General features: G+C 58.1%; 58 protein-coding genes and 3 pseudogenes (1 of these 61 running past the window's edge). 23 read left to right on the top strand and 38 right to left on the bottom strand.

Annotated features, from left to right (window positions below; all coding sequences use genetic code 11):
* The 3 genes in view from GGD50_RS28695 to GGD50_RS28685 are tightly spaced (at most 19 nt apart) and all read left to right on the top strand, a layout consistent with a single transcriptional unit that may run on beyond the window.
* Positions 1-490, top strand: partial view of an SDR family NAD(P)-dependent oxidoreductase gene (locus GGD50_RS28695; RefSeq protein ID WP_183940542.1) — the 3' portion only. Its footprint begins 299 nt before the window's first position; 490 of the gene's 789 nt are visible here — the last part of the coding sequence; the start codon falls outside the window, past its left edge; the stop codon is at positions 488-490.
* A 19-nt stretch (positions 491-509) separates the two neighbouring features.
* A complete protein-coding gene (locus GGD50_RS28690; protein ID WP_183940540.1) occupies positions 510-1,289 on the top strand; it encodes a MoaF C-terminal domain-containing protein in 780 nt (259 codons plus the stop codon).
* Between the two features lie 7 nt (positions 1,290-1,296).
* Entirely contained in the window at positions 1,297-1,686 is a 390-nt protein-coding gene (locus GGD50_RS28685; protein WP_183940538.1) for a nuclear transport factor 2 family protein, read from the top strand.
* Between the two features lie 44 nt (positions 1,687-1,730).
* Here GGD50_RS28685 and GGD50_RS28680 read toward each other — a convergent pair whose 3' ends face one another.
* The 11 genes from GGD50_RS28680 to GGD50_RS28630 all read right to left on the bottom strand — a co-directional run bounded on the left by GGD50_RS28680 (position 1,731) and on the right by GGD50_RS28630 (position 13,214).
* A complete protein-coding gene (locus tag GGD50_RS28680; protein ID WP_183940536.1) occupies positions 1,731-2,675 on the bottom strand; it encodes an AraC-like ligand-binding domain-containing protein in 945 nt (314 codons plus the stop codon).
* 33 nt (positions 2,676-2,708) lie between these two features.
* Complete coding sequence (locus tag GGD50_RS28675) at positions 2,709-3,425, bottom strand: ABC transporter ATP-binding protein (protein ID WP_183940534.1); 717 nt, start codon at positions 3,423-3,425, stop codon at positions 2,709-2,711.
* 1 nt (position 3,426) lies between these two features.
* Positions 3,427-4,131: an ABC transporter ATP-binding protein gene (locus tag GGD50_RS28670; protein ID WP_183940532.1), complete on the bottom strand. Its 705-nt coding sequence runs from the start codon at positions 4,129-4,131 to the stop codon at positions 3,427-3,429.
* Positions 4,128-5,165, bottom strand: coding sequence for a branched-chain amino acid ABC transporter permease (locus GGD50_RS28665; RefSeq protein ID WP_183940530.1), 1,038 nt, complete (start codon positions 5,163-5,165; stop codon positions 4,128-4,130). The genes GGD50_RS28670 and GGD50_RS28665 overlap by 4 nt, the downstream gene beginning before the upstream one ends.
* Complete coding sequence (locus tag GGD50_RS28660) at positions 5,162-6,028, bottom strand: branched-chain amino acid ABC transporter permease (protein ID WP_183940527.1); 867 nt, start codon at positions 6,026-6,028, stop codon at positions 5,162-5,164. The genes GGD50_RS28665 and GGD50_RS28660 overlap by 4 nt, the downstream gene beginning before the upstream one ends.
* A 69-nt stretch (positions 6,029-6,097) precedes the next feature.
* Positions 6,098-7,351 carry an ABC transporter substrate-binding protein gene (locus tag GGD50_RS28655; RefSeq protein WP_183940525.1) on the bottom strand — a complete coding sequence of 418 codons (1,254 nt, stop codon included), beginning with the start codon at positions 7,349-7,351 and terminating at the stop codon, positions 6,098-6,100.
* Between the two features lie 59 nt (positions 7,352-7,410).
* Complete coding sequence (locus GGD50_RS28650) at positions 7,411-9,006, bottom strand: GMC family oxidoreductase (protein WP_183940523.1); 1,596 nt, start codon at positions 9,004-9,006, stop codon at positions 7,411-7,413.
* A 3-nt stretch (positions 9,007-9,009) separates the two neighbouring features.
* On the bottom strand, positions 9,010-10,416 hold the full coding sequence (locus GGD50_RS28645) for an aldehyde dehydrogenase family protein (RefSeq protein ID WP_183940521.1): 1,407 nt from the start codon (positions 10,414-10,416) through the stop codon (positions 9,010-9,012).
* Positions 10,417-10,518: 102 nt separating this feature from the next.
* Complete coding sequence (locus GGD50_RS28640; protein WP_183940518.1) at positions 10,519-11,505, bottom strand: helix-turn-helix domain-containing protein; 987 nt, start codon at positions 11,503-11,505, stop codon at positions 10,519-10,521.
* A 100-nt stretch (positions 11,506-11,605) separates the two neighbouring features.
* A complete protein-coding gene (gene hpaR / locus GGD50_RS28635; protein ID WP_246451591.1) occupies positions 11,606-12,085 on the bottom strand; it encodes a homoprotocatechuate degradation operon regulator HpaR in 480 nt (159 codons plus the stop codon).
* 214 nt (positions 12,086-12,299) lie between these two features.
* Positions 12,300-13,214, bottom strand: a complete 915-nt coding sequence (locus GGD50_RS28630) for a LysR family transcriptional regulator (protein ID WP_183940514.1) — start codon at positions 13,212-13,214, stop codon at positions 12,300-12,302.
* Positions 13,215-13,315: 101 nt separating this feature from the next.
* On the opposite strand from GGD50_RS28630, the gene GGD50_RS28625 reads away from it, so the two are divergent.
* Positions 13,316-13,954 (top strand): DsbA family protein, encoded by a 639-nt coding sequence (locus GGD50_RS28625; RefSeq protein WP_183940512.1) that lies wholly within the window; start codon positions 13,316-13,318, stop codon positions 13,952-13,954.
* Positions 13,955-13,979: 25 nt separating this feature from the next.
* A complete protein-coding gene (locus GGD50_RS28620; protein WP_183940510.1) occupies positions 13,980-14,876 on the top strand; it encodes an MBL fold metallo-hydrolase in 897 nt (298 codons plus the stop codon).
* A 329-nt stretch (positions 14,877-15,205) separates the two neighbouring features.
* Here GGD50_RS28620 and GGD50_RS28615 read toward each other — a convergent pair whose 3' ends face one another.
* The 3 genes from GGD50_RS28615 to GGD50_RS32605 all read right to left on the bottom strand — a co-directional run bounded on the left by GGD50_RS28615 (position 15,206) and on the right by GGD50_RS32605 (position 17,773).
* Positions 15,206-16,168 (bottom strand): alpha/beta hydrolase family protein, encoded by a 963-nt coding sequence (locus tag GGD50_RS28615; protein ID WP_183940508.1) that lies wholly within the window; start codon positions 16,166-16,168, stop codon positions 15,206-15,208.
* Between the two features lie 22 nt (positions 16,169-16,190).
* Entirely contained in the window at positions 16,191-16,955 is a 765-nt protein-coding gene (locus tag GGD50_RS33430) for an AraC family transcriptional regulator (protein ID WP_331371045.1), read from the bottom strand.
* A gap of 572 nt (positions 16,956-17,527) precedes the next feature.
* Positions 17,528-17,773: a hypothetical protein gene (locus GGD50_RS32605; protein WP_210318994.1), complete on the bottom strand. Its 246-nt coding sequence runs from the start codon at positions 17,771-17,773 to the stop codon at positions 17,528-17,530.
* 77 nt (positions 17,774-17,850) lie between these two features.
* On the opposite strand from GGD50_RS32605, the gene GGD50_RS28605 reads away from it, so the two are divergent.
* On the top strand, positions 17,851-19,623 hold the full coding sequence (locus tag GGD50_RS28605; protein WP_183940506.1) for an adenylate/guanylate cyclase domain-containing protein: 1,773 nt from the start codon (positions 17,851-17,853) through the stop codon (positions 19,621-19,623).
* 389 nt (positions 19,624-20,012) lie between these two features.
* Here GGD50_RS28605 and GGD50_RS28600 read toward each other — a convergent pair whose 3' ends face one another.
* The 5 genes from GGD50_RS28600 to GGD50_RS33585 all read right to left on the bottom strand — a co-directional run bounded on the left by GGD50_RS28600 (position 20,013) and on the right by GGD50_RS33585 (position 25,216).
* Positions 20,013-21,443 carry an ArnT family glycosyltransferase gene (locus tag GGD50_RS28600; RefSeq protein ID WP_331371050.1) on the bottom strand — a complete coding sequence of 477 codons (1,431 nt, stop codon included), beginning with the start codon at positions 21,441-21,443 and terminating at the stop codon, positions 20,013-20,015.
* A gap of 49 nt (positions 21,444-21,492) precedes the next feature.
* Positions 21,493-22,515, bottom strand: a complete 1,023-nt coding sequence (locus GGD50_RS28595; protein WP_246451596.1) for a glycosyltransferase — start codon at positions 22,513-22,515, stop codon at positions 21,493-21,495.
* A 501-nt stretch (positions 22,516-23,016) separates the two neighbouring features.
* On the bottom strand, positions 23,017-23,889 hold the full coding sequence (locus tag GGD50_RS28590; protein ID WP_183940500.1) for an undecaprenyl-diphosphate phosphatase: 873 nt from the start codon (positions 23,887-23,889) through the stop codon (positions 23,017-23,019).
* A gap of 255 nt (positions 23,890-24,144) precedes the next feature.
* A complete protein-coding gene (locus GGD50_RS28585) occupies positions 24,145-24,828 on the bottom strand; it encodes a dual specificity protein phosphatase family protein (protein ID WP_343070032.1) in 684 nt (227 codons plus the stop codon).
* A complete protein-coding gene (locus GGD50_RS33585) occupies positions 24,800-25,216 on the bottom strand; it encodes a response regulator (RefSeq protein ID WP_183940496.1) in 417 nt (138 codons plus the stop codon). Before GGD50_RS33585 ends, GGD50_RS28585 begins: the two co-directional genes overlap by 29 nt.
* Before the next feature lie 372 nt (positions 25,217-25,588).
* On the opposite strand from GGD50_RS33585, the gene GGD50_RS28575 reads away from it, so the two are divergent.
* The 4 genes from GGD50_RS28575 (at position 25,589) to GGD50_RS28560 (ending at position 28,852) form a co-directional block, all read left to right on the top strand.
* Entirely contained in the window at positions 25,589-26,602 is a 1,014-nt protein-coding gene (locus tag GGD50_RS28575) for an ABC transporter substrate-binding protein (RefSeq protein WP_183940494.1), read from the top strand.
* Between the two features lie 297 nt (positions 26,603-26,899).
* A complete protein-coding gene (locus GGD50_RS28570; RefSeq protein WP_183940492.1) occupies positions 26,900-27,217 on the top strand; it encodes a hypothetical protein in 318 nt (105 codons plus the stop codon).
* Positions 27,214-28,575, top strand: a complete 1,362-nt coding sequence (locus GGD50_RS28565) for an IS701 family transposase (protein WP_183940490.1) — start codon at positions 27,214-27,216, stop codon at positions 28,573-28,575. Before GGD50_RS28570 ends, GGD50_RS28565 begins: the two co-directional genes overlap by 4 nt.
* A gap of 49 nt (positions 28,576-28,624) precedes the next feature.
* On the top strand, positions 28,625-28,852 hold the full coding sequence (locus GGD50_RS28560; protein ID WP_183940488.1) for a hypothetical protein: 228 nt from the start codon (positions 28,625-28,627) through the stop codon (positions 28,850-28,852).
* A 945-nt stretch (positions 28,853-29,797) separates the two neighbouring features.
* On the opposite strand, the gene GGD50_RS28555 is transcribed toward GGD50_RS28560, so the two are convergent.
* The 3 genes from GGD50_RS28555 to GGD50_RS28545 form a co-directional block, all read right to left on the bottom strand.
* The gene (locus GGD50_RS28555; RefSeq protein ID WP_183940486.1) at positions 29,798-30,061 is read right to left on the bottom strand and encodes a DUF982 domain-containing protein; all 264 of its coding nucleotides are present in this window, start codon (positions 30,059-30,061) and stop codon (positions 29,798-29,800) included.
* 174 nt (positions 30,062-30,235) lie between these two features.
* Positions 30,236-30,487 (bottom strand): Sf3a2-prov protein, encoded by a 252-nt coding sequence (locus GGD50_RS28550; protein WP_183940484.1) that lies wholly within the window; start codon positions 30,485-30,487, stop codon positions 30,236-30,238.
* A 999-nt stretch (positions 30,488-31,486) separates the two neighbouring features.
* Positions 31,487-31,795: a hypothetical protein gene (locus GGD50_RS28545; RefSeq protein ID WP_183940482.1), complete on the bottom strand. Its 309-nt coding sequence runs from the start codon at positions 31,793-31,795 to the stop codon at positions 31,487-31,489.
* A gap of 1,131 nt (positions 31,796-32,926) precedes the next feature.
* Between GGD50_RS28545 and GGD50_RS28540 the strand changes: the two genes are divergently transcribed.
* The 4 genes and pseudogenes from GGD50_RS28540 to GGD50_RS28525 form a co-directional block, all read left to right on the top strand.
* A complete protein-coding gene (locus GGD50_RS28540) occupies positions 32,927-33,136 on the top strand; it encodes a cold-shock protein (RefSeq protein ID WP_018902430.1) in 210 nt (69 codons plus the stop codon).
* 125 nt (positions 33,137-33,261) lie between these two features.
* The gene (locus tag GGD50_RS28535; RefSeq protein ID WP_183940480.1) at positions 33,262-33,483 is read left to right on the top strand and encodes a hypothetical protein; all 222 of its coding nucleotides are present in this window, start codon (positions 33,262-33,264) and stop codon (positions 33,481-33,483) included.
* A gap of 388 nt (positions 33,484-33,871) precedes the next feature.
* Positions 33,872-34,147, top strand: coding sequence for a hypothetical protein (locus GGD50_RS28530; protein WP_183940478.1), 276 nt, complete (start codon positions 33,872-33,874; stop codon positions 34,145-34,147).
* 260 nt (positions 34,148-34,407) lie between these two features.
* Positions 34,408-34,842: pseudogene (locus GGD50_RS28525) on the top strand (IS110 family transposase); the annotation flags it as partial.
* Between the two features lie 522 nt (positions 34,843-35,364).
* Here GGD50_RS28525 and GGD50_RS28520 read toward each other — a convergent pair.
* From GGD50_RS28520 to GGD50_RS28495, 8 genes and pseudogenes are all read right to left on the bottom strand, one after another.
* Positions 35,365-35,556 (bottom strand): annotated as a pseudogene (locus GGD50_RS28520) (IS110 family transposase); the annotation flags it as partial.
* A gap of 343 nt (positions 35,557-35,899) precedes the next feature.
* Positions 35,900-36,028 (bottom strand): hypothetical protein, encoded by a 129-nt coding sequence (locus GGD50_RS33275; RefSeq protein WP_281397265.1) that lies wholly within the window; start codon positions 36,026-36,028, stop codon positions 35,900-35,902.
* Between the two features lie 681 nt (positions 36,029-36,709).
* Positions 36,710-36,952, bottom strand: coding sequence for a 30S ribosomal protein S21 (rpsU, locus tag GGD50_RS28515; protein ID WP_183940626.1), 243 nt, complete (start codon positions 36,950-36,952; stop codon positions 36,710-36,712).
* 115 nt (positions 36,953-37,067) lie between these two features.
* A complete protein-coding gene (locus GGD50_RS28510) occupies positions 37,068-37,388 on the bottom strand; it encodes a YkgJ family cysteine cluster protein (RefSeq protein WP_183940625.1) in 321 nt (106 codons plus the stop codon).
* 67 nt (positions 37,389-37,455) lie between these two features.
* The gene (locus GGD50_RS28505) at positions 37,456-37,779 is read right to left on the bottom strand and encodes a hypothetical protein (RefSeq protein ID WP_183940476.1); all 324 of its coding nucleotides are present in this window, start codon (positions 37,777-37,779) and stop codon (positions 37,456-37,458) included.
* 59 nt (positions 37,780-37,838) lie between these two features.
* Positions 37,839-38,873, bottom strand: a complete 1,035-nt coding sequence (locus GGD50_RS28500) for a fatty acid desaturase (RefSeq protein ID WP_183940474.1) — start codon at positions 38,871-38,873, stop codon at positions 37,839-37,841.
* Positions 38,874-38,895: 22 nt separating this feature from the next.
* Positions 38,896-39,036 (bottom strand): annotated as a pseudogene (locus tag GGD50_RS32975) (DUF6481 family protein); the annotation flags it as partial.
* A 170-nt stretch (positions 39,037-39,206) separates the two neighbouring features.
* Positions 39,207-39,416 (bottom strand): cold-shock protein, encoded by a 210-nt coding sequence (locus GGD50_RS28495; RefSeq protein WP_183940473.1) that lies wholly within the window; start codon positions 39,414-39,416, stop codon positions 39,207-39,209.
* Positions 39,417-39,625: 209 nt separating this feature from the next.
* Here GGD50_RS28495 and GGD50_RS28490 point away from each other — a divergent pair, with 209 nt between their 5' ends.
* Positions 39,626-39,769: a hypothetical protein gene (locus GGD50_RS28490; protein WP_183940471.1), complete on the top strand. Its 144-nt coding sequence runs from the start codon at positions 39,626-39,628 to the stop codon at positions 39,767-39,769.
* 102 nt (positions 39,770-39,871) lie between these two features.
* Here the strand turns inward: GGD50_RS28490 and GGD50_RS28485 are convergent.
* The 3 genes from GGD50_RS28485 to GGD50_RS28475 form a co-directional block, all read right to left on the bottom strand.
* Positions 39,872-40,932, bottom strand: a protein-coding gene (locus GGD50_RS28485) for an IS630 family transposase (protein WP_183940469.1) whose coding sequence is annotated in 2 segments (ribosomal slippage) — positions 39,872-40,440 and positions 40,440-40,932 — 1,062 coding nt in all. Because the reading frame shifts where the segments join, the coding sequence is not laid out codon by codon here.
* A gap of 247 nt (positions 40,933-41,179) precedes the next feature.
* Complete coding sequence (locus tag GGD50_RS28480) at positions 41,180-42,583, bottom strand: ATP-binding protein (protein WP_183940468.1); 1,404 nt, start codon at positions 42,581-42,583, stop codon at positions 41,180-41,182.
* 366 nt (positions 42,584-42,949) lie between these two features.
* On the bottom strand, positions 42,950-43,111 hold the full coding sequence (locus tag GGD50_RS28475) for a hypothetical protein (RefSeq protein ID WP_183940466.1): 162 nt from the start codon (positions 43,109-43,111) through the stop codon (positions 42,950-42,952).
* Positions 43,112-43,634: 523 nt separating this feature from the next.
* Between GGD50_RS28475 and GGD50_RS28470 the strand changes: the two genes are divergently transcribed.
* From GGD50_RS28470 to GGD50_RS28455, 4 genes are all read left to right on the top strand, one after another.
* Positions 43,635-43,844 (top strand): cold-shock protein, encoded by a 210-nt coding sequence (locus GGD50_RS28470; protein WP_075852595.1) that lies wholly within the window; start codon positions 43,635-43,637, stop codon positions 43,842-43,844.
* A gap of 106 nt (positions 43,845-43,950) precedes the next feature.
* Positions 43,951-44,232, top strand: coding sequence for a cold-shock protein (locus GGD50_RS28465; protein ID WP_183940464.1), 282 nt, complete (start codon positions 43,951-43,953; stop codon positions 44,230-44,232).
* A gap of 29 nt (positions 44,233-44,261) precedes the next feature.
* Complete coding sequence (gene rpsU, locus GGD50_RS28460) at positions 44,262-44,504, top strand: 30S ribosomal protein S21 (protein WP_183940462.1); 243 nt, start codon at positions 44,262-44,264, stop codon at positions 44,502-44,504.
* A 45-nt stretch (positions 44,505-44,549) separates the two neighbouring features.
* The gene (locus tag GGD50_RS28455; protein ID WP_183940460.1) at positions 44,550-44,786 is read left to right on the top strand and encodes a hypothetical protein; all 237 of its coding nucleotides are present in this window, start codon (positions 44,550-44,552) and stop codon (positions 44,784-44,786) included.
* 358 nt (positions 44,787-45,144) lie between these two features.
* On the opposite strand, the gene GGD50_RS28450 is transcribed toward GGD50_RS28455, so the two are convergent.
* Complete coding sequence (locus tag GGD50_RS28450) at positions 45,145-45,954, bottom strand: oxidoreductase (RefSeq protein ID WP_183940458.1); 810 nt, start codon at positions 45,952-45,954, stop codon at positions 45,145-45,147.
* A 388-nt stretch (positions 45,955-46,342) separates the two neighbouring features.
* Here GGD50_RS28450 and GGD50_RS28445 point away from each other — a divergent pair, with 388 nt between their 5' ends.
* On the top strand, positions 46,343-46,789 hold the full coding sequence (locus GGD50_RS28445) for a PaaI family thioesterase (protein ID WP_246451589.1): 447 nt from the start codon (positions 46,343-46,345) through the stop codon (positions 46,787-46,789).
* A 114-nt stretch (positions 46,790-46,903) separates the two neighbouring features.
* On the opposite strand, the gene GGD50_RS28440 is transcribed toward GGD50_RS28445, so the two are convergent.
* Genes GGD50_RS28440 through GGD50_RS28430 form a run of 3 tightly spaced genes read right to left on the bottom strand, consistent with a single transcriptional unit; the run spans position 46,904 to position 51,916 of the window.
* On the bottom strand, positions 46,904-47,662 hold the full coding sequence (locus tag GGD50_RS28440; RefSeq protein ID WP_331371079.1) for a TetR/AcrR family transcriptional regulator: 759 nt from the start codon (positions 47,660-47,662) through the stop codon (positions 46,904-46,906).
* A gap of 25 nt (positions 47,663-47,687) precedes the next feature.
* A complete protein-coding gene (locus tag GGD50_RS28435) occupies positions 47,688-50,798 on the bottom strand; it encodes an efflux RND transporter permease subunit (RefSeq protein WP_183940455.1) in 3,111 nt (1,036 codons plus the stop codon).
* Positions 50,795-51,916, bottom strand: a complete 1,122-nt coding sequence (locus tag GGD50_RS28430) for an efflux RND transporter periplasmic adaptor subunit (protein ID WP_183940454.1) — start codon at positions 51,914-51,916, stop codon at positions 50,795-50,797. Before GGD50_RS28430 ends, GGD50_RS28435 begins: the two co-directional genes overlap by 4 nt.
* A gap of 99 nt (positions 51,917-52,015) precedes the next feature.
* Between GGD50_RS28430 and GGD50_RS28425 the strand changes: the two genes are divergently transcribed.
* The 3 genes from GGD50_RS28425 (at position 52,016) to ftsZ (ending at position 55,151) form a co-directional block, all read left to right on the top strand.
* Positions 52,016-52,603, top strand: coding sequence for a TetR/AcrR family transcriptional regulator (locus GGD50_RS28425; protein ID WP_183940453.1), 588 nt, complete (start codon positions 52,016-52,018; stop codon positions 52,601-52,603).
* Positions 52,604-52,785: 182 nt separating this feature from the next.
* Positions 52,786-54,084 carry a beta-ketoacyl-ACP synthase II gene (gene fabF / locus GGD50_RS28420; protein WP_183940452.1) on the top strand — a complete coding sequence of 433 codons (1,299 nt, stop codon included), beginning with the start codon at positions 52,786-52,788 and terminating at the stop codon, positions 54,082-54,084.
* A 62-nt stretch (positions 54,085-54,146) separates the two neighbouring features.
* Entirely contained in the window at positions 54,147-55,151 is a 1,005-nt protein-coding gene (gene ftsZ, locus GGD50_RS28415; RefSeq protein ID WP_183940451.1) for a cell division protein FtsZ, read from the top strand.
* Between the two features lie 605 nt (positions 55,152-55,756).
* Here ftsZ and GGD50_RS28410 read toward each other — a convergent pair.
* The coding region (locus tag GGD50_RS28410) for an ISAzo13-like element transposase-related protein (RefSeq protein WP_183940450.1) at positions 55,757-55,871 on the bottom strand (115 nt) is incomplete at its 5' end.

Here is a 55,871-nt window from a genome sequence, read left to right as displayed (position 1 = left end):
ATGGGATCTCGCCGTCCGGCTCAATCTCAACACCGCTTTCGTCAGTGCGCGCGAATCCCTGCCCCATCTCATCAAGAGCAAGGGCAATATCGTCGTTCTGGCCTCGATCGCAGGCCTCTTTGCCGGGCCGGATGCGGCGGGTTACGTCACCATGAAACACGGCTGCATCGGCCTCGCGAAATCGCTGGCGCGCGACTATGGCCGCAAGGGCGTGCGCACCAATTCCGTTTGCCCCGGCTGGGTTTCGACGGTGATGGCCGACGAGCAGATGGAAGTCATCGTCGATAAGTTCAAGCTGAAGAATATCAAGGAAGCCTATGCGCTCGTCACCAAGGACGTGCCGCTCGGTCGCCCGGCAACCGCCGAGGACGTCGCCAATGCCGTCTGCTTCCTGGCTTCGGCAGAGGCATCGATGATCAACGGCGCAGTCCTGACCGTCGATGGCGGCGCCGGCACTGTCGACCTGCCGACCCTCGCCTTTGCGGATTGATCAAGAGGAGGAGACACCGATGAACCAAAATCCAAAGGATTGGAAAACCTACGACGAATTCGCCTACGGCATCGACACGAACCGCTTGCCCGCAACCGAGGCCCTCGCCGGCCCATCTTACAAAATCAGCTTCGACGACGGCCGCACGTTTGAGCTGGCCTTTGCTAACGGCGAAATCAAATGGTCTGAGGGCAAGGATGGCGGCACCGACAAGGCGGAAGTGATCGAAGTCGCGCCGAAGACCTATTTCGTGGAGATCGTCTTTGCCGGTCGTCCCAAGGAAGCCGAAACGCTGATCCTCAATATCGAAACGCGACGCGTGCTTTCCATCTATTCCCTCGTTCGCGATGCCAAGGATGCTGTCGGCGAGCCGCAGGTCGCCCAGATCTTCCGGCCTGGTGTCATCGAGGGCGGTGCAGTGAGCGGGCCGGTGCCGCACGAAAGCCGCGACCTGATTGGGCTCAGGGCACATTTCACCTACAGCCCCAATCACGTCTACGAGCACACTTATCTGTCGTCGCAGCGCTACGCCTGGCAATGCCTGGTCGGCGTTCAGCGCGGCCATGGCGACGTCGATCTCGCCACCACTTACAAGTTCGACGACAACCTGTACATCTTCACCTTCCGCGAATTCAAGATCCCGGTCGCATCAACATTCTTTTATAATTTCAACGACATGCGGTCGACAGGCAAGTTTCTCGGCATCACCGGAGATGGCCGCATCCAGAACAGCCCGGCCGGCGCCTTCATCCGCAAGGCATCAATGACCTATTACCTGCCCGGCCAGGAACCAGTGTGAGGACGCAATGCGCAGAGCTTTCGATATCGTAAAGGCACATTACGACGCCAACGACCGCCGCGACATGGACGGCATGCTTGCCGACATCGCTCCGGACTGCCGCTGGACGGAGATGGACGGTTTCCCCTGTGCGGGCACCTATGTCGGTCCGCAGGAAGTCTTCGAGAACGTCTTTCAGGCGCTCGGCCAGGCCTTCGACGGATACACCTTCAAGCTGGAACGTCTTCTCGACGCCGGCGACGAGGTGATCGGCGTCGGAGATTATAGCGGCACGCATAAGCGCACGGGCAAGGCCTTCAAAGCCCGCGTCGTGCACGTTTGGGACGTGGCGGGCGACAAGATCCGCCGTTTTGAGCAGTTCACGGATACGTTGAGGGTCGCCGAATCCATGCGATGAAAAATCGAGGTGGCCCAGCGTTCTGTCGGGCCACCACCCTCAGTCTATGAAATCCGGGCCTTGCGCCATTGCGACGGCGAAACGCCATAACGATGGCGGAAGGCTCGCGAAAAATGCGCGCTGGAGGAAAAGCCGAGCGCGAAAGCGATCCCGGATATTTCCCCCGCATAGCCTCCGGCATCTCGCAATTGCTCCGCCGCTCTCTGCAGACGCAGATCCCAGATGTAGTCCGAAGGCGTCAGGCACTCGACTTCGAATGCGCGATAGACATAGCGCACCGAGCAGCCCATACGGCGCGCGATCATGGTAACGCTGAGGTCCGGTCGCGCGAGGTGGATGTCGATGAAATCCTTGATCCGCTGCAGCAGCAGGTCCAACGGATTGACGACCGGCCTTGCCGGCTGAAGGTCTGCAGCCATCATGGTACGGACAAGATCGACCATGGTCTGGCCGACGCTGGAGCGCCGTGCTTCGTCGAGATGGTCGATTTCATGCATGGTCGAATCCATCAGCGACAGCAAAATCCGGCACATGCCGTCTCGCTCGGCATGCGCGGTAAAGGGCCTCGTCAGGCGTTCGACCGCCGCGTGGGGCAATGCGTGACGCGGCAATTGCAGCAGCAATTGGCGAACCGGCGTGTTGTTTGTCAGCATGTAGGGACGGCGCGGATCGTAGATCACCAGTGCATTCTGCGAAACCGGCGCATGCAGCCCGCTTTGGGCAAGCAAGGCGCTGCCTTCCGTCTGCAGGAGCAGCTTGATCGCGTCCGGATCATCCGGCCCAGCCATAACTCGTTCCCCAAAGACGACATGCCGATCCGCCTCCAGCCGCGTCAGCCGGCAAGCGCCCAGCATGGCCGATGTCATCCGGCTTTTTTCCTCATCGGCGGTGCTGAAGTCGATCCGAACATTTCCGAACGGGTTGCGAGCCAGTCCCGCAAACGCTCGCCCATTGGCGCTCTCGACATACCGTTGAAGTGCTGCAGCCATGCTAGGTGTCCTCCAGAGGTGAAACCCTCCGCTTCAGCTCGCCAGGTAGGCGCCGTGGAGAATATCCGGCTGCGCTTTGAGGGTTGCAGCGGCACCGGTAAAAGCAAGATATCCGCGCTCGAGGACAAGGGCCTGATCGGCGAGATCCAGTGCGAGGTTGGCGAACTGCTCGATCAGCAGGACGCCGATGCCACTGGCGGCCGCGATCTTCAGCGCCTCCGCCAAGCGCTTGACGACGGCCGGCGAAAGACCGAGCGACAGTTCGTCGACGATCATGAAACGGGGCTTGGCGACAAAGGCCTGCGCCATCGCCACCATTTGCTTCTGGCCGCCGGAAAGATCCGATGCCGATTGACGGCGCCGCTCGGCAAGCTCGGGAAAGATTTCATAGGCATGTTCCAGCCCCCGCCGGCGCGCTAGCGCCGAACCCGCGAGCGCCGCCACAAGAATATTGTCTTCCACGGAAAGCTGCCCAAGCACGCGATGTCCTTCGGGGACGAGCGCAAGACCGGCCCGGCGAATGCGGTCAGGCGAAAACCCTTCAAGCGCCACATCGCCCAGACGTACGGAGCCGCCGCGCGGCAAAACGCCCGCCATGGCCATCACCGTGCTCGACTTCCCGGCTCCGTTGGCACCAAGCAATGTCGTGATCTTGCCGGCCGCGACCGAAAAGGAAACACCATGAATGACGCGCTTGCCGCCGCGCTCGACAACGAGGTTCTCGACGCTCACTTCCGATGTGACGTTCATGTCAGAACTCCCCCAGATAGGCACGCCGCACATTGGGATCGGCCAGCACCGTATGTGTTGCCCCGAGCGCCAGAAGCTTGCCGTAGTCGAGCACCATGGTTTCGCTGCAGATGGAACGGATGAGATCGACATCATGGTCGATAATCAGGACCTGTGCCCGGAACTCCGAGGGGATGCGCAGCACCAGTTCACGAAAGGCTTTGCCTTCCTCTTCGGTTAGGCCTGCGGCCGGTTCGTCGAGGAGGATGAGCTTCGGTTCACCGGTAACGCATTTTGCCAGTTCGACGAGGCGGCGCTGGAAGAGATTGAGGGATTGGCCGAGCCGGTCGGCAATCGACATCAGGCCTACAAAGGCCAGAGCCTGGTCGACAGCGCGGGAACAATGTCCGGTGCCGACGACATGATCTGCGATTGCGGCAATGTTGCCGGCGACCGTCAGATCCTCCACGACCTGCTCGGTCTGGAACGAACGGCGCAATCCGGCCCGCACACGCTGTAGCGGCGTCATCGGCAGCAAAGCCCGCTCGTCGAGCAAGACCGAGCCCTGGATGGGTTTCACGAAACCGGAAAGCACGTTGAGCAATGTGGTCTTGCCCGCTCCGTTCGGGCCGATGAGACCGGCCACCGGCGCCGTGAGCACGGCACTGAGTTCATTGATCGGCCGGACACCGCCAAATTGAACGATGAGATTATCGATCTTGATCATCGTGTCCTCCGCCGGGAAACACCAGCATTCAGCCGGGCAATCAGCGCCGAGATCTGGCCGGCGATGCCGGTCGGCGCCGTCGCCAAAGCATGAAACAGGGCGACACCGAAAATCCCGATCGTAGCGTAGCCGTCGATACCGAGGTCAGTCAGAAGCGCCGGCACAGCGCGCAACAGCAGCCCCGCGATGACAGCGCCGTACCAGTTGAAGACCCCGCCGACGATCGCAAGCGCGAAGAGATTAAGGCTTTCAAAGGCACCGAAGGCGCGCCCGTCGAGCTGACCGACGTTGCCTGCAAGCAGTCCACCTGCAAGACCTGCGAGAAAGCCGCTCAATGCGAATGCCCAGGCCTTGTAGATCAGCACGTTGACGCCGCTCGCCACCGCGACCGTCTCGCCCTTACGGATCAGCGCCCATGCCCGGCCGGGACGGGCAAGTTTATGCCACTGCGCAATCAGCAGGCCGATTCCAGCAACCGCACAGACATAGAGGAAATAGGAGACTTCTCCGTCGGCCATTGCCGGCCTTGCCAACATCGCGCGGCCGGAGCCGTCAGCCCTTCCCAGGAAGCCGGGACCACCATCGGGAAAGCCCCAGGCGCTGATGACGATCTGAAAGGCACCGGCAAGCATGAGCGTCACGAGCGCGAGATAGAGACCGCGCAAACGCAATGCGGGCACGCCGAATGCCAGTCCCACCACCGAAGCCACGATGGCGCCCGCAAGCAGGCTTGCCTCGAAGGGCGGGTGGAAGGCATGGCCGACGCGAAGTGTCACCCAGCCGCCGACCCCGACAAGGGCAAACTGGCAAAGAGAGACGAGACCAAGCTGACCATAAAGGATGGCAAGACCGGCAACCGATAGCGACAGTGCGATCGCAGAGGTGGCCGCGGACAGCCAGAAGGAATTGGCAAGGCTGGCGACGACGACCGAAAAGGCCAGCATCGTCACCGGCACATGAAGAAGTTGCCTGGGCAGACGCACCATCGATATGCCTTCGGCGTTTGGGGCGATTGTTTGCTCCTGAATGGTCATCGGTCCTTCAACGCGACTTTCGCGGTGCCTCCCAGAATTGTGACCGCGATCAGCGCGATGATGAAGGGTGCCGCCGCGCGATAGGGCGATATCCAGGCAATCGGCGTCAGCACCGCCTCGGCAATGCCGATCAGAAGGCCAGCCACGGCCGTTTGCCACAGCGACTGCAATTGACCGAGGATCGCAGCGGCGATAGCAGGTATGACCAGCAAGGTCAGAAAGGTTCCCTGCAGCCGCACGAGGTCGGCAAGCAACAGGCCGGCAAAGCCAGAGAAAATACCGGTGATGATCCAGGCGGCAGTTTCCGTATAGAGGATACGCACGCCGAGGACGGCGCTGAGATCACGATCGTTGGCAAGAGCGCGCATATCAAGGCCAAGACGCGTACGGTTCAGCAGCATCGTTATGGCTACGACCATCACGATGGCGAGGATAATGGCGATGACACGCGTGAAGGTCAGACGAACGGCGAAAAGAGAAATGAACATCTGATCGGTCGGGAACTGCAGACGACGTGGCAGTTCGCCCCAAGTGACGCCCATGATCGCGATCAGGATAAGTGCGGGCGCCAAGGTTCCGACGGCCCGCACGACAATATCGCGATGCGCCAGCATAGGTGCGAATATCCGTCCATAGAGAAAGCTGATCGTCGTCGAGACGGCAACGGCAGCAAGAATGGCCGCGGCGAGCGGCATCTTCCACTCAAGCAACTGCCAGGCACAATGCGCACCGATCGCGCCGAAGGCGCCGAATGCAAAGTTGAGAACGCCAGTCGCTCGAAACAAGACGACGAGCCCGACGCCGGACAGCGCATAGATTGCACCGATCCCCAGCCCGGAAATGACAAAGGGTAGAAGGTTCATGGATCGATCCCCTCGGGTCGCTCGGCTCCGCGGCTTTTGCGCCGCGGAACCGAGGGCAAACGTCAGCGCTCAGTTGATGCCGGCGGACTTTTCAAAAGCGCGGATATCCTTCAACTCCGGATCCGGCGATGGTGCGCAATCGGAAACGACCTTCCACTTCCCGCCTTCGCTGACAGCCATGCGAGTCGTCGAATTGGCGTTGTGGCGCGCCTGACCCTCACCGAAGTACCAGGGAGCACAGAAGATATCGCTCTTGAAATCCTTGATCTGGCGCACGGCGGCAGAAGCCGTCTCGCGATTGATGTTGGACGGATCGAGCGTCATCAGCGCCTTCTCGGCGATGCGGGCAGCCAAATAGCCGGCCTGGGCGAAGGTGTCGCGCGGGTCAGACTTCTGACCATATTGGTCCATGACGGCCAGCCAGTTCTGATTGTCCGGGGTCGCGGCGTTCAGATCGTTGAATTCCATGTTGACATAGAACTTGCCATCCCAGCCCGAGCCGATGGTGGCGGGAACGGAGAGATCATAGGCTGAGGCGGCGCTCAGGAAGGTGATCGACTGGTTAAGGCCCTGCTCTTCGGCTGCCGTCAGCAGCGGCACGGTAACACCTTTCGGCAGACCGAGAACAATGACGTCAGGTTTGCTTGACGCCGCCTGAAGAATAATCGACGTGGCATCCGCTGAGCCCGGATCCATCAGGATCGTCTGAGCAGCAAACCCCTTTTCCTTGGCAAGCAGCATCACGCCATCGCAGGACCAGGTGCCGACATTCGGAATATTCGGGCCGATGCAGACGACGGATTTGGCGTTGAGTTTATCCAGCGCATAACCCATGGCGCCCAGCATGGAAACACGGGGGCCGGCGTTGGCCGGCGCGTAATTTTCTGCAAAGTAGCATTCTCGCGGCACGCCGACGCCGGCGAGCACCAGAATGCCAGCCTTCTTGTAAAAATCAGCATTGGCACCGCATTCAACAAAGCTCGAATTGCCGACCATCAGCACAGCCTTCTGGTCGTTGACGAGTTTTGCAGCGAGCTGCGCGGCGATTTCCGGATTCCACTGGTCGTCCTCGACCAGATATTTGACCGGCCGGCCCTTGATGCCGCCATTGGCGTTCAGGCAATCGAAATAGGCCTTCGCCGCCTTGGTGGAATTGGAAAAGTCATCCGGTCCGGTCTTGCCGGTGATGGCGCCAATCACAATCGGCTCGCCCGTTGCCGGCTTGCCGCCATTGTCGCCGCAGGATGCGGCCGCATGCGCGCTGAACGCCGAAACGAGCGTCAGAAAAAGGCCGATTGCCAGCCCTCTCAGTTTGATAGGCATAGTCTCCTCCAGTTTGTTGTCCCGCTCCCCACGGGCTCTTTACTTCCCCGATTTACGGCTCAGCCGGAAATCGACTTTCCTGTCATGAAGGCGGCAGCCTTTGCCGCAATCATCATCGTCGGGGCGTTGGTGTTGCCCGACACCAAGGTCGGCATCACCGAGGCGTCGCAGACGCGCAGCCCCTCGACCCCTCGCACCTTCAGGTCCGGCCCGACCACTGCCATGCGATCGTCGGCCCGGCCCATGCGGGCCGTTCCCGCCGGGTGGAACACGGTCTTGCAAGACTGGCGAATGTAGTCGCGCAGGGCCTCCGGGTCCTTCTCAACGCCGGGCTTCGGCAGCACGCGGCGCTTGACCAGCTTGGCAAGGGCCGGCGCGTCGAGAATGCGGATCGCCGTTTCGACGCCGCGCACCAAAGTCTCGATATCGCCCGGATCGGAAAGCAGATTGGCGTTGAAGTCCGTCTGCTCCTTGGGATCTGCGCTCTTCAGCCGGACCCAGCCGCGCGAGCGCGGTCGCAGATAGCACGGACCGATGCTGAGGCCGTGACCGGGCTCGGGGTCTCGGTCGACAAAGCCGATCAGGACCGGCAGGACATGGAACTGGACGTCCGGCTGTCCTACCCCGGCCGTGTCGACGAAGCCGCCGCACTCGACGACGTTGGAAGACAAGAGCCCACGATGCGAGGTCAGATAGCGCAGCAGGTGACCAGCAGCGCGAAGACCCTTGTCGTGGCCGAGGATCGAGATCGGCTCGCGCGTCTCGCCCTGCACCGGCACTTCCAGATGGTCCTGATAGTTGTCACCTACTCCCGGCAGGTCGGCGACGACCTTGATGCCCAAAGAGGCGAGATGCTCGCCATCGCCAACGCCAGACAGCTGCAGGATCTTCGGCGTTGCGATGGCACCGGCGGCAAGTGCGATCTCACGAGATGCCTTAAATACCGTTCCGTCGAGCAACTCGACGCCGACCGCCTTCTGCCCCTCAAACAGGATACGGGCGACCTTGCGCTCCGTCAGCACGGTCAAGTTCGGCCGCTTCTCCGCCTCGCGCAGGAAGGCCTGGGCCGAACTCCAGCGACGGCCGCCATAGGTCGTGCTTTGGTAGAAGCCGACGCCAGCCTGATCCGCGCCGTTGAAATCATCATTATGAGGAATGCCAATTTCGGTTGCGGCCTTGATGAAGGCTTCACTCAACGGATGGCGATGGCGCGGATCGGAGACGCGCAGCGACCCCTTTCTCCCATGGAATTGGCCGTTCAACCGCTCGTTGTTTTCCAGCGAGCGGAAAACTGGAAGCACATCCTCGTAGGACCAGCCCTGGCAGCCCATTTGCGACCAGGTGTCGTAATCGTTGCGATGACCGCGAATATAGATCATCGCATTCACGGAACTGCCGCCGCCCAGCACATTGCCCTGCGGCACGATGCTCGGCCGGCCATTCAAGCCCTTGTCGGGGTTCGATGCATAGGGATGAATATCGATGCCCTTGCCCAACACCTTGAAGAAGGTTGCGGGAATGTGGATCCAGGGGTCCGAATCCCGCCGGCCAGATTCGATCAGCAGCACCTTATGCGCCGGATTTTCCGAAATCCTGTTTGCCAGCACGCAGCCCGAGGAGCCGCCACCGACGATGATGTAGTCATAAGTCGCCATGGCTCAGCTCAATACCGTCTGGATTGTGGTGAATTCCTTCAGCCCTTCGATGCCGAACTCGACACCGATTCCGGACTGTTTCACGCCGCCGAAGGGCGCATTGGGCTGGATCGTGCCATGCTTGTTGATCCAGACCGAACCGCATTCGAGCTGCATCGCATAGCGCTTCGCCTTCTCCGCGTCGGAGGACCAGACGGAACCGCCAAGGCCGGCGGGATTCTGATTGGCACGGGCCACCACCTCGTCGATGTCGCTGTAACGGATGATCGGCAGGGCTGGACCGAACTGTTCTTCATCGACCAACCGGACGCCATGGTCGACATCGGCGACGAGCGTGATCGGATAAAAATAACCGGGGCGATCCATCGGTGCCCCGCCGGTCAGGATGCGGCCACCACGGGCACGCGCATCGTCGACAAGCTCGCGCACTTTGTTGTACTGCATCTCGTTCTGTACCGGCCCTAGGATACTGGACTCGTCCAAGCCATCGCCAACGATGATCCTGGAAGCGTAATCGGCAAGGCCGCGGCAGACATCTTCATAGATGCTGTCGTGAACATAAAGACGTTTCAGCGCCGCGCATGTCTGGCCGTTATTGATGAAGGCGCCCCAGAAGAGACCTTCGACGATGGCTTTCGGATCGGCATCGGGCAGCACGATGCCAGCATCGTTGCCGCCAAGTTCCAGTGTCAGGCGTTTCAGGGTCGCGACCGCGGAGGCCATGACCTTCTTGCCGGTTTCCGTCGAGCCGGTGAAGGTCATCTTGGCAATGCCGGGATGTGCGGAGAGGGCCGCACCAATGCTGTTTTCGCCGGTGATGACATTGACGACGCCCGGCGGCAGAACCTCGTTCATGATCTCGACGAGGCGGATGGTCGAAAGTGGCGTCAGAGGCGACGGCTTGATGATGACGGTGTTGCCGGCCCGCACAGCCGGAACGATATGCCAGCAGGCAATCATCACTGGCCAGTTCCAGGGCGTGATCGAACCGACGACGCCGACCGGCTTACGATGTAGCTCTACGCGCCCCTCACTATCATCCTGCAGGATCTCGACGGGCAGTTCGAGCTCGGCGGTATGGCGTGTCCAAGCAATTGCCGCGCCGATCTCGAAGCGCGAACCGAGACCGTTGAGCGGCTTACCCTGCTCTCGGGTGAGGATCTGGGCGAGCTCCTCGGCATGCTCGTTGATCTTCTCCGCGACGTCGCGGCAGGCCTTTGCGCGCTCTTCGTTCGAGGTCTGCGACCAACTCTTGAAGGCCTTCGCGGCTGCAGCGACTGCCTGGTCGAGGTCGATTTCGCTGGCAAGCGGCATATAGCCGACAACGCTGCTATCAGACGGATTTGCGACCGGTGCATGATGGGATGTGGCGACAGGTTCGCCGCCGATAAGCAGGGTATACTGCTTCACGATATTCTCCTCCCGTGACTTCCGGGAGGACTATGGCTATTGCTGCAACACCCGTCTTGGGGAGAAACGCGCCTCGTCTTGGACTGGAGCGCAGAGTGCGCATCAGTCCGATTTATGGGCCGGCTCGGGGGAGCGAAGCAGTTCGCTCGGCGCACAATCGAACAGATCCTTGAAGCTGCGATTGAAATAGGAAATGTCGTTGAAGCCCGCAGAATAGGCGACTTCGGCGATCGTCGTCGGGTTGCGTTGCTCCTTCAACTGCTCGATCTTTTCACGCGCGAAACGCAGCCGCTTGTCGCGAATGACAGTCGTGCAGGTCATCCCCATCCCCTGGAAATCCTGCTGCAGGGTGCGGATCGACACACCCAATCGTGTTGCCAGCCATTTGGCGTTGAGATCGGTATCGGTCAGGTGTTTGTCTATCAGAATGTCGACCATTTGCATGCGCCTTCCGGCACTGTCATGCAGCGAGTTCAAGCTGGCGGTCTGGATGCCGGTCGACAGGAACGCCTGACGGGTCGTATCGAACATCAACTGGCGCAGATGTGGAGAAGCCACATCATTTTCCGGCGTCGTCATCATCTTGGCGATCAGCGCACGCAGCATCATCGCCATCGGATCGCTCGCCACAAGCTTACGGGCGACATCGAAATCGACCTTGCGGTCCGAATACATTAATTGCCGTGGCAGATGCAGCGACAGATGATTGGAGAAGTGTCCGCGAAAATAGAAAGTGGTCGGCCGGGTGGAATCCACCAGAATGCATTCGCCGACATCGAGGATGTTCTGTTGCCCGGAATGCTCGACGCCACAGACGCCTTCAAGCTGCAGGATCAGGAACAGGTGCTCATTGGCATCCCGGCGAATATCGTCCCAATCACGGTGAACATAATCCAAATCGTTGGAAACATGGGCGAACTCCATGCCGCAGACATCGATGCGGCTCGCCATACCGACCACACTATCGCCGCGCTTCATCGTATGCGGGTTGAAGTTCCCACAGATGCTTTGAAGCTCATCCACCCATTGATCGTAAGGCGTCGGCGACCAAGCGCGATCGACGAGGTTGCGGTTCTGCAAGAGATCCAACTCTGCCTCCCAACAGCGTTAGCATAAAGGAAGACTGCTATAGTTCGGCTGGATCGTCAATAAATATGTTTAACACATTAATTAGTTCAACGCTGAGAACTCAATCCTCCGCGTAAGGTCCACCCTCAAGCCTCAGGGATGCCAACTCGTCGAGCATATCGAGAAGCTGCTCCATCCGCTCCGCCCCAAAGCGGCTGTCGATATCGGAATATACCTTCAGGCTTTCCGGCATGACTTCCTCGACGATCGCCTGTCCTGCCGGTGTAATCTGCAACAATACCCGCCTGCCGTCTGCCTCATCCTTATGCTTAGTGATGAAACCGCGCTCCTCGAGCGATCGGATCATCCGCGTAAGGCTCGGCGCTAGGATCGACGCCTTGTCTGCCACCTCGGTCGCATCGAGCCTGCCTGCCTCACTGAGAACGCGGATAACCCGCCACTGCTGTTCGGTCACGTCATGCGCAGCGAGGATCGGCCGAAAATGGCTCATCACCGCCTCGCGGGCACGCAGGAGCCCAATAGCCAGAGAACGGCGGCGGTCCCGATGCGGTTGGTTGGACGTTGCGGATGATGTACCCAACTCTGACGGCCCCTCTGAAATCACTGTACATTTTTGTTTTTGCATCTGCGCGCCCGATAAGATTCGGATCGTCAGTTGATTAACATGAGAATAATGCCGTGCAAGGCAATGGTGGGAATCTCATTGCCAGTGATCGCATTTGAATCCCAGCGCCGCACACTTATTTGCACCCAAGCGACACTTTCAAAGATAAGCATATCCACGATTGCCAAGCCTACTTCAGGGCCGCTCCCCGCCGCCGTTCGGCGATCTGCAGCATCTCGATGAACCGCCTTACCTTGGCGGGGCGAAAACGCGCGATCGGCAGCACCGCATGAATCCCGCCGGCCGGCAGCGTCCACTCGGGAACCAATCGCTGCAGGTGCCCGGCCGCGATGTCGTCATCGACCATGTAGTCCGGAAATACTGAAACGCCAATGCCCGCCTTCACACAGGCATAGGCTGGCGGTGTCTTGTCCGTCCGCACAGCAGAGCGCATCTCAACGATCTCGGATTGACGGCCTTCCCGAGAAAATACCCAACGCAAGGGCTGGCGTAGGACCGCGTTCTCGACCCAGGGCAGCGCCGACACGTCGGACGGCTCCATAACTCTGGGAAAGCTTGCAGCCAGCTTCGGTGTCGCCACAAGATACTGCTGGAAAGTGCCCAGGCGCCGGGCTTTGTTGCTCATATCAGTCAGCCAGCCGACCCTGATCGCCAGATCCAGTTGGCCATTGGCGAGATCAATGACGCTGTCATCGAATATGAGATCGACGCGCATTTGCGGGAAGCGCTCGCGGTAGGACGCGACCACGGAAGCAACGACTGCAGCGCCGTAGTCCAATGGTGCCGTCAGCGTCAGCGTGCCGGCGGGTTCGCTGGCGTGAAGGGACATTTCTCCATAGGCGGCTTCCGCCTCTCGCAGGATGATCACACAGCGGTCGTAGAAGACCCGGCCCTCTTCCGTCGCATGCAGCCGCCGTGTCGTCCGCATCAGCAGTGAAACGCCGAGTTCCTCCTCCAATCGCGCCACCTGATGGCTGACCACGGCCTTGGCGACACCAAGTCGCTCGCCGGCGGCGGTGAACGACCCGGTCTCCACGACGGAGGTGAAGAAAACCAGCCTGTTGAGATTGAGGAGCTCACTCATGTCATTGTCTGATTAGTTCATACAGTCTGTACGATTGACCGATATTTTTCTACCCGGCAAGAGCTGAGATGATCTGGCCCAATAAACAGAGGACAGGATCCATGCAGGAATTATCAGCCACTTATCTCTTCGACCCCTTATGCGGCTGGTGCTATGGCGCAAGCCCGATGATCGAGCGTCTGCGTTTAGCGGGCGTCAACGCCCGCCTTCTCCCGACGGGTCTGTTTTCAGGAGCCGGCGCGCGTGAGATGGATGCGTCGTTCGCGGCCTATGCCTGGTCGAACGATCAACGCATCGAACGCTTGAGCGGCCAGCCATTCTCCGAGGACTATCGCTCAAAGGTCTTGAACAAGACCGGCACCCTGTTCGATTCCGGCGCCGCCACGCTCGCCATTACGGCGGCTGGCCTTGCGGATCATCGCAAGCGCTTCGATGCGCTGCGCCTCATCCAGCATGCCCGATATGTGACGGGACTGGATATCACCAGCGTTGCTGTCCTCGCCGATCTGCTCTCTGCCGCAGGACTCGGCGAGGCCGCCCGCCTCCTGACCGAAGAATCGACCGCGTTGCTCGAAGCCAATCGGCAACTTGTCGCGGAGGGACAGAATCTATTCCGCCGCCATGGTTCGAACGGAGTTCCGGCCCTGGTGATCGAAAGAAACGGCCATCAGCGCCTTCTGGACGCGAGTGCCCTCTTCAGCAGCTATGACAACCTCATGGCGCATCTCAAAGCCGCATAATCCCACAAACGACAAAGGAACCCGCATGTTTACCAGACGCGATGCATTGAAACTTTCCTTGGCCGCCGGCGCCGTCTCGATTGTGCCCCTCGTCGCCTCCCGGGCGGCAAGCTCGAAGCTCAAGTGGCAATATTTCCAGGCACCCGAGACAGGATTTCGCCGCACGCCAGTGCTGCTTACCGGCAAGAAGGAGGCAATCCTCATCGATGGCGGCTTTACTCTGTCGGACGGACGCGCCGTCGCGGACGCCATCAAGTCGACGGGCAAGCATCTGAGCACCATTTATGTGAGCTGCAACGATCCCGACTATTATTTCAGTCTCCGGCCGATCGCCGAATCCTTCCCCGATGCCAAAGTCATCGCCAAGCCTGTCACGGTTGCAGCCATCCATGCCAACGTCGAAGGCAAGCTCGCCACCTGGGGACCGCAACTGAAGGAAAACGGTCCGCAAAAGCTGGCTGACGTCGTCATTCCGGCAGCGTCGGATCTGAAGGCACTCGAACTCGACGGCGAGAAGATTGAGATCGTCGAAGTTCCAGACATGCACGATCGCCGTTACCTGTGGGTCCCGTCGCTCAAGGCCGTCTTCGGCGGCGTGTTGGTTTCTTCGGGCATTCACGTCTGGGTCGCCGACGAAGCCACGCCCGAAAAGCGGCAGGCCTGGATCAAGGCGCTCGATGACCTGGCGACTCGCAAGCCGAAGATCGTGATCCCCGCCCATCAGACCGAAGGCGCGCCGCAGGGTCTCGACGCCGTCAAGTTCACGCGCGACTATCTCGTCGCCTTTCATGAAGAAGAAGTGAAGGCCAAGGACAGCGCTGCTCTGATCGCCGCAATGACCAAGCGATATCCCGATCTCGCCGACATCGGCTCCCTCGAACTCGGTGCCAAGGTTGCAAAGGCTGAGATGAAGTGGGGGTAAGCTGAATCGCGTGGTGCGAGGGTCATCCCTTTAAGGGGCGACAATCCGTCAAGGCGGTCGGGCAACGTCGCCCGATCGTCTTGATTTGACTGTCACGGCCTACCTAATCGACCGTGAAGAACGCCATTTTCGTTGTGGCGGGCAGGATTATCTGTCGCCACATTGAACGGCGATCGTTTCAGGATGATTTTACGTGGCAGCCGACAAGCTTCCATGAAGCGGCTTTTGCTGTTGAACGGCCTCGAACCCGCCGCGGGCGCCATGGCCCTAAAAAGCGCCTGTATTCAGCCGGAATGATCGATCTCCGTAAGAAAATTCGACCATGTAGCTCAGCCGTGCAGGTAGCGCTTAAAAAATGTACTGATCTGGCTGTTGAATTCTTGATGGAAGGCGGCCCGGTCAAAACTCCTGCCGTCTGTACAAATGGCCGGCTCGCTCGCGGTAAGTGCTTTTGAACATGGCGCAAGAAAAGCAAAGTGGGCAGCTTCCGGAACACTGTGGTAATCCGGTTTAGTCGGCAGGTTGGCGGCTAGCGCTGCGACGTTCTGCGGTAAGACGCCATCTCCACCATATTCGGATGCCCAAAGCTGGATAGGCCTCTCGACAGCCTGCAGACTCTGCTTTGTCGGGAAGAAGCTGAGCGGATCTGCCAAAGCGAAGACCTTGATGCGCTTGTCCTCGGTCAATGGTTGGGTAGGCAACTCGTTGCGCCGGATTTCTCCGCAAATTGGCGCTGGCTCCGGGCATGGCACACTTGGGTCGCGAAAGTCCGGCGTCGCTCCGGCCAAGACAAGGCCGGTGTAACCACCTCTTGAAAAGCCAAAGAAACCTATCTTGTGAGGATCGATTTTGCTGCCGTAAGACGATTTCGCAAGCACGAAATCGATCAACCGCCGGATGTCGGTCGGCCGCTCGACCATTGCCGATATATCGCCCGATTGGCGGAGATCGGCGTAGTTGTCGCCCGGATGATTAAGGGCCACGACGATGAATCCGGCGTCGGCGAGCGTTTCCGCCGTGTCGTGGTGGCCCAGCGCGCTGCCGGCATGGCCATGAGAGATGACGATAAGGGGTAGGCTGCTGCCTTCGATCGGACATCCTTTAACCCCGGTAACGACCACCGGCCCGAACGAAATTGACGACGCTTCGACGCGACAGGGTGTCCACACGAATGCCTGTAGCGCGGGTCCGCGCTCATCTGCCGGGACGGTCATCGTTGCCAGTCCGGCTGAATGAGCAGAGCATGACATAATAGCCAGCCACACCGTGGTGAAAAAAGCCTTCGCGCGCATCCACGCCTCCAGAGTTAGCTTCTTATGAAATCGGATCGATTACAGGGATCAGCAGATCGGTGATAAGATTCTGATCTGGGACAGTTCCCGGATGATTGCGGTAGATTTCGATTACGGGTCGATGGTCAGGTTCGAGACCACTTTGGGGCAACCATCCGCCGAACAAGGTTTGCAAGGTCGAAGAAATCAAGGTGTACTGGCCAATGAGGCGATAGGAAGCGTAGCACCCACCCGACAGCTCGCATCGATCAAGATCGTTCGGCGCCTCCTGGCTCTCCGTGAGATGGATACCCGCGAAATATCGGAAGCCGTTCGATTGCTCCGGGTCTCCAAAGGATGCACCAAAACGGCGGTAATCAGACCAGACGTATCCTCGCTTCTCAGCCCAATTGCGCAGCCGCCGAAAGGTATGGGGGATCGTTGCGCTGGGACCGTCGTGCCATATGCCGTAGATGACTATCGCAGATGCTGTCATCAGCGCCACCGGCGGCAAGGTCCCAACAATGGCCTGCTGCGCTTGGAAGCCCGTTGGCGATAGACCTGTGAACTCTCGAAAGGCTCGCGCAAAGCTTTGCGGGCTTTCGTATCCAGCTTCCAGCGCCGTAAGGATGACCGGGGAAGACGTCCCCGCCAACTTGTGAGACGCCTGCGCAAGCCGCATCCGGCGAACGGTCGCCGCAACGCTCTCGCCCGTAACCGCGCGGTAAATGCGGTGGAAGTGGAACGGCGAGAAATGTGCGACATCCGCGAGTCGTTCGACAGAATGATCTGCGCCAGGGTCTTCCACTATCGCGGAGATAACCCTGCTGATCCGACGACGATAATCGAGTTCTGTGCTGCCTTCATGGGCGCCTGCCTAGCACGCCTCGCCCTTTTAGGCAGCGCAGCGCTTGCGCAATCTCAATGATCCGTTTTTGTACAAAAGACATATGCGGACCGGACCCCGTTCCCAATTACCCACCTCGCTCGCAAGAAAGTCCGACCTCAAGAAAGCAATAGCGCCAGGATACTACTGAGAAATCTGTCGGTCGCGAACCGAGCGAACCGAGCGGACCGGGCGTTTATCGCCAACAACGCGGTCGATTCTCTCTTGCCGGGCAGCCGTTGGGCCGCCTCCGGTGGCCCGATGGAAACCGGAGCCCCATTTCGAGGCGTCGATTCTCCAACCTTGTTCACGGACGCCGCGCTGAACGGCACGACTTTCGGTAGTCAGGCAGGCGGCAAGACCGACCGCGGAAGTTTTGGAAGCGCTATGAAGAGCGTTGCATCTACCCCAACCGTTGACTCGATTTAAACCCGTAAGGGCCAATTGACAGCGACCAATATCCGTCACGTTCGCGAAGATAAAAATGCTTGCCATCAATTAAACCGGTCGTCAGGCTGGCTACCGGTTGGCCGTTCCATCAATATACCCGGCATCAAAGGGCCGAGTTCGATCGGAACCACAACATCGGGTCCCGACGGCACAACATAATAGGTGTCGGGGGCACTTTTGGAAGCCGTGATCTGAACAGCATCCGGCTTCCAGCGCCAGAGATTGGAAATTTCCGGGGCTACAACGTCGGCAGCGTGCACACGAGCCTTGGCCAACCTGATCTCAACCAAGATCGCTCTGAGCAATGGCTCAAAGTTCTTTCTTGCCCTCTGTCTCCCTGGTATCGTGGAAGTGAGGAGACGGCGCCATGAGCGAGAACCGAAAGTTGGCTGCAATCCTGGCCGCGGACGTGGTTGGGTACAGTCGGCTTGCCGGTGCCGACGAGGACCGCACCCTGGCGAGGTTGCGAGCACTGCGCAGCGATCTTATCGATCCGACGATCGCCGTACACCATGGCCGGGTGGTGAAGCGGACCGGCGATGGTGCGCTGGTCGAGTTCCGCAGCGTGGTGGACGCCGTGCGCTGCGCCATCGAGGTGCAGAACGGTATGGTGGAGCGTAATGACGGCGTGCCGCAGGACCGTCGCATCGAGTTCCGGATCGGTATCCATTTGGGCGACGTCGTCGAGGAAAGCGACGGCGATCTGATGGGTGACGGCGTCAACATCGCCTCGCGATTGGAGGGCGTTGCCGCGGCGGGCGCGATCTGCCTGTCCGAGGATGCCTATCGCCAAGTCAAGGCGAGGCTCGACCTCTCGGTCAGCGACCTCGGCCGGACGCAGCTCAAGAACATCGCCGAGCCGATCCGGGTCTATTCGCTGCAAGTCGGCAGCGCCGGGACCAAGGCAGCCGCGACCTCGGAAACCGCGACGAGCCAACCGGCGACGACAGCGTCGCCGAAGCTGTCGATCGCCGTCCTGCCCTTCGCCAACATGAGCGGTGACGCCGAACAGGACTACTTTGCCGACGGCATCTCGGAAGACATCATCACGGCGCTATCGAAGCTGTCGCAGCTCTTCGTCATCGCCCGCAATTCGTCGTTCACTTTCAAGGGCAAGAACGTCCATGTGCAGGAGGTGGGGACGAAGCTCGGCGTGCGGCATGTACTTGAGGGCAGCGTACGCAAATCGGGGAACAGGGTACGCATCACCGCGCAGCTCATCGACGCGACCACCGGCGGGCATCTATGGGCGGAGCGGTTCGATCGCGATCTGACCGACATATTCGCGGTTCAGGACGATGTCACGCAGCAGATCGTCGACGCGCTGGCGGTCAACCTGACAGAGGGCGATCGGCAAAGACTGGCGCCGGGGCAGACCCGGCATCCCGAGGCGTACGACTGCTTCTTGCGTGGCCGGGAGCTGTGGCACCGGCTGACGAAGCAAACGAACAGCGACGCCCGCGATCTTTTGCAACGCGCGGTCGAATTGGACCCGAACTTCGCCTCGGCACACGCCTTCCTCGCCCTTACCCATGGGCTCGACTACCTGAACCAGTGGAGCGACTCGCCGCAGCGCTCGTTCGAGCAAGCGCAAGACGCTGCAACTTTAGCGGTAGCGCGGGATGATAGCGATCCCGTGGCGCACTGGGCGCTGAGCGTGGTCAACCTTTACTCGCGACAGCACGATGGAGCGATCAGCGAGGCCGAGCGTGCGATAATGCTCAATCCGAACTTCGCCGAAGGGCAGGTCAGCCTCGGCGAGGCCCTTCTCTATTCAGGCAGATCTGAGGAGGCACTCGCCTATTTCGATCGGGCGAGGGTCCTGAACCCGTACTTTCCGGATGTCGTTCTCCACTTTCAGGCCTGGGCCTTGTTTCAACTGGGGAGGTACGACGAGGCCGTCGAACTCTTGCTGCAGCGCGTGAGTCGCAACCCCGTCACCGATGTCTCGCGTGCGCTTTTGGCCGCCTGTTACGGGCACCTCGGCCGTTTCGAAGAGGCTCGCGCGACCTGGCAAGAGGTGCTGCGCGTCAATCCCGGCTACTCTTTGGAATACCGTCGCAAAGTCTTACCCTTCAAGAACCCCGCCGATTTCGAACTCGTCATGGAGGGACTGCGCAAGGCCGGTGTCGTACAGTGATTAAAGTCCGATCTTGAACCTGTTGCGCATAGGATGAGTAATAACCAGTGCCGGCGCAACCACGACCTCCAGCGTGATCGCCAACGGATTTCACGAAGCTGCGAAGCCGCCCTCTACGGCAGACCGCAGTCGGCGCTTCGCAGACAAAGAAGGTCGCATCGACGAATGTCAGCTCGGCGCCCTCTTTTTCCGTTTACTGCCAGCTTCGCTGATCCTAAAGAGGGTCGCTCGGCGACCAGCGGGATAGTTGACCAGCAGCGATATGTGATGCTGGACAGATGACCATAGCGCATTAGTCGAGCCGTTCACGCCTCCCACGTGGAAAAAGGCAACGGATTACGACCAATCGCTGCCAGCCGATTTCGATGGCCTCAATCGGGGCCACCCAGTCAAAGGGCGCATCCCTTGCTCAAGATGTCCGGCGGCGCTTGTTTGATCTTCAGGATCGCGTAGCGCTCCAGCACGCGCTTGCCCGCCCGACGCGCCACTTCGCCGACGGGTTCCATCTGTGGCAGGCAGCTTCTGAGCCGTTCGAGTATATCACTGGCCGCTGGAACGACCAGGAGGCCCGGTGTTTCAACGAGTTTCGGATCGATAGTTTCGAAGGAATAGCGTTTCCGGCTGGCAATCTCCTGCACATGCTGCGGATCATCGGTATTGAAGGCAAGCTCGCCCGTCACGCCATAGTCAATCGTTCCGATCCAATTTGCATCGTGAAGCAGCTTGTACTGTGCGATATCCGCCGACAATTCATTCCAGCCCATGAGCTTGTCCGCCGGTGATGGAAAAGGCGCTTGCTGTCCGAGTGGCGAGGCGAAGTAGAAGAAGAAAACAGCGATCAGGCCGATACCGGCGGGTGCGGCCCATCTCATCATGCGGTTCAGGTGGTGCGAATCTGCGGAATGCTGCGCGGCCTCAGCTGCCATGATAGCCATCGCTGGGTAGACCGGGGCCAGCCAGTTGCCCTGAACGCGGCTATGGAGCGAATGAAGCGACATATAGATGAGCAGGGGTGCCGATAGCACAAGCAGAAATGCGGCAGGTGAGAAATCGGCTTCGCGCCGCCGTTTCCAGACTGTCCTGACGGCGATCGCGGCGAAGATGACAATAGCCGGATTGGCAAGCCCGAATTGCCCGGCCAGGAACTCCAGCGGATGCCAGGAGGGCGGCTGCCCATTGTCGATGCGGCCGAACTGTTTGGCAAACGACACCCAGTGGTGTTCGAAATTCCAGATGATGGTGGGCGAGAAGACTGCAAGAGCGATCACGCCTCCAATGAACATGTAGGGGCCATAAAGGCGTTTGCGCGCTTCGGAATCCAGGATCATCCAGAGAAGGATGCCGAGGCCGAGAAACAGATTGGTGTATTTGGACAGACAACCGAGACCGGCCAGCACACCGACGAGCAACCATATGCGCCTGTCTCCGCTGCGGCGCAGCCACGCCAAGGCCCAGATCGTCAGTGTCCAGAAGAGCGTAGATGGTGCGTCAGGCGTGGCGAGCAGCGCGGCAAAACCGATGAGCGGCATCGCATTGACCCACACCCCTGCTCTCATGGCGAGCCGGCGATCGCGATAGAGCTCCCATGACGTGACAAAGGTCGCCCCCGAAACGACTAGCACGGACAAGATGGGAAATAGACGGACGCCGAGGGAGTTGTCGCCCAGAAGCCGTGTCGAGAGCCAAATCCACCAGGCGATCATCGGCGCATGGTCGTAATAGCCAGCCGACGGCACCCGGGACCAAAGCCAATAGTAGGCTTCGTCAGGATGGAGGCCGATCTGCGCGAGTATGATCAGCCTGTAGAACGTCAAAGCCACCAATAACAAGATGGCAACTTTCCACGGGTTGATTGATTGTGCTTCGGATTCAGTGCGCACGCCAGGTAATCGCCGAGTTGGTGACATAATTCCACAGTGCGCCGACCAGCGCGCCGGCGATGCCGTCAAGCCACCATTGCGGCGAATCCTGATAAAGGGCTGCCGACACGCCAACACCGGCGATAACCCCGACACTGCAGAGACTTGCAAACAGGATCAGTCCAGTCACGAACCGCCAACCGCGCCGCCGGCGATCACGATAAGTCAGCGCGTTGTTTAACGTGAAATTAAACAACATTGCGCCGAGCATCGCGCCTGTTTGGGCGACGACAAACGAAAGCTCCTGCCTCAGGAGGAGATAGAGAACGGTGAGGTGTACAATGACACCACAGAAGCCGACGAGCCCGAACAAAAGAAAACGAGCCGAAATCAGATCGCCGGATGCCTTAGCCACTACCAGCCCCAGGTATTCCGTGACGACCGATGCATCGAGCTTGCTCTCTCCGTGGAGGCGCGGCGGGAATGTGAACGGCACTTCCTCGGTCCGGATTGCTGCTGGCGACGAGGCGACGATATCCAAGAGGATCTTGAAGCCATGCTGGGAGAGCCGCGGCGCCACCCGTTCCACAATTTCGCGCCTGGTCATGAAAAAGCCGCTCATCGGGTCCGTAAGCACTACGCCAAGTAGTATCTGCGCCAAACGGATCGCTAATCGGCTTCCCAGATGGCGGATTCGGGATAGACCGCCATTCGCGCCGCCGCCGTCGTCAAAACGTGTCGCAACGACAAGATCGGCTTCTCCGCTCTTCAAGATCGCGAGCATTTCCGCGAGCCGTCTTTCGTCATGCTGCAGATCGGCATCCATGACTGCAACAATCGGAGCCGAACTCGACAAGATACCCTCCATGCAGGCGCCCGCCAAACCGCGCCGCCCGATACGCCGGATACCGCAGATGCGGTGATCGCGAAGCGCAAGCCTACGGATAAAGTCGATAGTTCCGTCCTTGGAGTCGTCATCGACGAAAACGACCTCCCAGCTTATCCCCGCCAGAGCTTGTCGCAGACGGTCCATCAGAGTGCCAATGTTGCCGGCTTCGTTAAGCGTCGGGATGATGACGGCAAGCTCGGGAGATGGCTGGATTGCTCGTTCCTGTTCGCAACTCGCCGACAATGGTTCATCCCTTTCCCTCAAACCACAGGGGACATCGGCTCGGTCTATTTGAAAGCGAGCGCTATCCATGGCTGATGAGGGTCTCAGTGCCCGGAAGAATTTGAAGGTTGTCGCAGAACGCAAGCGCCTGGAAGGCGAACAATCGAGGATGCATGGTAATTCCAATCGAGGCCGCGCGCACTATTTGCCTGGTTCTTTGCGCGGTCTTGTTTGGAAACTTACAATTCCGTAAAGCGACCTGGATAGCGCGGTACATCATGCGCTTCTCGCTACGGATCTCGCCATGACACTCTACGCCGCGGTTAACCCATCGACCCGAAAACCGGCGCAGGTTTTCGGGTCGATGGACAGATTCAAGACGTTGGCGTGTCCCTTCAGCATCCCATTCGAACGCACGGCGCTTTAGCTCCAGCCGGCGTAGAATACGCCTGCCAGGATGATGATGCCCAAGCCGCCGCGATAGATCACGAATGGCCAGGTGGAGAAGCGCTCCAGAAAGCGCATGAGGCCCCAGATCGTCACGAAGGCGGAGATGCTTCCGACGATCAACCCGACGGCGAGGATCGACCAGCCTTCGAGCGACAGATGCGCACGGTAGAGCTCGAACAACTCCTTCAAGCCCGCCAGGGTGATGGCCGGAATGCCGAGCAGGAAGGAGAACCGGGCCGCCTCGTCTCGCTTGAAGCCGAGAAACAGGGCAGCGGTCAGCGTCGATCCCGACCGCGAAACACCGGGGACAAGTGCCCCGACCTGCGCCAAGCCTACGATCAAGGCGTCGAGGACGCTCATCTTATTCATGTCCCGTCGGTGTCTGCTGTAGAGCTCGGCCAGTGCAAGGAGGCCAGCCATCACGATGCAGGAGACGCCGATGACCCATAGGCTGCGCAGGGGCGAGCCACAAGCGTTCAGGGACGAGGACAACAACAGGCCTCCGATCACGATAGGCACTGTTGCAAGGACGATGCCCAAGGCGAGCCGTAAGGCCGGCGAAGACCAATGTCCCTTCCTTACCGCGGCGATCGATTCAAACGCCACGTATCGGACGTCGCTCCAAAAGTAGGATACGATGGCGGCCAGAGCAGCCAGTTGCATCGCCGCAGAGAACGCCGATCCCGGGTCCTGCCAGCCAAGAAGCGCCGGAACGAGCCGCATATGGGCGGTCGATGATATGGGTAGTAGCTCGGTCAATCCCTGAACGACTCCCAAGGCCGCCGTTCGCGTATATCCAAGGGCAACAAAGCCCGTATCCAAGCCTTGCGTGCAAATGTCAGCCACGTCTCTGCACCTCCGTTTCTACCGGCATCGCTGCGCCAATCTGTTTGATTGTCGGCGCCAATTGCCTGTGCTTGCAGATCAAGCTGAAATGTACCTTAAGAAATGAAGGCCCCGTCGAGACCGGCCTCGATATATTCCGGCAGTTGGCGCCGACCCTGCGATGTCAGCCCATACTTGATGCTCAGGCGAGCCGCCGGTTGGCGAGCCTCGTATATTCTAGCTTGAAGGCGGAGTTCGCCGCTTCAGCCAGGCGCATCAGTCATACTGATCGAAATGCTTCTCCAAATTCTGCAGGCTTTCGTCCATTGAGAATGCGCCTGACAGATAGGGAATTCCGATATGGCCATAGACGATGGAAAGCTGGCGTGCGGCCGTTTCCTGGTCGATACCAGCGATCTCCCGGCTGTAGATTACGGCAACCAGACCGGTTCTGTCGGCTCCCGATTGACAATGTATGAGGATAGGCTTTGGCGCCGAACGCAGAATGCTGACCAGTTGATCGGCCCTATCCGGCGTCAATATTTTCGATGCAGACATCTTAAAGTCGATATGCTCGATGCCCAGACGTCGCGCTGTCTCGATTTCGTGAGCGTACCAAGCTCGTTTTTTGTTCTCGCCGCGCAAATTGATGATCGTGCGGATGCCGTTGTCGCGCACGTACGTTTCGAGCGCCGACGATGAGAGCGGGGCGGAGCGATAGAGCTCTCCGGGGATTACCACGTGAAAATTGTCACTTAGCTGCAGCGCAGCGAGGTAAGTGCCGATCACCAGGACTGGCAGGGCAAGCATTGTCGCCAAAGCGCCTGCGATTTTCGCCCCGCGTGATCGTGTCCAGAGCCACCTTTCCTTTGCCGCTTTTCCTTTCCCCTTCTGTGGGGCATCAGCATCTATCGACCGCACTGGACAAGGGCTAATCGTATCTCCTGATCGGTCTGGCACAGCACTCACCCCGGTAAGTGGTTGGAAGTCCGGAGCACATTTTGGTACGAGCACTCAGCGTGCCAAGGCTGAACGGCTTGACAAGACAATCAGCCGCGCCGAGCTGAAGACTTCTTTGCCTGTCGGTAACTTGATCATCTGCTGAGATGACGATCGCGGGCGTAGCGGGCAATCGCGCCGACAAATGCGCGAGCAGCTCTAAGCCGCAGCCGTCAGGTAGACCAGGATCGAGTAGGATCAAGGAATAACATGCAGCATCATCGGCGCGCTTCGCCGCTTGTAGGTCGACGACCCAATCGACATCCCAGCCGTCGGCCGCACCGAGGCCAGTCGTTTGTACGGTGCCACACGCATTTGCTTCCAGACCGTCTATCGCCGCATAAGACACTCGCCACTCATGGCAGGCTTACACATGCCTCGCTGAGGTCTTACGCATTTGTAAGGTCATGGTCAGGGGGTGAGCGCTCATGCACCATCTAGGTGAAGATGACGCCTGGTAAAATCGACCGGTGCTCAGTTGTCGCACTAACCGCCGCCACCCCGTCCGTGATTGGCAACGTCCTTCAACATGGAGCGGCACCCAATCGTGTTGATATGCCGGCTTTGCTTCCCATCCCATCCAGCATGCTCAAAACGGCATTTTGGTGCTCTGTCGTACTGAAAGCTAATTGAAAGCTTCGGCCAGTTACGGTCACCTGCGGATATCGTAGAGGACGCCGTGAGGAGCGCGGCAGGCGATATCCCTCAGGAGGAGTCTATAATGTTTTCACCCCGCGTTTCTATCTATTCTGCGGCCCTTTCGCTTGTTGTCGCCACCGGCACACTCGGCGTCACCGCAGCTCATGCTGCCGACAAGATTTCCATCATGGTGGGCGGCTATGAAAAACAGATCTATCTGCCGGCAAAGCTGGCGGAATCCCTCGGCTACTTCAAAGACGAAGGTCTGAATATCGAGCTTCTGAACGAGCCTGCAGGCGTCGATGCGGAAAACGAAATGCTTGCCGGCGCCGTTCAGGGTGTCGTCGGTTTCTACGATCACTGCATCGACCTGCAGGGAAAGGGTAAATTCGTCGAATCCGTCGTGCAGTTCAGCCAGGCGCCCGGCGAAGTGGAACTGGTGTCGGCCAAGCATCCCGAAATCAAGTCGCCTGCCGATTTCAAGGGCAAGAACCTCGGCGTGACCGGCCTCGGCTCCTCCACGAATTTCCTGACGCAATATCTGGCGGTGAAAAACGGCTTGAAGCTTGGTGACTTCACCTCCGTTCCGGTCGGCGCCGGCCAGACCTTCATCGCCGCCATGCAGCAGGACGCCATCCAGGCCGGCATGACCACCGAGCCGACGGTCTCGCGCCTCCTGAAGACCGGCGAGGCCAAGGTCCTCATCGACATGCGCACGATGGACGGAACAAGGGCCGCTCTGGGCGGAACCTATCCTGCCGCGTCTCTTTATATGCAGGAGTCGTGGGTTAAGGATCACAAGGAGGAGACGCAGAAGCTTGCGAACGCTTTCGTCAAGACGCTGCATTTCATCAACACCCATTCCGCTGCCGAGATCGCCGACAAGATGCCGAAAGACTTTTATGTCGGCGACAAGGAAGGCTACGTGAAGGCGCTCGAAAACGGCAAAGCGATGTTCACCGCCGATGGCGTAATGCCGGAAGATGGGCCGAAGACCGTGCTTGCCGTGCTCTCCGAGTTCTCCAAGAATGTTCAGGGCAAGTCGATCGATCTGTCGAAGACCTATACGACGGAGTTCGTCAAAAAGGCCATGTAACATTCTCAAGCTACCCGTTTCCCAGTCGGCAGCGGGTAGTCCTCTCACAACTAGGCATAAAAGAGAGCTGCCTCGGGAAATTTGAACAGCGGGGATAAGTAGAATTTCTGCCTGAGTTCGGGTTAGGTGCCAGGAACAGGAGAGCATGACGAGACGGCCGCGGCTGGAATCTCGGCCAGGGTGTACCTGATTGAAATCACCACCCTTGTCGGATCACGCGTGCGTACCACATTACGATTGTCGCTTGGTTCTTGCTCGATCCCCGGTGGCAAATCCTAGTCCCAATTGAATCCGGCGATGAAGCAATCCGTCATCAAGAAAACGAATAAGGCACTCCGGACGCGTATCGTCGCCGGAATCGGCGGCCTTCTGGCTGGTGCGCTATCGCTCGGACTATCGATCTATGAAACCCGCACGGACCCGGAGGTTAAGCGTGTAACGGCCGGCGCCGCCGTCGATAGCGGTCAGTGGAAAGTCACACTCAATTCCGCCCGTCTCGCTGCCCAAACACCGGATGGGCTACGCCTCTCCGACGGGAAGAAAGCGTTGACCGTGGATCTGACGGAGGAAGTGAATCAGACTTTGCGGATTATGTCGAGGGGCTTGTCGATGTGATCGGCCATGCCGATCGCGCCGAGCCGCTGAAGGATTACTGCCTCGGCCTCATGCTACCGGTGGAGCGCAAGAGTGTCGAGCCTCTGGCTGCGGTAACTGCGCCGGCGCGGGTGTCGTCCAAACATCAGTCGTTATCGCATTTCGTCGGCCAGGCGCCGTGGTCGGACGAGGCGCTCCTGCGGCGGGTTGGCGATTTGGTGCTGCCACTGATCGAGCGACATGGGCCGATTGAAGCGTGGATCGTCGACGACACCGGCTTTCCCAAGAAGGGTAAGCATTCGGTCGGGGTCGCGCGGCAATATTGCGGTCAGCTCGGCAAGCAGGACAACTGCCAGGTCGCGGTTAGCCTTTCGGTCGCCAACGTCGCAGCGAGCTTGCCAATTGCCTACCGGCTGTATCTGCCCGAGATTTGGGCCGGCGATGCCGAGCGGCGGCGCAAGGCGAAGATCCCTGACAGCGTCGCATTCCAGACCAAGCCGGCAATCGCACTCGATCAGATCCGCGCCGCCCAAGCGGCCGGAGTCGCATCCGGCGTGGTGTTGGCCGACGCCGGCTATTGCGCCGACGGCGCATTCCGCGCCGGCCTGTCGGCACTCGGTCTCGACTATGTCGTGGGTGTGCAACCGACACTCAGTGTCTGGCGACCCGGCGAGGGACCATTGCCACCCAAACCTTGGCGCGGAAAGGGGCGACCAACTTCGCTGATGCGTCGCAACCGCGAGCACAGCCCGGTATCGGCCAAGGCGTTGGCGCAGGAACTGCCGCAAGATGCCTGGCAGACGATTGGCTGGCGGGAAGGAACCAACAGTGATCTCAGTTCCCGCTTCGCCGCCGTGCAGGTGAGGCCCGCGTCCAGGGATTACAATTTGACCGAGCCCCGCGCCGAGGAATGGCTGCTGATCGAATGGCCGGAGGGCGATGCTGAACCGCTCAAATACTGGCTCTCCACGCTTGCCGCCGACATTTCGCTCGCAAAGCTCGTCAGCACCGCCAAACTGCGCTGGCGCATCGAACGCGACTATCAGGAACTCAAGCAGGAACTCGGGCTCGGCCACTATGAGGGACGCGGCTGGCGCGGCTTCCATCACCATGCAAGCCTCTGCATCGCCGCTTACGGATTCCTCATCTCCCAAAGGGAGACGATTCCCCCCTCAGCACCGACCGAAACCAAAAACCGCCCGCAGCCTGGCCTTCCCGAAAGTTGCCGACCCCGTGGAGCCCCCGATCCGACCCGAGCGACACGTGCCGAATTCGATCGCCACTATCCGGAGACACTTGACCGTCGCACTCAGTCGCAGCCTGCAGCGATGTCCATGCTGCTCCCGGATGAAGGATCGATAAAATCAACAAACTTGTGACGCAGTAAGACTACCGAAAGGCGTTCTGAACCAGCACGGGAGAGTGACGATGGCAAATGTCGAATTGATCAAAGTTGAGGAGCGGCTTGGTGGCGAGCTTCTATTTAATGTTCGCGTGACCGCGACCGCCGGCAAGATGGAATTGCCGATCGCAATCAAGGACCAAGGATCTGTCGCTTCAAATGAAACGATGGTTCTTCAATCCGCGCTTGGTTTTGCTAAAGAACTAGACGGTTCGATCCGACGTCGTCTTGGAGTGGAGCAACAGGGTCTTTAGCGACGCGCCCACCGCATGCCAATCATGCCCCGAATAGAAGGAAAAGCCCTCGGCCGTCGCTCGACGCTGAGCGACAAACAAAATCAGGATGTGGGCTACGATCTCGCGACGGGACGAGTACAGCGGCGAATGCGATGAACTTCAGGACGAGCCCGCAGGCCATCATGCGGGTTCGCGACGAGAGTTCACAATCCATTTGACTGTATGTGTGATTTTGCTGCTGTTGTCCCGACCCCTCTACGGGAGATTTGAAGTGAAATCATTGCTTGATGCTTTGGCTCTGCTAGCTTCCACGAGGCATGCCGCGCTAGCTGCAGATGCAGCTCTGGCTTTCGCAAGAGGTGATTACCGCAAAAAAGCTCTGGGAGCATCGAGCCCGAGAAAGATGATCCGGAAGCCGAAAATAGTCTCGGGCAGTTGTCTATGACGATATGAGCGATAGCGGGTGCAGCGTCCATGAGCCTGACGACAACGCGGCAGTACTATGGTTGCGAAAAGCAGCAGCTCAGAATGAGCAATCCATTCGAATCAATCGTGCGTCCGCAGACTATTCCTTCAGGACGTGGTATGTAGAGAGGATCGATGAGCGCAAGACCATCTCGGCCGTTGCCATCCTTCAAGATGACGCGATGGGAAACCAGACCAGACGATATGCCGTACGCCAGGAAGTAGATTCTTCATGGGCGGTCTATGATGTATTCACTGGCATGTCGGCTAAGCCGTCCACTTGGAAACTGGAGGGTTTGCCAGAACAGGAAGCGCGCGTCTTCTGTGCTATCCTGAACGAAAAAGACGCTGCTCGCCGTGTTATCAACGATCGGAGATGAAGCCGCTTACTTCTTGCAGCAGAAGCCTACAGCTTTTAAAGACAGCCTTATGTAAATCTCTTTCCCGCGGTGGCTCGAACCCTTTGTCCCGATTACTTCCAGGGATGGCGCAGGCAGTCTAGTCGGCATCGATCCGAGCATCGTCGCATGCGAAAAGAAAATATTGGCGGGCAACGCTCGGTGCGGAGCGATATCGAAGGGCAGTCACGCAGGAAAAAACGGCGTCCCAGTAGAGTTGACCGGTGCGCTGGTCGAAATCCTTCTTCAGATATCGAAGAGCTTCTCTGGGACCGCTTATGGCTCTGGTACAAAGGCCGCCCTCATGGATGAGGACGGGCTTTTCCCAGGTAAGCGAGAAGCCAATCTTGATCACAGAGTTCATTGATTTCCTCCGACATCGCAGAAACTTCTGCGATGATTGCCAGTACGGCAAGCGGATAAGTCAGTGTGGGACACTCAAGAGTCTGCGATTTTTCAAGTTTAATTCTTCCGCGAGCGTCGGCAACCGCTCCACCGAGCTAGCGTACACAACCATTAAATGCGTTGGACTACCGTCTCACCGCTGTACCTTTTGCCCATCGAGATAGCCGTGTTCGAAGGCTTTCGCGAGTTTGCTTCCTTCTGGATAAGGATTTTCTTCACATTCGGTCTCACGCATGCCAGCATGGCCTCCCCGCTCGTAGGCTTCTCTGGCTGCCCCATCGGAGACTTTCAAATTCACAGGTTTGGTCACTCTTTCTTTCATCGGATCAGAAAGCTTTGGTGCCATACCGAATCTGGGTAGCTCGGCGAGATGCTCGGTTTGCATAGCGATTTCCTCTTTGCTTTGTAAGGCGATGCCAGAAATGTCTCGGGGCCCCTGTGCGGCCGCCACAAAAGCCCGCCTTATCAGAGCCACGCTGCCGCCGAAGCGTCGCCATTCGGTAGAGGCAAAAGGAGAGCGCCGCTGGCAAGCGACTCTCGCTCTCCATTTAAGGCTATTTGATGCGCGGAACGTGCTGCTTTATCGTTGGCGATCCGGGCCGGTCGCTGAAGACCGCGCGGTCGGATCGGCCAGATATCGCCGTCATCTCACCCCCCGTTGTTTCGGGCCCCGCGTACCATATGGATAATGGTGTAGTCCGATCGAAACGAGCGATCATCGCAAGCGCCGCGCGTCGGTGCCTGCTTGTGAACCACAAGGGTTTGAATCAAACCCTCTGTTCTCGCCATAGTCGACGAATTCCAAGTCATCATCACCGACCAGGAACCGCCGGACGACGCCCGGGTGGCTTTAGAGAGAGCCAAAGTGCCGCTTCGACACGCTATCGCGCGCCGTAGCAGAGCACGGCGTCGCAAGCGAACCTCCACGTGCGACGAGCAGTCCGGCGCGCTTGCCCGATAGGGGCAGGTCCGCGACCTCGCGACAATAACGATTTCGAACCGTTCGCTCGCGAGAGCAGAACGCAAATCTCATCGCCAATGTGGGTGACGCGTTCGAGGATGAAGCCTGATGGGCCACATCAGAGAGGCGAAACCTGGTGCTCATCGTACTAATTCCTTTCTAAAAATCAGCACCGCAGCATCGCTACAACTGCATCAAAACTGCCAAACTTGCGTATTGATTGACAGGACACCATTCCCGACGCCTTCCAAAAGGCGGCGACATCGTCTCGGAATCAGGCGGCGGATTGCGTCCGAATTTCCAATCAACGCTACGCAGGAGCAGCCGCCGCGCCGTCGAGGCGGCCCATCCTCTTGCAGAAGATTTCATGCAAACCCTCTACGATGGCTCAAACACCGCCCGGAGCCGGGACAGGGTATCAGGCTAGCCAGTGCGGTCTGTTCTACGAGACCACGGGAACGAATTCACCGTTTTCGGCGCCGCAGGCGAACGTTCGCTTGTTGCTTTCTCTTCAGCAGAAACAGCGTCGCGCAATTCCTCGCGAAGAGCGTGGCCTTGGGGGTGATCGCCGAAGAGCTCCAGAAAACTGGACACCGGCCATCTTGTCTCAGTACCGCCGGAGGCGGCGCTGGCGCGGTGGATCACAAATTGCTCGTCCGCAGTCTCATTATGTAGGAGAAACCATTTGTCGCCGTTTGCGCTTGCTGCAAACTGTTTCGGTGCCTCTGGCATTCCAGCCTCCTCTTTTTCCCCGACTGACTGAGGTTCCATTTATGCCTTCGGGCTGCGCCAGCAGCAAGTGGCCCCGGCTTAGATAGCCTCACCAATGCTGCTTCTCACCCGCCACCTGCTTCGGTGGCCGATTTGCCGAGGAGCCTCCTGCCGCGTGGTCGCCGGAGTGCCGCAGGCGCCTCCCGGAACGTCCAGCGCACCGCGTTAGCCATTCGGCTTCTCACTTACGTCGAACACCGCCAACTACTTTAAGCTGCCTGCGATCAGCATATCGCTCGGGGTTGATGATCAGCTTGGTCCGATTGACCTGCAAATCGTCGGTCCGGCTGGCGCAGACGTCAGCGTTCTTGACTTCGCCAAACGAGTGCAGGAGCACTGTAGGCCAAACCCTTCAGGTCCATGGCGACCGCCTGATCCAGGCCACAGCGCCAAAGTCGGAAACGCCTGTCACCGATAGTCGACGTACGTTGAAACTCGCTCGATGATTAAAACCATAGGCATTGGTCAGAACCAATGTGTCCCTGTCGCGCGTTCCGATGGACAGCATCTTCCAGTGCCGGTCCCGTGTTCCAAGTAGCGCAGCAATGATCGACGATGTCGCCGTAGGATATGAAAACGCGGTCCGGCAGCCAGTTGTCGCGCAGGATTCAGTTTCGGGGGATCGCGGCGGCAGGCTAATCCAGCGATGCCTCATTCTCGCAAAAGCTTGCCTAATACTGCCAACCTCTTGACCTCTTGACCTCTTCAGGCGGATTTTGCATCAGAAAGATTTGTCGGTGTCGGTGATCGTTGGCCGATATGCCGATGAACCCGCGAAGGGATAGCTCGACCGCCGAGGCGCGAAGGCGGTTTTTTGGCCGCTCACCTTGGTTGAACGCTACCACTTTTTTGGCAGACGGAATCTTTTGTTGGATACAACCATAAAGAGATGCGTGATCGGCGGGAAAACTAATCGTTGACGGGGCGGATCAAACCCCCTATAAGCGTATTATCGATTTTGCTTGCTGAGCTTTGGTTGCCGCGTGATTAGCACCGCGCCCTGAACGAACCTTTTCTTTCAAATTCGCTATGACCTTCCGCACCGCCGATCGGCGTTGTGGTCCCTCACTCTATGCTTTGAAAGGGTTCATCATGACCACTGGCACAGTAAAATGGTTTAATTCCACCAAGGGCTTCGGCTTCATCCAACCTGACAATGGCGGCGCTGACGCCTTTGTTCACATCTCGGCTGTCGAGCGCGCCGGAATGCGCGAGCTGGTCGAAGGCCAGAAGATCGGTTTCGAGCTCGAGCGCGACATGAAGTCGGGCAAGATGTCGGCCTGCAATCTGCAGTCCGCTTAATCGGTATCTGCTTCCCTTTGACCACGGATGTACTGGCACTGCCGGAAGCACGCTATCAGTTGGGGCCAGGCAGTTCGCCTGGCCTTTTCTGTTTCATCTCGCCCGTCGAACCCATTAGGAATTCAATGACAGAGACATATAGTAAATCTCGCCAGCAGGCGGAGATCGCCTTCGGCAGTCTCCAGACGGAGTTTTTCGCCAAGAACAATGCGATGGAAGAGCTCGAATCCGTCGCCCAGGCCCGGAACGCCAAGACCCTGAGGCTGCGAGCGGCACGTCTTGCCAGGGAACTGGCTGAACGAACGTCTGCAACGTCAGACGTCCTCGCCAAACGCAAACTGCGCTGATCCGTGTGGCAACACCCTCGTCAGGATAAAACTTTGAAGAACGCCAGAAACAATGAACTCGCTGACGGTGGCGCCGCAGCCTCGGACGCGGACGCGGACGCTAGATTGTTCTCCTCCAACGCCTACCATGCGGCAAAGACTGCGGTCGACCCAGCTAACGTGGCAAGGCAGGCAGATCGCATTGCCATTGCCTCGCGAGCTCCTGAAGATAATCGAGGAATGGGAGCGCCTAAGAGGGGGGCGTGAGGGCTGAACGCGAACGGCGTTACGCCACCGTAAGGCAAGCCTAGGCTTTCGGCGTCGCCTCAATCACGAAATCGACGACACTGGACAAGCCGGCAGCATGGCGAGGTCATGCTGAGGTGCACTCGTACCATAGGGAGCCTCCATGGCAGAGGATATGAAAGAGCTCCAGGCGATCAATACTGCCTGGCAAATCGCAATTCAGGAAATCCTGCGCATCATTATCCGTGATATGTATCATGCCGGCGGCGAGATGGCGTTCAAGACGCATATCAAACGCATCGAAGAAGCGGCTGTCGGCAGCATTTACACCGACCTGAAGCTTCGAGGCACTGACGAATGGACGGAAGTGCTTGTTAAGGAACGAGCGAGTAACTTCGTGACCACTCTGCTGACATCATTTACGTATGACCGAGCCTGACGCGGGAGGCAAAGGTGGGGCAACCTAGCGAGAGCGTCTGATAGTCAGTCAGTCAGCGATCAGGCTTGGCCGCCCCGGAAATGAGTGCAGGCCTTTAGCGTATGAGGCCTTGAGTGTCGGTTTTGCGTGCCGGGACAAACAGGCGATCGACCATTTTTCGCGCAATGGCGAAGTTTATGGAATGGCCCGCCCTTTCACCCAGCATCGAGTAGGATGCTGATATCGGGAAAGAGAAAGGAACCAGCGAATGTCTATTCGCTATCCTCGGTTTTGATCTGGGCAAGAACTCTTGCAGCATAGTTGGCGTCGATGCGGCCGGTGCGGTGGTCGTTCGTCGAACAATGCGCCGACAGACGCTGATCGACTGTGTGACGAAGCTTCCGGCGTGTGTGGTCGCAATGGAAGCATGCCGCGGTGCGCATCATCTGGGACGCCTGTTTATGGTGCAAGGCCACCAGATCCGGTTGATGTCGCCGGAATACGTTCGCCCATATATCAAAGCGCAGAAGAATGATGACCGCGATGCCGAGGGGGGATCGCCGAGGCCGCCTCACGACCGACAATGCGCTTCGTCGAACTCAAGAGCCAGGAGCAGTTAGACATCCAGACGTTGCATCGGGTGCGTTCGCGCCTCGTAGCCGAACGAACGAACCTACTCAACCAGTTGCGGGCGATCCTGCTGGAACGGGGGGTGATCTTCCCGGCGGGCCGGCGAAGATTCGAGCTTGATTTGGATTGTATGCTCTCCGAAGGCAATGAGACCCACATGGGCACACTCAGTGTCAAGTTGATTATTGCATCCCGGCATTCCTTTAAAAAATCGGGTCGCGTCCCGTGGGACAGTTTAAATCTACGGTAGCTAAGCCGCTCGCTTGCGCGCCCCCAATCGCGCCGAAGCGAGCGAGCGGCTTAGCGGGCGGTCATGGGGAGACACGCGCGGGAACAGTAGACTGCGCGCATCTCCCAAATTTGGTTCCGAGTTCGGGCTCAATACTGCGTGACACGGCTTGTTTCGCCAAGCCTGATCAAACTCACATCCGGCGGCCGACGATTGCCGGCTGTACCAATTTCCCGCTTGCGGCGGACTGAGCCCGGGAGGACGAGACCATTCTTTATAACGGCATTTCAGCCATGCCTCATACCGGTTCGTCACCCGGATCCGCCGGGGTTCATGAGGGGCCCCGGTAGATTTCAGAAAGATTGAAGTCGTGTCGATGCTATGCGGTTTTCACTTTGGCGCCCTCGATCACGACCCCGGAGTTCACGTATTTCCAAAGCGCCACCAGCAGCTTGCGTGCCAGCGCGACAATGGCCGTTTTCTTCATGCGCCCGCCATTACGCTCCACGCGTGCCTTGAACCATTTCGTCAGCGCCGAATCCGGCTGATGCCGCAACCACAGCCAGGATAGACCCTCCTTACTTGGGGAGCTGGTTTGCCTTGGCATAAACGGGATGTGCCCTCTGCGAGATCGGGAAATCGTCCTCTCAGGTCGCGATCCGGCCTATCGAAATCGATACTCACCTTCCCTGAGGCAGTTGCGGCCAGATCGGCCGCAAACTCTTCTTCACACTTACGCATTGTTCAGTGCGCGGTTTGGGATCGTGTAGGCCGTTCCCTCTCGATTCTTAGAGCTTTGAGAAGCGCGGCCGTTTCAAGCCTGCCGGCAACGTCGCCAGTTGTGATCTTGCGGAAGACGGTATCGGTCTTCTCCCGGATCGGGCACCTGAAGCGCTTTGCACGTTTGGACATAGTCACAGCCAAGGGCGAACGGACGGAAGGCCGACGATGAGAATAGCGGCCACGCCAGCGATCAAAACAGACGTCTCGATCATTAAACACGTCAAACGGCGCGCAGCATTGGAAAAAATAACGTTTTTCATTTTCTCACCTTGTTGTAATTATTTTCTAGAGAAGGCGAACCATAGCACGGAATATTGGAAAATTATAATAAATTATCAAAATTATTAATTTAGCTTTCACTTATGTTTTCAGCAGGCGGCCCCATCCTCTTCTTGATTTGTCGTTCTTGCGTATCCCTTTCCACGCCTCGAGTGCTTTTGGCGGAGAGCCAAGCCCTGGGCGTGTCATGCGGCTCGCAGAAGTCGGAAGCAGACGCATGTAGAACAGCGCAAGCAATGGATCATAGTAGATTTCATTCGAGGGAGGCGCCCATCCATCGTCACACGAGGGATGGAGACGACCTGCGGTGCCATGCACATAGGTGCGCTGGCTGTAGCTTAAAAGCCGGCAGCTCGCGCTCATGGTTGCTACGCTTTGGGACCTCTTGCCGAACCCGGTTTGGAGCGGCTCGTCTTTTTTGGGCTCTCCACCACAGCTTGAGCCAAACGAAGTGCACGAAGTCTCTCCGTCTTTTTAGCCCTGATCGCAGCCTCTGCATCGAGGATCTCGCGTGCGTTGGCGTCGGTCTGCGCCAATTTCGTTTCGGCGGTGGTTATGGCCGATTTGAAAAACGGTCTTTTGTCGCAGTCATGTAGTACCTCTGAGATGATAGATCCTATCGAGCGCGGCGTATGGGCAGAAAGCGAGCAAGGACGGTACGCTCACCGCGCCCTTGCGATTGCCTTCTTTTTTGGCGCAGGCAGAAGGCCCTCTCGCTGCGCCTGCTTGCGGGCGAGCTTGCGGCTCCGGCGGATCGCATCGGCTTTCTCCCTCGCGCGTTTCTCCGAGGGCTTTTCATAAGCGCTGCGGGCCTTCATTTCTCGAAAGAGACCTTCGCGCTGCATTTTCTTTTTCAAAACGCGAAGCGCCTGATCGACGTTATTATCTCTTACATCTACTCGCAAGATTGCTCCTTTGCTTGGCGTTTTTTGATTTCGATTGCATTTGAATTGAGCCACTTAGAGTGCTTTGCCTGTGTGAGAGAACGCACTTCTCGCATAGGACCTAATTTAGGCTTTGCTATTTCGTTTTGAGGGCATGATCTGCCCTGAGTAGGAACGCGTCACGCGCGATCATACAGGCATGGTCGCCCGGCATGCAGGCCCGGCAAACGTCGGGCCGAACATCATAGACGAGACAGTATGCCCGCGAGCCGACACGGCCCGAAAGCGCAGAGCAGCGTGAGCCCTCACACCGCATCCCTCGTTGATCTTTGGCGACGAAGTGGGCTGGAACCAACTCGAGAGCAGCATCGCTTTCAGTGGTGAACCTGGGCCAATCAGATGAATACGCGCAGCAAGCGCCGCATGTCTGACAGTCAATGTCGGGTGTTGAGGTCATAGGATTCATTAAATAAACACTCCCAACGTCGACCGACAGAGAATGGCTCTGCCGTCTGCTTCCAGTGTCACTTGTGTTTCAGAAGCCACATCTTGCCTGCCATCGTTATGGCATGGACCGGTTCTGAGGAACCAATATCGGGCTCAAGGCTTCGTAGAAGCCCGTAGTCTCGCAGTTGCTCCAGGGTTGTCGTCGTTACGAACTTCACCTTAATCGGGCGCTCCTTGAAGCGGTCAGATCTTGCATAGGTGACAGTGGCATTGAGATGCGTCCACCTCTTCGCATCCTGAGGATAAAGGTCGCCATCGCTTGCGAGCTTCAGGGCCCTGATCTCGGTCGGGGTGAGTGTGATGTTCAAAGGGATTGCGTTCGTGGTAGTCTTCGCGCTCATATTCAAATTTCGATCCTAAACACGGGTGAGTTTGTAGCGACGCTCCTTGTTGAACGTCATTAATGCGTTTCTGCCTGCGCAGCATCGCAGAAGGAAACGAGCCTGCCGCTCTTTTCGTCCCAGAGAACGAGCCGGACGCACCGGAGGCTTTGCCACAGCGTGATGCGGCCGATATCGACCAGTTCCGGATGGTTGCGCAAAACTTCCGGCAGCCGGTAGTAAGGAATCCGGCTTGCAAGATGGTGTATGTGATGGAGGCCGATATTGCCCGTCAGCCATCGGAGCACCGGCGGCAGATCGTAGTGCGATGCACCGTGGAGGGCGGCTTCAGGAAATTTCCATTCTCCGGTCCGAGACCAATGGGTTTCTTCGAACTGATGCTGGACATAGAAGAGCCAAACACCCGCCGCCCCCGCGAGAAGCACGACCGGCAGATGGACCATCACAAAGGGTACCGGTCCAATAAGCAAAACCATCATGATGGTCAGGATCGCGATCGCCAAATTGGTGGCCATCGTGGAAATCCACGGCAACGCGCCCGAGTTCATCATCCCGAAAGGCAAACGCTGCTTGAAGAGAAAGAGCCAGGCCGGCCCAATGCCGAACATGACCAATGGATGGCGATACAAACGGTAGGCAAGACGCCCTGACCAGGAGAGGGAGTTATATTCGGAAATCGTGAGCGTGGAAATGTCGCCCACGCCTCGCTGGTCGAGATTGCCGGCCGAGGCATGATGGGCCGCGTGCGCGCGTCGCCAGTAATCATAGGGTGTCAGGGTCAGGACGCCGAGCGTACGCCCTATCCAGGTATCGACCCCCCGCCGCGCGAAGAACGATCCGTGTCCGCAGTCATGCTGGATCATGAAGAGCCTGAGCAGGAAACCAGCAGCCGGCAAAATCAGGACAAGTCCCGGCCAGAAACCCTGAACGATGGAGATATAGGCCCCACTCCAGAAGAGCGCGAATGGTACGATCGTAATGATCAACTCGAACACGCTGCGCCCCACGTGAGGCCGCCTGTATGTCGCGAGAATTTTCAGCCAGGCACCGGCATCGTCGAAGCGCGCTTCAGTCGCATGGGTACGAACATTCATGGATTGATATTCCTACTGTGACTGCCGCGCGGGCGGCAAAACTTTGCTGCATGGCGGGATCGGTCAGTTTCGCCGCAGACGCAAATTTCGTCAAAAGCTCTCGCTAGGCATTATCCGTAGTCTTGCGGCGTTCGGCGAAGCTGTTGTCGTTCAGATGCCTCAATAGATTGTCCTTCTTGGCGCCATAGGCCAGCAAGCGCCAGGCCTTGTTGCAATCCGCACGATTACCGGGCGAGATCTTATCGCACGAAAAAAGGCCAGACGTCTGTCTGGCCTTCAAATGCCCTTGCCCGCCACGCCAGTACATCCGTGGTCATGGCGGCTATAAGAGCTTTAAGCAGCCTGAAGCTGACCGGCGGACATCTTGCCCGATTTGCGATCGCGCTCCAGCTCGAACCGAAGCTTCTGGCCCTCAGCGAGCGAGCTCATTCCAGCTCGCTCGACGGCAGAAATGTGGACGAAAACGTCGGCGCTGCCTTCGTCAGGTTGGATGAAACCAAAGCCCTTTGCGGCGTTGAACCATTTAACCGTGCCAGTGGTCATAACGAACCCTTTCATAGCAAAAATTAATGTCCCTCCGGGCGGCGCACGGCGGTGTTTCGACTTTTGAAAGGGAAGTTGATCAAGAGGCGCTAAGCGCAGCCAAAACAAATATCGGCAAACAAAGTATCGAGCGCTATCTAATACACAAGCCGACCTTCGCCGTCTACCTCTTGTTTTGACTCTTGTAAATTTGCCGTACAGAAGGATACTTGCTGGATCACCGCAGCAAGCTGCTGTGCCAGATCGAGCGCGCAAAACATCATCTTGCCGGCCTGGAAGCTGGCGAGGTCAAGATCATTTGCAGCGAGACGTCCCTGCCCGCGGCCGATATCGCCATCACAAACGGGATTTGATCGATCAACGATGCCGCGTTCGATTACCTGAAAGAACGCCGTGCGGATGTGGCCATTACTGCTAAAGCCGACCTATCGACGGCTAATACGGCTTCTCATTGATCAGAACGCATTGGCCCATTCTCTGCGTCCGATGGACATGATGCGCCAGGGCTGACTTTCGAGTTTTCGCCATGCGTCGCAACAGTGATTGACGATATCGTCGTAGGATTTGAAGACTCGGTTCGAGAGCCAATTCTCGCGCATGAAGAGCCAGAGGTTATCGACCGGGTTCAACTCTGGCGATTTCGGCGGGAGCGGCAGGATCGTTATGTTTTCGGGCACGACGAGATTGTTGGACATGTGCCATCCCGCCTGATCCATGATGAGGATGGCATGGGCATCATCGGCGACATGACGGGCGATTTCGGCCAGATGCTGCGTCATCGCGTAGGTGTCGCACCACGGCATGACCAGCGCTGCCGCTTTGCCGAGCTTCGGGCAGATTGCGCCAAAGATGTAGGCCGATCTGGTGCGTTGATCATGCGGCGCTGAAGGTCGCGTTCCGCGCTTGGCCCAGCGGCGCGTGATCTTGTTCTTCTGACCGATGCGAGCTTCGTCCTCGAACCAGATTTCTATTTGCTTGCCTCGTGCCGCTCCAGCGGCAATTTCTGCCACCGCGGCGGGGAACTTTTTTTAAATTCCTCAATGGCTTGGGGGTCTTGCGCGTGATGTTTGGGCCGTGCGGCCAGCTTGCGATAGCCCATGGCCCGCACCTCACGGCTCAGCGTTTGCTCGCTCACCGAGATGCGAAACTCTTCCCAAAGCCATTGAACCAGATCGCACAGACGCCAACGCACAACGCCGTCAAGATAGGGCGTCGGTCCGCGCTCGATGGCCTGTGCCAAGGCCGCACGCTTCTGATCGTTTAATCGCGACTGCGGACCGGGAGCCTTGCCGTTGATCAGGCCTTGGGGACCACGCTCGTTGAAGCGCATGACCCAGTCCCGAACGATCTGGAGCGTGACATTGCCGAGACGGGCGGCATCGGAACGCGAGCCTCCGTCATAGATCGACGCGAGCGCCAACAAACGTCGTGCCTGGGCGGCGTCCTTCGTCTGCCGCGCCAGCCGCCGCAGACCTTCTCCGTCAAAATCCTCACGCAATGAAATCCCTGATCGCATCGCAGACCTCCGGTTTGCTCCAGAGATTCAGATTCACCGCGTTTTGGGAAGGCCAAAGAGTCAAGTTAAACGGGACGCGGTATAATTGCGGGGCAATGCGCGCACAGATAGCGTGACGTCGGGCGAGACAGTGCCTTTCCGAGCACCTGAAACGTATGGCCGCGATTGCCTACCTGACGGCAATCGCCTGTTCAGGAGTTGCGTCAGGCGGCGCGTTAGGAGTGGCGATGCGGCCACGTTGTCGCCTCTACCGGCGCGGCTTTACCAGTGTTTCGGGGGTTATCAGATGCAGATGCTCGTCTTCTTTCGCCAAACTCTCGACATCGCTTGAAAAACCGCTTCTGCTGAAAAACAGGTAGTGCTTGCCCGTCGCTCCTTCCCCGTAAGTCGTTTTCTCGGATCGCTCGCGCAACAATCGGACGTGGCCAAGGTCGATCACGCGCGATCGCCATTTGCATTCGCCATAGAAAAATGCACCATCCAACAATCGCCCCGCGACATCGATGTCGAAATCGGCGTGTCCCCAGATCTGGCCAACCTCCTGCGTCGGCACCGCAAGGACCTCCTGCAGATGAAGCCTTGCAAATTGAAGGGCGATCGGTTCGAACGCAATCCCCATATATTCGGAAAACCGAGGCTCCACGACACGGTCGTAAACCTCCCCGCCAAACCCGCTGCTGATCGCGCTCAGGTTTGGTCGCACGAAGCGATGCCAGAACGACATCAGGCTGTCTGCAACGCGATAGCGGCGATTTCTGCCCTTTTCGTCGGCATCCAGCGATTTCGAATTATCGATCAATTCAAGCGCGAGCAGTTTTGCCAGGTACGGTCCAATACCGTCTGCTTTGACACCCAGTCGGTTTGCGATCTCCGACTTGGTGTTGCAGCCGTTAGATACCGCCGCAATAACGCTTGAGTAAAAGGACGGTTCTCTGAGTTCGGTCTGAAGCAGCGTGTTCGGTTCGTCGATCAGCGTGCCTGTCTCCGTGAGCAAGAGTTTGATGACGTTGTTGCGGAGCGGCTCCTGAGCGTCGCAAAGCTGAAGATAATAGGGAATGCCGCCGAAAATCGCATAGGTTCTGATAATGTCGTCGGCCATGTACTCCGGGAAAAACTTGGCGACATCGACAAGGGGCAAGGCCTTCATGTCGAGCGACAGGGTTTTTCGCCCGTAAAGCGGGTTCCGTTCCGCCAGCAGGTCTTCCATTTGAGAAATGGCAGAGCCGCAAAGGATCAGTTTCATCGCCCCCTCACCAAGCGCGCCGGAATCCCAGAATTTCTGCACGATCGATGGCAGCGCTGGCTCGTTATCAAGCAGATAGGGAAATTCGTCGATCGTGACGATCAATCCCGGATGCTCGACGGCACGCTCGGCAACATAGTGCAGCACCCCCTCCCAGCTTGACAGGGCTTCGAGCTGTGGCTTTGACCCGATTGCCTTTCCGACATCGGATTTGAACTGCTCCAGGTTCAAAAGGGATGAGACGCGGGTCGCCTGAAAATAGATTTCCGGGTGATTCTTGGCGGCCTCCCGAAGGAAGCGCGACTTGCCGATCCGCCGTCGGCCAAATACGATGATGAGGGAAGGTCGTTGCGAATCCAATTCGCTCCGCACCAGCTTGAGTTCGCGCTCGCGCCCTAGAAACTGCATATGCCTTCCTTTTGGTAAATATAATTAGCTTAATCGTGATTACCTTAATCATGATTACCTTAATCGTGATTACCTTAATCGTGATTATCTTAGTGACGATCCCTTCTGTCAAGTCCTGCGCGCTACGGGCTCTCCCTGACCTTCTTCAGGTTGCCGATTTTTCTGCAGGCAGCAGGCCAAGGATCATCAATCGACGGTATAGCCTATGCCGCTTGGAATCCGCCGCCACCCTTAGTCTGAGGCCTGAGCGAGGCGTGTCGGCCCTGAGGCGTCAAAGGATGTCGAGCACTGACGGTTGTTCTTGCCCTTGAGAAGTTCCGTGACGCGGCCGCTTGTCGTTTCGCGTGAGAAGGAGCGGCGGGTCTTCTAAGGCGACGCGCCCACTTCGAAGCCGGGTTCGTAGACCTTGATCACCTTTTCGAGCGCCGCCTTCCGATCATCGAGAACGGCGATCTCGCGCCGCAGCTCTTCCACCTGGCGATCGATCTCGACCAGCTTCGCTTTCAACTCGTCTACAACGTCGACCATACACAGCACTTCCGAGGCACCCTCAGGAGGTGACATCAGCCCTCATCGGAATCTTGCGGCGACTGCTCCATAATGCCGGAAATTTGAGCAGAAATATCGTTTTAGTTCAGCGACATAAATCGCTTTTGGTGGTCTTTGCTACCTAATGCCGAATTTACGGGCGCTTTCCGTTGCGTACTTACGCGTGTGCGCACGATGGCTATTCTATCTCTGTCAGGATCGATGGGGCCCTGATGAGGATCTTCGCCACTTTATGGACGTCGGCGAATTTCGGCACTTGCCGGATTGGATCGAAGATCTGCGCCTAGGAGCGGCGGCTCCGAGCATCGCCGGGCGCGGAGATTTGTCATTTGACCGCCTCTGTTGCCAAATTTTCGAATTGAACCTATGGTAAGACTATCGACCATTGCTTGAGATGTCGCTCAAGAGCCGCTGCGCTCTCGTCAGATTTCCTTCCAAATAATCGATCTAACTCCGCAAGGTATCGCGGAACAAACAACGATTGCTTTGAAAGGAAATCGTTATGAACACTGGTACTGTGAAGTGGTTTAACTCCACCAAAGGCTTCGGCTTCATTCAGCCTGATGATGGCAGCACGGACGTCTTCGTCCATATCTCGGCTGTAGAGCGCGCCGGCATGCGTTCGCTCAACGATGGCCAGAAGATCACTTACGACATCGTACAGGACCGTCGGTCTGGCAAGAGCTCGGCTGACAATCTTCGAGCCGCATAATTTGTCACGGCTTCGCGCGACCACAGATGTACTGGCGCGCTCCATGACCGAGGAAGGTCGGGATACGTCCCGGCCTTTCGTTTTTTTATTTCGAACGGAGAACGACATGACACGTGGTCGTTACCGGCCGGGCGACAACATCGTCCTGAAGCCTGGAATTTTTGGAAACGTCCAATCCGCTGGCAGCGTCGTGTCTGTCATGCCGGTCTCACAGGGCGTTGTTCACTATCGCATCCGCTTCCAGAATGAGAATTTCGAGCGGAGTATCCGTCAGGACGATATCGACGTTGAGGCCTCGCCATCGTCGCTTTTGCCAGCGCAAGCCGAGATACCGCAAGCATCGAAATCGAGCTGGATCAACTCGAATTCAATCCGTACCAAGAAATAAACACAGCGCGAGCTGAGCAAGGAGAAATTTTGCAGGTTCTGGTCAGAGACAATAACGTTGATCAGGCGCTTCGCGTCCTGAAGAAGAAGTTGCAGCGCGAAGGCGTGTTCCGGGAAATGAAGGCCCGCAGCGCCTATGAAAAGCCGTCCGAAAAGCGCGCTCGCGAAAAGGGCGAGGCGGTCCGCCGTGCCCGAAAGCTTGCCCGCAAGCAGGCTCAGCGTGAAGGCTTGCTGCCGGCGCCGAAGAAGAAAGTCATAGCGCGAAGTCGCTGACGTTCACCGTCTTTTGGAAAACGCCCCTGCTGAAACGGAGGAAGCATGACAAAGACGAAAGACAACCTGTTCAATCCTGAAAAACTGTCAGCACAGACCAAGTCCGAGCAGACGACGTCGATTGCCAAGGATATCCTGGCTGATGAGGCGTCTGCGCGGCAGAAAAAAACGGATAGGCTTCGTGCGCTCCGATTGGCGCAAGAGACGGAACCAGCATCGAAGTCGAAAAAAAGAGCGGGAAGGAATAGGCGCTGCCCGAGCGCGGCTGCGCTCCCCTCCTGACCCACCTGAAAGTCGTTGGGTAAAATTGCCCGTCAGATTTTCAGATTAGCGCTTCAATTGAAATTGGTAGCTAATGGCCACAGCCCGTGTGGCTTTTAGTTTGTGATTTCAAACCCAAAAAAGTTATATGTCTATTAGGGTTAGCCGATAAATACGACACGATTTTCCGCTAACAATTTCAATGAAGGGCCAAGTTGGCTAGTAACTTCATGATCGGCTCAATGCCCAACTCGCGCTAGCTTCTGGCCAGCGATGATTGAGACTCCGCCATGGCAGATAGGCTTTCCGACAAGACTAAATTAGCCACTTGCGGGCCGCATGACCGCAAGTGGCGACGTTTGACAGCTTCGGCAGAACTTCACTTTCCGAAGCCGAATGTCTTGCGCAAACTCTTGTCGACCGCGTTCGCCGGCATGAATCTGCGTAAGCGGCTGAGAAGCGTCGCTTGACCGCCCGCCGGTTGACGCATGCGGTACGGACCGTTGATCGCAGCCAGAATTTTCGTGGCAACCGCCTGCGGCGAAGGCGCTGACTTGATCTGCGCCTGGACCGTCTCGATAGTCGCATACGCTTGTGTTTCGTAGACGCCCAAGGGGGCCTCTGTATGTGCCGCATTTACGTCGAGCTTCGTGTTGGTGAAGGTGGGTTCGAGCAGCACAACCCTGACGTTGAACTCGCGGATTTCGTGGTCCAGCGATTCCGACAGCCCCTCAAGCGCATGCTTGCTGCTAGCATATAGTCCCATGAACGGTGCAGGCAGGAAGCCCAAAACCGAGCTGACATTGATGATGAGCCCGCTCCGGGCGGCTCGCATGGAGGGTAGAGCAGCACGCATCATACGCAACGGGCCGAACACGTTGGTATCGAATACTCTTTGCGCTTCCGCGGTTGAGGTGTTCTCGACGGGGCCGAACAGCGAAACGCCGGCATTATTGATCAGAATGTCGATTTTACCCGCTTCGGACAGAACCCATTCCACAAAGTTCGCAACCGATGTGTCATCGTTGACGTCAACGGTTTCGAAGCGAACGCCAGGGATTGAATTGACGCGGTTCGGGTTGCGTACGCCCCCAAACACTTTGAAGCCATTTTGTGCGAGAAGGCGCGCGGTGGCCTCGCCTATTCCGGATGATGCGCCGGTGATAACGACGTCTTTCTGATTGGACATGCATGCTCCTGAGGTTGTGCGAACGAGTGCTCGGAAGCTTTCAGCGGGATTGGATTATCTGTTCCTTTGTCAGATGGAGATCCCGCATATTGCTTCACAAAGTATTCCGATTAGATTTCGATCGCAATCTAACTTGATTTTGGATGTCGATCAACATATAAAATGAAGTGCCGGCTATTTTTGGAGTACTTTCATTGGAGTGGCGCGGTTGCCCGTGCCGGGGTCCGGCCGCAACGGCTGAAGCTGCCCGGGAAGAATTGTTGCTCGGTCGATTGGTGACCGCTGCAACATGGCCAACTTGCTTAGCACCACCGCGTCGGATTGTGTTCGAGGCGGCCACGAGGTTGGCGCGCTATGATTGACGATCGAGCAAACGAGGAGAGGTTCCTTGCCTGACACTACGCTGATGAATGGTATCGAGTTTGTGACGGGCCTCTCGCAAGGAACCCTCCCTCGACCGCCGATGGCGGATCTGTTGCCATTCACACTTCTTCCGCCGGACGAAGGTCACGTTGAGCTTCTCGCCAGGCCGGAGGCGCGTTTTTTCAATGTGATGAATACCGTCCACGGCGGATGGATCATGACGATGCTCGACACGTCCATGTCGCTTGCCGCGCAAACAACGTTGATGTCCGGCGAAGTTTGCCCTTCGCAAGAAACCTCGGTTAAATTTGTACGTCCAATTTCTGTCGACTGCGGCGAATTAAGGATCACCGGAAAGGTGATCTCTCGCGGTCGGACAGTCATCACTTTAGACGGCAGGATCGAGAACTCCCAAGGCAAGCTCTACGCTCACGGCACGTCAACCTGCCTGATCGTTCGACCCGGATTGTGATGTTCGAGCAGTTGGTTTCGAAACTGACATGGAATTTGGCGGCGGCATGTGTCAGGCTTTCGCCTGCTGCCGTGAATCCCTTCGTATATACAGATCAGGATGTCGGGACAGAATTTAGGCGCTTGGCATTGCTTCCGAAGCCTCGGCACCCCGCCAGTCAGATTTGCCGAGAGCTCGCATGATGAACCGGATTTGCGCGTGTGCGGCTCCAGCCGTGCCCTTCCCCTCCTGAACACATTGCTCAAGCGAAACGGGGTGGAAGAACGGCAAGAACGCGGTGATCACTCCCCGTGTGGCATAGTCGGCATCTTCCACCTGAAACTCACCCGCTTGCAAACCCTGACGGATAATCGTGTCCAGGATTGCCCGGATTCGCTCATCATGCGCATTCATCGATGGCCAATTTTCGTTCGCAGCAGCGACAAGCAGCTCGTGAATGGGTCTTTCTTCCATCAGCGTCATTCTGCTATGCCGGTGAAAGACGTTCAAAAGTTCAATAAGCTTTTTACTCGCCGCCGCGTCTGTCCGTGCGATAGAGAACGCAATTTCGGTGACCTTTTCGACGATACGCGCGCAGACAGAATTGTTGATTGCCGCCCTTGTGGGAAAGAAGCGGTACACGTTCGCTCGGCTTGTACCCAGGTCGGACGCAATGTCTGCAACAGTTGTCTTGCGATGACCGATACGGCGAATGTATTTTTCCGCAATATCCAGGATCCGATCACGTCCTTCCTCTAAAATTGCTTCATCCGAAGCTGAGGAATAAGGCCCTCGTTCCTGAGGTTCCGGTTTCTGTCGATCAGGGATCCACTCAGCATCCCGGACCATCGATGCTGAACGGTTCGTTTTCTCCTTCGCGTCCGGGGCGGTCACGTCCGTACACATCCTAAACATGATGTCACTCCGCAGCCATAGCGCGTTGCAGTTCCGAAGCATTTTGCTCCGTATGGTGTGTTGCTCCCTCAGTCGGCTTGATGCGGAACCAGGTGGCATAAAGAGCGGGAAGGAAGAGCAGGATCATTACGGTCCCAACTGCTGTCCCGCCAATCAGCGTGTAGGCCATCGATCCCCAGAATACCGAATGGGTGAGAGGGATGAAGGCAAGGACGGCCGCAAGTGCCGTCAACATGACCGGACGTGTCCGCTGCACCGTCGCCTCGATGACGGCGTGATAGTCGTCCAGACCGGCTGCCTTATTCTCCTTGATCTGTTCAGTGAGGATCAACGTGTTGCGCATAAGGATTCCTGCAAGACCGATCAGTCCGAGAATGGCATTGAAGCCGAACGGTTGATGGAAGATAAGCAAGACGGGAACAACGCCGGCAAGACCAAGAGGTCCCGTCAGCATGACCATGGTCATCGTCGAAAGGCTACGGACCTGCAAGACGATGACGATCAGCATTGCGGCAATCATCGCCGGGAAGATCTGAATGAGGGCAATATTAGCCTTTAAGGATTCCTCGATGTTTCCGCCCATCTCGATACGATATCCGACGGGAAGCGAGGCGATCAGCGGCTGAAGCGCCTTCAGAATTTGTTGCGAGACTTCCGGAGGCTGTGTCGCCTCGTTGATGTCCGAGCGGACTGTAATGACAGGCGTTCGATCACGCCTTTTCAGGATCGGCTCTTCAAATCGGACTTCGGAATGACCGATCTGATCGAGTGGAACCTGCCTGCCATCTCGGCTCATCAGCGAGAAGTCTGCCAGTCGTGACGGATCAAGCCTGTTTTCGCCGGCACTGCGCGCGATGACGGGCACAGTGCGAATGTTCTCGCGAACCTGCGTGATCGGAATGCCGCTCAACAGCAATTGCATCTGCTGGGCTGCCTCCGCCGGCGAAAGGCCGATCAGGCTCAGCCGATCCTGGTCAGGAACGAAGCGCAGCACCGGCGTGCGGTTGCCCCAGTCGCGATTGGCCTGACGGACATCCGGCACGCCCTTCATGATGTCGAGGGCTTTCTCGGAGATCTCGTACAATTTCCTGGGATCAGGTCCCATGACGCGAAACTCGACCGGGAACGGTGTGTAGGGACCGAATACGAGCTGCGTGACACGCACATAGGCTTCAGGAGCGAGCCCCTCCGAGACGGCGGCGCGGAGACGCTGCTTCAGCGCTTCGCGCGTCTCGGCGTCCGGCGTCAGCACGACGATCTTGGCAAAGGACGGGTCCGGCAATTCCGGCGCCATGGCGAAGAAGAACCGAGGAGCGCCCTGCCCTATATAGCTCGTGACGGTCTTTGCCTCGGGCTGTTTCTGCAGCCATCCTTCGAGCTTCTCGACTGTCGCCGTGGTCGTCTCGATACTGGTGCCCTCGGGTAAGCGGACCTCCACCAATACTTCGGGACGGTCCGATGTCGGGAAGAACTGTTGCTTGACCGCTCCCATGCCAACGACGGACACACCCATAGCGATGCCGACCACCGCGCAGGTGACGAACTTGTGCCGCACCGCAAATGCGATCATCCCACGAAGGCGGCGATAGTTCGGCGTGTCGTAGATGGCGTGATGGCCACCATCGATCGGCTTGATCGCCGGCAGCATCTTGACGCCGAGGTAGGGTGTGAAGACCACGGCGACGATCCAGGAGACAATGAGGGCAAAGCCCACCACCCAGAAGATGTTGCCGGCATATTCGCCGGCGGTCGAGCGCGCGAAGCCGACCGGCATCAGCCCGATGATCGTCACCAGCGTACCAGATAGCATGGGGGCAGCGGTATGGCTCCACGCATAGGCGGCCGCCTTGATGCGATCCATTCCCTCTTCCATTTTCACCACCATCACCTCGATGGCGATGATTGCATCGTCGACCAGAAGACCGAGCGCCAGGATGAGCGCGCCGAGCGTGATGCGGTCGAAGAATCTGCCAGTCTCCAGCATGATGAGGAAGACAACGGCAAGCGTGAGCGGAACGGCCAGGGCGACGACGATACCGACGCGCCAGCCGAGGCTGATGAGGCTTACGAACAGCACGACGCCGAGCGCCATGGCGAATTTCAGCATGAACTCGCCGACGGCTTCCTGGATGTTGACAGCCTGGTCGCTGACCTTGGCGAGCGTCATGCCGAGCGGCAAGGTCTGTGCGATCGCACCGGATCTTTCTTCCAGCGCTTTGCCGAGTTCCAGGCCGTTCCAGCCCTGCTGCATCACCACGCCAAGCATGATGGCCGGTTCGCCATTGTGACGGATGAGATAGGTGGCCGGATCTTCATAGCCGCGGCGAATTTCCGCAAAATCTGAGAGTTTCAGCGTGCGTCCGGCCGCGACGATCGGCGTGTCAGCGATCGCCTGGATGCTGTCGTAAGCGCCATCGAAGCGGATGAACACCTGCGGGCCGCGTGTATCGATCGATCCTGCCGGCGTCACGGTATTCTGCCGCTGCAAGGCGGCCGCGATGTCCTGCGCCGAAATTCCGAGGGTCGCCAGTTTGGCAAAGGAGAATTCAACAAAGATCTGTTCGGGCCGTTCTCCGAGAATGTTGATCTTCTTGACGCCGGGCACATGCAGAAGGTCCTGGCGGATCACCTCGGCTTGCCGCACAAGATCGCGCATCGGCATGCCCTTGGCCTTTAGCGCACAAAGACCGAAGCTAACGTCGGAATACTCGTCGTTGACAAAGGGACCCAAGACGCCCTGGGGCAGGTTTCGCGCCTCGTCTCCAAGCTTCTTTCGTGCCTGATAGAACTCCTCTTCGACCGCCGTGGGTGGTGTACTGTCCTTCAGCGTGACGGTCAAAAAGGCGTATCCCGGCCGCGTGGTCGTCTCGACGCGGTCGTACCATGTTAGCTCCTGGAGGCGTTTCTCGAGAGGCTCGGCGACAAGATCCTGCATCTCACGCGCTGTGGCGCCCGGCCATACGGCTGTCACGGTCAGCGTCTTGATGGTGAACGAAGGATCTTCCGCCCGTCCGAGCTTGGCGAAGGCATACACGCCGGCGGCGGCAAGCAGGACGATGAAGAACAGCGTAACGGCTCTCTCGCGGACCGCGAGCGCGGATAGATTGAGGTTCATTGATTGGCCGCCTCTGCTTGTTCTGTCGTGGTCCGGACGCTCGCGCCGTCCTGCAGGAGATGCGCCCCAAGAGCGACAATGGGCTCGCCCGCCTTGAGGCTGGAAACCACCGCGACCTCCTCACCCATCTTCTCGACCTTCACTTGGCGGAAGTGGACGGTCGATGTTTTTTCGTCAAAGACCCACACGCCAGTTCGGCTGCCGTCGTCAAAAACAGCGCCGACCGGCACCACCGCATGCGCCTGGCCGGTATCGTTGGAGATTTTGATGGTGACTGTCGCGCCGAGTGGGGCCGAGGCTGCGGCGCCATCCAGAACCCAGCGTGCTTCATAGGTGCGGGTTTGCGGATCGGCGGCATCCGAGATCTGCCGAAGCCGCGCCTTGTCCTGCCGGTTTTCGCTTCCGTAGATGCTGGCTTCGGCAATGTCTCCGATCTGCGGACGAACGGATTCCGGAAGCCAGACCAACGCCTCACGAGGCCCGGCCTGGGCAAGCCGGACTACGGTTTGTCCCGCGGTCACCACTTGCCCCGGCTCTCCAAGTGTTTCGACGACGGTGCCATCGGTATCGGCGATCAGCAGCGAGTAAGTCGCCGCGTTTTCGGCGACGCTTGCATCGGCTTGCGCTGCGGCAAATTGGGCGGTTGCCGTGTCTAGTGCTGCCTTTGCCTGTTCATAGCGCTGCGGAGAAGCGGCGGCCAACCCGTTTTTCACCGAGGCAGCGTAGCGTCTCTCGTCAGCCTGCGCCTGGGTCAGGACGGCTTGAGCCGCAGCGACCGCATTGCGTTTTGCGGCAAGCGCCAGGCGCAGATCGGTCTCGTCAATGCGCATCAAGAGCTGACCCGCCTTGACCTGCTGGCCGACGTCAACGTAGCGCTCGATGATCTTGCCGGGCACCCGAAATCCCAGATTACTTTGCACACGAGCGGCAATCGTACCGGTGAACGTGCGCACAGCGGTATCTGGCCTCTTAGCATCCACCAAACTGACGAGCGTCGGCGCGACGCGGGGGTCTGCGGCTTGTGCTCTTCCTTCCGAAGATTCGGCAAGGAGAACGAACGCAGTGGCGCCAACGGCCACCAGTATGCCCACGGAGGCGAGGAGAATTTTGCGGTTCATGTCATTTGACCCTTGTTGACGGGTGCAGCGGTTATTTTAGATTGCGATCTAACTCTAAACGTGCTATAGATGTCAAGTGAAATCTAAATGGAGATCGATATGAGAGTCAGTCGGGCTCAGGCAGAGGCAAATCGCGAAGCGGTGATCAACGCGGCAAGTCGGCTCTTCCGGGAGCATGGATTCGATGGGATTGGGCTGAAGGACTTGATGAAGGGCGCCGGCCTCACGCAGGGAGCGTTCTACAAACAATTCGCGTCGAAGGACGATCTTGCCGCCCTTGCATCGAGGCGGGCACTGGAAAGCGCCACAAGACGATGGTCGACCGCGGCCGCAGACACCTCCGATCCCTTGGAAGCTGTCATGGCATTCTATCTCTCCAAGGATCACAGAGGAGAAAAGGCGGAAGGTTGTCCCCTGGTGGCGCTGGGAGCGGATGCGGCTCGGCAAAGCAGAGAGGTCAGGCGCCCGTTTGAGGATGGTATTCGAGCTCACTTCGAGGTGCTGGACGAACTAATGGGTGACGCCAACACCGCAGGTCCTAGCGACAAGGCGATAGCGATACTGTCTTTGATGGTGGGTGCCGTGACGCTGTCCCGCATCATCGAGGACGAGAGCTTGTCACAAGGCGTGCTCGACGCGGCCAGTGGCGAAGTCAGACGTATCGCCAACCGTGATGATGTTGCCTGAGAGCTTGTCGGGTTCAAGTATCCGGCGGGAACATGGGCCGAAATTTCAGCTGCGTCCGAGTCGGGTGAAAGCGTCTTAGGTCTTTGAGTAAGCTGCATGTTTTGAGAACGGGCCTTGACCCATTGTGGGTCGGGACGACGATTGTATGCCTATTTTTTAATGCGAAGACAGGTGGAAAGCAGATGCGTCGCATTGTTGTCACAGGTATGGGAGCTGTCAGCCCCCTTGGAGCAAACGTTGATATTTCCTGGTCGCGGCTACTGGCGGCCAAAAGCGGCATTCGGCGCCTGGGTGACGATGTGGTCGGGGATGTGCCTTCGAAAGTGGGAGGCGTGGTCCCCTCTCTCGCCGAAGACCCCGAGGGAGGCTTCGATCCGGATGCGATCATGCCGCCAAAGGATCAACGCAAGGTCGACCGGTTTATCATTTTCGCGCTGGCAGCCGCGGAAGAGGCACTATCGCAAGCGAACTGGAGGCCGTCTTCGAATGAAGACAGGCTGAGAACCGCGACGATCATCGCGTCCGGCATCGGTGGCTTTCCGGCAATAACCGAGGCGGTCCGCATCGTCGATCAACGCGGTGTACGCCGCCTCTCGCCCTTCACCATTCCGTCCTTCCTCGTCAATCTCGCAGCCGGGCAAGTCTCAATCCGCCACGGCTTCAAAGGCCCCCTCGGTGCACCCGTGACGGCATGCGCTGCCGGCGTTCAGGCTATCGGCGATGCCGCCAGGCTTATTCGATCCAATGAAGCCGACATTGCCATTTGCGGCGGAACAGAAGCCTGCATGAACATCGTCAGCCTTGGCGGTTTCGCCGCGGCAAGATCGCTGTCGACCGGTTTCAACGAAACACCGAGCAATGCCTCGCGCCCCTTCGACACGTCGCGTGACGGCTTTGTGATGGGCGAAGGGGCAGGCATACTCGTCATCGAAGCACTGAGCCACGCTCTTGCGCGCGGTGCCACCCCGATCGCCGAACTCGTCGGATACGGCACGACAGCCGACGCTCACCATATCACCTCCGGTCCCGAAGACGGAAGCGGAGCGCGCAGAGCAATGGAGCTTGCCGTCGCGCAAGCCGGCGTGGCCCCTCACGACGTGGGTCATCTGAACGCGCATGCCACCTCGACACCGGTGGGAGATCTCGGAGAAATTAGGGCTATCAAGGGTCTATTTGGCGGCGGAAAGTCTGTCGCGGTGAGTGGAACGAAATCAGCAACCGGACATCTGCTTGGCGCGGCCGGGGGGCTGGAAGCCATCTTCACGATTTTGGCGCTCAGGGACCAAGTCGCACCACCGACCCTGAACTTGAATACGCCAGATCCTGAGGCGAACGGCATCGATTTCGTCGCAAATGAAGCCCGCCGCCTGAACGTTGAATACGCGATATCCAACGGCTTCGGTTTTGGCGGCGTTAACGCCAGCGCACTTTTTCGACGCTGGCCGACGGAAAGCAATCGTCGGACATCCTCCATCGGCTGATGGTTCATCACCACCTTCGCAGCATCATGAAACCTCTATCTTTGCCCAGGAGCTGACCTTCCATGAAACCGACGGAGGTTACTATCCAGAACATAACGCACCTCAAACCAAGGATTGCCGTCATTGGCGTCGGCGGCGGCGGTGGCAATGCTGTCAACAATATGATCGCGCAAAATCTCGAGGGGGTAGAATTCATCGTTGCAAACACCGATGCCCAGGCTCTGTCGACGTCAAAGGCACCGCGGCTTATCCAACTTGGCCTGGCGGTCACCGAAGGACTTGGCGCCGGATCTCTGGCCGAGATCGGACAGGCGGCAGCGGAAGAATCGATCGACGAGATTATGGACCACCTGGCCGGAACGCACATGTGTTTTGTCACCGCGGGCATGGGAGGCGGGACTGGAACAGGCGCAGCGCCCGTCATCGCTCGGACTGCGCGGAAGGCAGGCGTGCTGACGGTCGGTGTCGTCACCATGCCATTCACCTTCGAGGGTACACATCGAATACGGACGGCACGGCAGGGGATTGAGCGTCTCAGCGAAAGCGCCGACACGGTGATCGTAATTCCCAATCAGAACCTTTTCCGGATAGCCGATGCCAAGACAACCTTCGCCGACGCCTTTGAAATGGCCGATCGCGTTCTTCACGCGGGCGTCAGCTCCGTTGTCGATCTGATCGTCAAAGAAGGGTTGATCAATCTGGATTTCGCTGACGTAAGGTCGGTGATGCGCGATATGGGTCGAGCGGTGATGGGCACGGGCGAAGCGGCGGGGGACAGCCGCGCCAGAGTCGCCGCAGAGGCAGCGATTGCCAATCCGCTTTTCGACGATACGTCTGTCAGGGGAGCGAGGGGACTGCTCGTTTCCATTTCCGGCGGGCCGGACATGACGCTCTTTGACGTTGACGAGGCGGCCACACGTGTCCGCGAGGAGGTCGATGCTGAGGCAAACATAGTCGTCGGCGCGACATTCAACGGAGAACTTGAAGGACGACTGAGGGTTTCTGTCGTTGCAACCGGGTTGCGGCAACCGGCAGAAGTGATCTCTCTTTCGGAACGGAGAGCATGACGCTCGTGATATCGCCGGGATGAAGCCTGAAGTCGTGTAGCATTCGATTCTATTGCAGTCGAAAGGACTCGAACCGACGACCCTATTGGCACAAATTGTTATCCGTCTGAATCCCTCAGTCGCGACATCGGCTTTGGAATGACCGATTTGGGGGCCGGTAGCGAACTGGCAGGTTCTGACAGTCGAATGGTGCTAGCGGACGTTCAAGAAGGGGTAAGGCGGCTAAGCCCGTAAGCAATGGCAGCTTCGATTTGGTGTTCAAACACTTCGGCATCTCCCTCTTCGACGATGCCCATGATAGCGCGCTGATAGGCGTCCCCTAGTGCTAGCGCCACGATCCCGCCTGGCGGATGCAGCCGTGCTGCAGTTCTGGGCCTAAGGATGCAATCCTGAATATCGCGGCCATTGATGTCATACAACGGCGGCAGTGAGAGCTGCTACCGTTTCGCTGCAGCCGACCTCCGCTTTCGGGGGGAGGAGGCGCGCGACGGGAGTTACAGCATTCTAGCTATGCGGCCACTCCTGGCCGTTCTTCGAAACTCGAGCCTTCTCGTCACGCACGATCATCAAAGTCGCCAAAGAGAGCCTAAGGCACTGTTGATAAATTATCGCACCGGTGGTGGGATGATTGGGCTGATTGTGTAGTTCCAATCGCCATGGAATTGATGACGGTTGATGTTGATCGCATCCATCTCGGCATCGCTGACCTTGATGCCGGCG

The organism is Martinezella paranaensis (assembly GCF_014200235.1).
Lineage (GTDB): Bacteria > Pseudomonadota > Alphaproteobacteria > Rhizobiales > Rhizobiaceae > Rhizobium > Rhizobium paranaense.
Note: the sequence above shows the minus strand (reverse complement) of the source record. Positions and strands in the feature narration are given on the sequence as shown.

Excerpts from the sequence above, each read along its gene's own strand:
- GGD50_RS28650 (WP_183940523.1), bottom strand. The coding sequence starts at position 9,006 with ATGGCGACTTATGACTACATCATCGTCGGTGGCGGCTCCTCGGGCTGC.
- GGD50_RS28480 (WP_183940468.1), bottom strand. The coding sequence starts at position 42,583 with ATGCAGTTTCTAGGGCGCGAGCGCGAACTCAAGCTGGTGCGGAGCGAA.
- GGD50_RS33275 (WP_281397265.1), bottom strand. The coding sequence starts at position 36,028 with ATGAAAAACGTTATTTTTTCCAATGCTGCGCGCCGTTTGACGTGTTTA.
- GGD50_RS28475 (WP_183940466.1), bottom strand. The coding sequence starts at position 43,111 with ATGGTCGACGTTGTAGACGAGTTGAAAGCGAAGCTGGTCGAGATCGAT.
- GGD50_RS28535 (WP_183940480.1), top strand. The coding sequence starts at position 33,262 with ATGACAGAGACATATAGTAAATCTCGCCAGCAGGCGGAGATCGCCTTC.
- GGD50_RS28670 (WP_183940532.1), bottom strand. The coding sequence starts at position 4,131 with ATGATCAAGATCGATAATCTCATCGTTCAATTTGGCGGTGTCCGGCCG.
- GGD50_RS28425 (WP_183940453.1), top strand. The coding sequence starts at position 52,016 with ATGAGAGTCAGTCGGGCTCAGGCAGAGGCAAATCGCGAAGCGGTGATC.
- GGD50_RS28690 (WP_183940540.1), top strand. The coding sequence starts at position 510 with ATGAACCAAAATCCAAAGGATTGGAAAACCTACGACGAATTCGCCTAC.
- GGD50_RS28555 (WP_183940486.1), bottom strand. The coding sequence starts at position 30,061 with ATGAACTCTGTGATCAAGATTGGCTTCTCGCTTACCTGGGAAAAGCCC.
- GGD50_RS28660 (WP_183940527.1), bottom strand. The coding sequence starts at position 6,028 with ATGAACCTTCTACCCTTTGTCATTTCCGGGCTGGGGATCGGTGCAATC.
- GGD50_RS28595 (WP_246451596.1), bottom strand. The coding sequence starts at position 22,515 with ATGGACCGTCTGCGACAAGCTCTGGCGGGGATAAGCTGGGAGGTCGTT.
- GGD50_RS28435 (WP_183940455.1), bottom strand. The coding sequence starts at position 50,798 with ATGAACCTCAATCTATCCGCGCTCGCGGTCCGCGAGAGAGCCGTTACG.
- GGD50_RS28675 (WP_183940534.1), bottom strand. The coding sequence starts at position 3,425 with ATGAACGTCACATCGGAAGTGAGCGTCGAGAACCTCGTTGTCGAGCGC.
- GGD50_RS28455 (WP_183940460.1), top strand. The coding sequence starts at position 44,550 with ATGACAAAGACGAAAGACAACCTGTTCAATCCTGAAAAACTGTCAGCA.
- GGD50_RS28560 (WP_183940488.1), top strand. The coding sequence starts at position 28,625 with ATGGCAAATGTCGAATTGATCAAAGTTGAGGAGCGGCTTGGTGGCGAG.
- GGD50_RS28530 (WP_183940478.1), top strand. The coding sequence starts at position 33,872 with ATGGCAGAGGATATGAAAGAGCTCCAGGCGATCAATACTGCCTGGCAA.
- GGD50_RS28630 (WP_183940514.1), bottom strand. The coding sequence starts at position 13,214 with ATGAGTGAGCTCCTCAATCTCAACAGGCTGGTTTTCTTCACCTCCGTC.
- GGD50_RS28550 (WP_183940484.1), bottom strand. The coding sequence starts at position 30,487 with ATGCAAACCGAGCATCTCGCCGAGCTACCCAGATTCGGTATGGCACCA.
- GGD50_RS28570 (WP_183940492.1), top strand. The coding sequence starts at position 26,900 with ATGAAGCAATCCGTCATCAAGAAAACGAATAAGGCACTCCGGACGCGT.
- GGD50_RS28430 (WP_183940454.1), bottom strand. The coding sequence starts at position 51,916 with ATGAACCGCAAAATTCTCCTCGCCTCCGTGGGCATACTGGTGGCCGTT.
- GGD50_RS28510 (WP_183940625.1), bottom strand. The coding sequence starts at position 37,388 with ATGACCTCAACACCCGACATTGACTGTCAGACATGCGGCGCTTGCTGC.
- GGD50_RS28505 (WP_183940476.1), bottom strand. The coding sequence starts at position 37,779 with ATGAGCGCGAAGACTACCACGAACGCAATCCCTTTGAACATCACACTC.
- GGD50_RS28680 (WP_183940536.1), bottom strand. The coding sequence starts at position 2,675 with ATGGCTGCAGCACTTCAACGGTATGTCGAGAGCGCCAATGGGCGAGCG.
- GGD50_RS28540 (WP_018902430.1), top strand. The coding sequence starts at position 32,927 with ATGACCACTGGCACAGTAAAATGGTTTAATTCCACCAAGGGCTTCGGC.
- GGD50_RS28470 (WP_075852595.1), top strand. The coding sequence starts at position 43,635 with ATGAACACTGGTACTGTGAAGTGGTTTAACTCCACCAAAGGCTTCGGC.
- GGD50_RS28620 (WP_183940510.1), top strand. The coding sequence starts at position 13,980 with ATGTTTACCAGACGCGATGCATTGAAACTTTCCTTGGCCGCCGGCGCC.
- GGD50_RS28575 (WP_183940494.1), top strand. The coding sequence starts at position 25,589 with ATGTTTTCACCCCGCGTTTCTATCTATTCTGCGGCCCTTTCGCTTGTT.
- GGD50_RS28685 (WP_183940538.1), top strand. The coding sequence starts at position 1,297 with ATGCGCAGAGCTTTCGATATCGTAAAGGCACATTACGACGCCAACGAC.
- ftsZ (WP_183940451.1), top strand. The coding sequence starts at position 54,147 with ATGAAACCGACGGAGGTTACTATCCAGAACATAACGCACCTCAAACCA.
- GGD50_RS28450 (WP_183940458.1), bottom strand. The coding sequence starts at position 45,954 with ATGTCCAATCAGAAAGACGTCGTTATCACCGGCGCATCATCCGGAATA.
- GGD50_RS28605 (WP_183940506.1), top strand. The coding sequence starts at position 17,851 with ATGAGCGAGAACCGAAAGTTGGCTGCAATCCTGGCCGCGGACGTGGTT.
- GGD50_RS28465 (WP_183940464.1), top strand. The coding sequence starts at position 43,951 with ATGACACGTGGTCGTTACCGGCCGGGCGACAACATCGTCCTGAAGCCT.
- GGD50_RS28655 (WP_183940525.1), bottom strand. The coding sequence starts at position 7,351 with ATGCCTATCAAACTGAGAGGGCTGGCAATCGGCCTTTTTCTGACGCTC.
- GGD50_RS28495 (WP_183940473.1), bottom strand. The coding sequence starts at position 39,416 with ATGACCACTGGCACGGTTAAATGGTTCAACGCCGCAAAGGGCTTTGGT.
- fabF (WP_183940452.1), top strand. The coding sequence starts at position 52,786 with ATGCGTCGCATTGTTGTCACAGGTATGGGAGCTGTCAGCCCCCTTGGA.
- GGD50_RS28625 (WP_183940512.1), top strand. The coding sequence starts at position 13,316 with ATGCAGGAATTATCAGCCACTTATCTCTTCGACCCCTTATGCGGCTGG.
- GGD50_RS28615 (WP_183940508.1), bottom strand. The coding sequence starts at position 16,168 with ATGCGCGCGAAGGCTTTTTTCACCACGGTGTGGCTGGCTATTATGTCA.
- GGD50_RS28545 (WP_183940482.1), bottom strand. The coding sequence starts at position 31,795 with ATGCCAGAGGCACCGAAACAGTTTGCAGCAAGCGCAAACGGCGACAAA.
- GGD50_RS28500 (WP_183940474.1), bottom strand. The coding sequence starts at position 38,873 with ATGAATGTTCGTACCCATGCGACTGAAGCGCGCTTCGACGATGCCGGT.
- GGD50_RS28665 (WP_183940530.1), bottom strand. The coding sequence starts at position 5,165 with ATGACCATTCAGGAGCAAACAATCGCCCCAAACGCCGAAGGCATATCG.